General features: G+C 72.7%; 55 protein-coding genes, 4 tRNA genes and 1 pseudogene (1 of these 60 only partly in view). 37 read left to right on the top strand and 23 right to left on the bottom strand.

The window, feature by feature from the left end:
- Positions 1 to 1,467, bottom strand: the 5' portion of a protein-coding gene (locus ITJ64_RS09415) for an energy-coupling factor transporter ATPase (RefSeq protein WP_194680376.1). Its footprint begins 288 nt before the window's first position; only the first 1,467 of its 1,755 coding nucleotides appear in the window; its start codon is at positions 1,465 to 1,467; the stop codon falls past the left edge of the window.
- Between the two features lie 183 nt (positions 1,468 to 1,650).
- Here ITJ64_RS09415 and ITJ64_RS09420 point away from each other — a divergent pair, with 183 nt between their 5' ends.
- Positions 1,651 to 3,342, top strand: a complete 1,692-nt coding sequence (locus ITJ64_RS09420) for a hypothetical protein (RefSeq protein WP_194680377.1) — start codon at positions 1,651 to 1,653, stop codon at positions 3,340 to 3,342.
- Between the two features lie 159 nt (positions 3,343 to 3,501).
- Here the strand turns inward: ITJ64_RS09420 and ITJ64_RS09425 are convergent, their stop codons facing one another.
- Positions 3,502 to 4,047, bottom strand: coding sequence for an ECF transporter S component (locus ITJ64_RS09425; protein WP_194680378.1), 546 nt, complete (start codon positions 4,045 to 4,047; stop codon positions 3,502 to 3,504).
- A 138-nt stretch (positions 4,048 to 4,185) separates the two neighbouring features.
- Here ITJ64_RS09425 and ITJ64_RS09430 point away from each other — a divergent pair, with 138 nt between their 5' ends.
- The 5 genes and pseudogenes from ITJ64_RS09430 to ITJ64_RS09450 form a co-directional block, all read left to right on the top strand.
- Entirely contained in the window at positions 4,186 to 4,740 is a 555-nt protein-coding gene (locus ITJ64_RS09430; protein ID WP_194680379.1) for an RNA polymerase sigma factor, read from the top strand.
- Positions 4,737 to 5,564 carry an Asp23/Gls24 family envelope stress response protein gene (locus tag ITJ64_RS09435; RefSeq protein WP_194680380.1) on the top strand — a complete coding sequence of 276 codons (828 nt, stop codon included), beginning with the start codon at positions 4,737 to 4,739 and terminating at the stop codon, positions 5,562 to 5,564. Before ITJ64_RS09430 ends, ITJ64_RS09435 begins: the two co-directional genes overlap by 4 nt.
- On the top strand, positions 5,561 to 6,127 hold the full coding sequence (locus ITJ64_RS09440) for a hypothetical protein (RefSeq protein WP_194680381.1): 567 nt from the start codon (positions 5,561 to 5,563) through the stop codon (positions 6,125 to 6,127). Before ITJ64_RS09435 ends, ITJ64_RS09440 begins: the two co-directional genes overlap by 4 nt.
- A 168-nt stretch (positions 6,128 to 6,295) precedes the next feature.
- On the top strand, positions 6,296 to 7,336 hold the full coding sequence (locus ITJ64_RS09445) for an agmatine/peptidylarginine deiminase (RefSeq protein ID WP_194680382.1): 1,041 nt from the start codon (positions 6,296 to 6,298) through the stop codon (positions 7,334 to 7,336).
- Between the two features lie 119 nt (positions 7,337 to 7,455).
- Positions 7,456 to 9,171, top strand: a pseudogene (locus ITJ64_RS09450) (amidase); the annotation flags it as partial.
- Between the two features lie 675 nt (positions 9,172 to 9,846).
- Here the strand turns inward: ITJ64_RS09450 and ITJ64_RS09455 are convergent.
- The 5 genes from ITJ64_RS09455 to ITJ64_RS09475 all read right to left on the bottom strand — a co-directional run bounded on the left by ITJ64_RS09455 (position 9,847) and on the right by ITJ64_RS09475 (position 12,962).
- Entirely contained in the window at positions 9,847 to 10,464 is a 618-nt protein-coding gene (locus ITJ64_RS09455) for a TetR/AcrR family transcriptional regulator (RefSeq protein WP_194680383.1), read from the bottom strand.
- 22 nt (positions 10,465 to 10,486) lie between these two features.
- Complete coding sequence (locus tag ITJ64_RS09460; protein ID WP_173182554.1) at positions 10,487 to 10,789, bottom strand: DUF202 domain-containing protein; 303 nt, start codon at positions 10,787 to 10,789, stop codon at positions 10,487 to 10,489.
- Positions 10,789 to 11,211 carry a YidH family protein gene (locus tag ITJ64_RS09465; RefSeq protein WP_370545114.1) on the bottom strand — a complete coding sequence of 141 codons (423 nt, stop codon included), beginning with the start codon at positions 11,209 to 11,211 and terminating at the stop codon, positions 10,789 to 10,791. Before ITJ64_RS09465 ends, ITJ64_RS09460 begins: the two co-directional genes overlap by 1 nt.
- A gap of 62 nt (positions 11,212 to 11,273) precedes the next feature.
- Positions 11,274 to 12,191, bottom strand: coding sequence for a DMT family transporter (locus ITJ64_RS09470; RefSeq protein ID WP_194680384.1), 918 nt, complete (start codon positions 12,189 to 12,191; stop codon positions 11,274 to 11,276).
- 96 nt (positions 12,192 to 12,287) lie between these two features.
- Positions 12,288 to 12,962, bottom strand: a complete 675-nt coding sequence (locus ITJ64_RS09475) for a fasciclin domain-containing protein (protein WP_194680385.1) — start codon at positions 12,960 to 12,962, stop codon at positions 12,288 to 12,290.
- Positions 12,963 to 13,166: 204 nt separating this feature from the next.
- Between ITJ64_RS09475 and ITJ64_RS09480 the strand changes: the two genes are divergently transcribed.
- On the top strand, positions 13,167 to 13,859 hold the full coding sequence (locus tag ITJ64_RS09480) for a hypothetical protein (protein WP_194680386.1): 693 nt from the start codon (positions 13,167 to 13,169) through the stop codon (positions 13,857 to 13,859).
- Here ITJ64_RS09480 and ITJ64_RS09485 read toward each other — a convergent pair.
- Complete coding sequence (locus ITJ64_RS09485) at positions 13,856 to 15,106, bottom strand: isochorismate synthase MenF (RefSeq protein ID WP_370545115.1); 1,251 nt, start codon at positions 15,104 to 15,106, stop codon at positions 13,856 to 13,858. The two genes, ITJ64_RS09480 and ITJ64_RS09485, sit on opposite strands and share 4 nt — an antisense overlap.
- Before the next feature lie 70 nt (positions 15,107 to 15,176).
- Between ITJ64_RS09485 and ITJ64_RS09490 the strand changes: the two genes are divergently transcribed.
- From ITJ64_RS09490 to ITJ64_RS09500, 3 genes are all read left to right on the top strand, one after another.
- Positions 15,177 to 15,890: a class I SAM-dependent methyltransferase gene (locus tag ITJ64_RS09490; protein ID WP_370545116.1), complete on the top strand. Its 714-nt coding sequence runs from the start codon at positions 15,177 to 15,179 to the stop codon at positions 15,888 to 15,890.
- Positions 15,891 to 15,899: 9 nt separating this feature from the next.
- Positions 15,900 to 16,955 carry a polyprenyl synthetase family protein gene (locus tag ITJ64_RS09495; protein ID WP_370545117.1) on the top strand — a complete coding sequence of 352 codons (1,056 nt, stop codon included), beginning with the start codon at positions 15,900 to 15,902 and terminating at the stop codon, positions 16,953 to 16,955.
- 91 nt (positions 16,956 to 17,046) lie between these two features.
- The gene (locus ITJ64_RS09500) at positions 17,047 to 18,405 is read left to right on the top strand and encodes an FAD-dependent oxidoreductase (RefSeq protein WP_194680388.1); all 1,359 of its coding nucleotides are present in this window, start codon (positions 17,047 to 17,049) and stop codon (positions 18,403 to 18,405) included.
- Between the two features lie 31 nt (positions 18,406 to 18,436).
- On the opposite strand, the gene ITJ64_RS09505 is transcribed toward ITJ64_RS09500, so the two are convergent.
- Complete coding sequence (locus tag ITJ64_RS09505; protein WP_194680389.1) at positions 18,437 to 19,525, bottom strand: DMT family transporter; 1,089 nt, start codon at positions 19,523 to 19,525, stop codon at positions 18,437 to 18,439.
- On the opposite strand from ITJ64_RS09505, the gene ITJ64_RS09510 reads away from it, so the two are divergent.
- On the top strand, positions 19,524 to 20,927 hold the full coding sequence (locus ITJ64_RS09510; protein WP_194680390.1) for a PLP-dependent aminotransferase family protein: 1,404 nt from the start codon (positions 19,524 to 19,526) through the stop codon (positions 20,925 to 20,927). The genes ITJ64_RS09505 and ITJ64_RS09510 overlap by 2 nt on opposite strands.
- A gap of 128 nt (positions 20,928 to 21,055) precedes the next feature.
- Here ITJ64_RS09510 and ITJ64_RS09515 read toward each other — a convergent pair whose 3' ends face one another.
- Positions 21,056 to 21,793 (bottom strand): NUDIX domain-containing protein, encoded by a 738-nt coding sequence (locus tag ITJ64_RS09515; RefSeq protein WP_370545118.1) that lies wholly within the window; start codon positions 21,791 to 21,793, stop codon positions 21,056 to 21,058.
- A complete protein-coding gene (locus ITJ64_RS09520) occupies positions 21,790 to 22,278 on the bottom strand; it encodes a YajQ family cyclic di-GMP-binding protein (protein ID WP_370545119.1) in 489 nt (162 codons plus the stop codon). Before ITJ64_RS09520 ends, ITJ64_RS09515 begins: the two co-directional genes overlap by 4 nt.
- 78 nt (positions 22,279 to 22,356) lie before the next feature.
- Between ITJ64_RS09520 and ITJ64_RS09525 the strand changes: the two genes are divergently transcribed.
- From ITJ64_RS09525 to ITJ64_RS09550, 6 genes are all read left to right on the top strand, one after another.
- A complete protein-coding gene (locus ITJ64_RS09525; protein WP_194680392.1) occupies positions 22,357 to 22,617 on the top strand; it encodes a type II toxin-antitoxin system Phd/YefM family antitoxin in 261 nt (86 codons plus the stop codon).
- The gene (locus ITJ64_RS09530) at positions 22,614 to 22,997 is read left to right on the top strand and encodes a type II toxin-antitoxin system VapC family toxin (protein ID WP_194680393.1); all 384 of its coding nucleotides are present in this window, start codon (positions 22,614 to 22,616) and stop codon (positions 22,995 to 22,997) included. The genes ITJ64_RS09525 and ITJ64_RS09530 overlap by 4 nt, the downstream gene beginning before the upstream one ends.
- 35 nt (positions 22,998 to 23,032) lie before the next feature.
- On the top strand, positions 23,033 to 23,866 hold the full coding sequence (locus tag ITJ64_RS09535) for a lytic transglycosylase domain-containing protein (RefSeq protein WP_194680394.1): 834 nt from the start codon (positions 23,033 to 23,035) through the stop codon (positions 23,864 to 23,866).
- Between the two features lie 94 nt (positions 23,867 to 23,960).
- Positions 23,961 to 24,045 (top strand) — tRNA-Tyr (locus ITJ64_RS09540).
- A 17-nt stretch (positions 24,046 to 24,062) separates the two neighbouring features.
- Positions 24,063 to 24,953, top strand: a complete 891-nt coding sequence (locus ITJ64_RS09545; RefSeq protein ID WP_194680395.1) for an inositol monophosphatase family protein — start codon at positions 24,063 to 24,065, stop codon at positions 24,951 to 24,953.
- Between the two features lie 212 nt (positions 24,954 to 25,165).
- The gene (locus ITJ64_RS09550; protein ID WP_194680396.1) at positions 25,166 to 27,286 is read left to right on the top strand and encodes a M23 family metallopeptidase; all 2,121 of its coding nucleotides are present in this window, start codon (positions 25,166 to 25,168) and stop codon (positions 27,284 to 27,286) included.
- 81 nt (positions 27,287 to 27,367) lie between these two features.
- Here the strand turns inward: ITJ64_RS09550 and ITJ64_RS09555 are convergent, their stop codons facing one another.
- Entirely contained in the window at positions 27,368 to 29,140 is a 1,773-nt protein-coding gene (locus ITJ64_RS09555; RefSeq protein WP_194680397.1) for a glycoside hydrolase family 13 protein, read from the bottom strand.
- Positions 29,141 to 29,302: 162 nt separating this feature from the next.
- On the opposite strand from ITJ64_RS09555, the gene ITJ64_RS09560 reads away from it, so the two are divergent.
- Positions 29,303 to 29,374, top strand: a tRNA-Thr gene (locus ITJ64_RS09560).
- Between the two features lie 33 nt (positions 29,375 to 29,407).
- Positions 29,408 to 29,481, top strand: a tRNA-Met gene (locus ITJ64_RS09565).
- Positions 29,482 to 29,530: 49 nt separating this feature from the next.
- Here the strand turns inward: ITJ64_RS09565 and ITJ64_RS09570 are convergent.
- A complete protein-coding gene (locus ITJ64_RS09570) occupies positions 29,531 to 30,016 on the bottom strand; it encodes an SRPBCC family protein (RefSeq protein ID WP_194680398.1) in 486 nt (161 codons plus the stop codon).
- Between the two features lie 143 nt (positions 30,017 to 30,159).
- On the opposite strand from ITJ64_RS09570, the gene ITJ64_RS09575 reads away from it, so the two are divergent.
- Together ITJ64_RS09575 and ITJ64_RS09580 are read left to right on the top strand one after the other, a co-directional pair.
- Positions 30,160 to 30,690: a VanZ family protein gene (locus tag ITJ64_RS09575; RefSeq protein WP_194680399.1), complete on the top strand. Its 531-nt coding sequence runs from the start codon at positions 30,160 to 30,162 to the stop codon at positions 30,688 to 30,690.
- A gap of 11 nt (positions 30,691 to 30,701) precedes the next feature.
- Positions 30,702 to 31,523, top strand: coding sequence for an RNA methyltransferase (locus ITJ64_RS09580; RefSeq protein ID WP_194680400.1), 822 nt, complete (start codon positions 30,702 to 30,704; stop codon positions 31,521 to 31,523).
- A gap of 97 nt (positions 31,524 to 31,620) precedes the next feature.
- Here ITJ64_RS09580 and ITJ64_RS09585 read toward each other — a convergent pair whose 3' ends face one another.
- Complete coding sequence (locus ITJ64_RS09585) at positions 31,621 to 32,547, bottom strand: Ppx/GppA family phosphatase (protein ID WP_194680401.1); 927 nt, start codon at positions 32,545 to 32,547, stop codon at positions 31,621 to 31,623.
- 93 nt (positions 32,548 to 32,640) lie between these two features.
- Between ITJ64_RS09585 and ITJ64_RS09590 the strand changes: the two genes are divergently transcribed.
- From ITJ64_RS09590 to ITJ64_RS09615, 6 genes are all read left to right on the top strand, one after another.
- A complete protein-coding gene (locus tag ITJ64_RS09590) occupies positions 32,641 to 33,087 on the top strand; it encodes a MaoC family dehydratase N-terminal domain-containing protein (RefSeq protein ID WP_194680402.1) in 447 nt (148 codons plus the stop codon).
- On the top strand, positions 33,084 to 33,509 hold the full coding sequence (locus ITJ64_RS09595; protein ID WP_194680403.1) for a MaoC family dehydratase: 426 nt from the start codon (positions 33,084 to 33,086) through the stop codon (positions 33,507 to 33,509). Before ITJ64_RS09590 ends, ITJ64_RS09595 begins: the two co-directional genes overlap by 4 nt.
- Entirely contained in the window at positions 33,506 to 34,648 is a 1,143-nt protein-coding gene (locus ITJ64_RS09600) for a UDP-N-acetylmuramate dehydrogenase (protein ID WP_194680404.1), read from the top strand. The genes ITJ64_RS09595 and ITJ64_RS09600 overlap by 4 nt, the downstream gene beginning before the upstream one ends.
- Before the next feature lie 42 nt (positions 34,649 to 34,690).
- Entirely contained in the window at positions 34,691 to 35,086 is a 396-nt protein-coding gene (locus tag ITJ64_RS09605; RefSeq protein ID WP_194680405.1) for an SRPBCC family protein, read from the top strand.
- A gap of 74 nt (positions 35,087 to 35,160) precedes the next feature.
- Positions 35,161 to 36,126 carry an ATP-binding cassette domain-containing protein gene (locus ITJ64_RS09610; protein ID WP_194680406.1) on the top strand — a complete coding sequence of 322 codons (966 nt, stop codon included), beginning with the start codon at positions 35,161 to 35,163 and terminating at the stop codon, positions 36,124 to 36,126.
- Between the two features lie 34 nt (positions 36,127 to 36,160).
- Positions 36,161 to 36,913, top strand: coding sequence for an ABC transporter permease (locus tag ITJ64_RS09615; protein ID WP_228507773.1), 753 nt, complete (start codon positions 36,161 to 36,163; stop codon positions 36,911 to 36,913).
- Positions 36,914 to 36,934: 21 nt separating this feature from the next.
- Here ITJ64_RS09615 and ITJ64_RS09620 read toward each other — a convergent pair whose 3' ends face one another.
- Together ITJ64_RS09620 and ITJ64_RS09625 are read right to left on the bottom strand one after the other, a co-directional pair.
- The gene (locus tag ITJ64_RS09620) at positions 36,935 to 37,834 is read right to left on the bottom strand and encodes an ABC transporter permease (RefSeq protein ID WP_194680407.1); all 900 of its coding nucleotides are present in this window, start codon (positions 37,832 to 37,834) and stop codon (positions 36,935 to 36,937) included.
- Positions 37,831 to 38,787, bottom strand: coding sequence for an ABC transporter ATP-binding protein (locus ITJ64_RS09625; RefSeq protein ID WP_194680408.1), 957 nt, complete (start codon positions 38,785 to 38,787; stop codon positions 37,831 to 37,833). The genes ITJ64_RS09620 and ITJ64_RS09625 overlap by 4 nt, the downstream gene beginning before the upstream one ends.
- Positions 38,788 to 38,903: 116 nt before the next feature.
- On the opposite strand from ITJ64_RS09625, the gene ITJ64_RS09630 reads away from it, so the two are divergent.
- Positions 38,904 to 39,689, top strand: coding sequence for an alpha/beta fold hydrolase (locus ITJ64_RS09630; protein WP_194680409.1), 786 nt, complete (start codon positions 38,904 to 38,906; stop codon positions 39,687 to 39,689).
- 341 nt (positions 39,690 to 40,030) lie between these two features.
- Here ITJ64_RS09630 and ITJ64_RS09635 read toward each other — a convergent pair whose 3' ends face one another.
- The 4 genes from ITJ64_RS09635 to ITJ64_RS09650 form a co-directional block, all read right to left on the bottom strand.
- The gene (locus tag ITJ64_RS09635) at positions 40,031 to 42,244 is read right to left on the bottom strand and encodes a hypothetical protein (protein ID WP_194680410.1); all 2,214 of its coding nucleotides are present in this window, start codon (positions 42,242 to 42,244) and stop codon (positions 40,031 to 40,033) included.
- A gap of 80 nt (positions 42,245 to 42,324) precedes the next feature.
- The gene (locus ITJ64_RS09640; RefSeq protein WP_194680411.1) at positions 42,325 to 43,515 is read right to left on the bottom strand and encodes a pyridoxal phosphate-dependent aminotransferase; all 1,191 of its coding nucleotides are present in this window, start codon (positions 43,513 to 43,515) and stop codon (positions 42,325 to 42,327) included.
- Between the two features lie 112 nt (positions 43,516 to 43,627).
- Positions 43,628 to 44,245, bottom strand: coding sequence for a MarC family protein (locus ITJ64_RS09645; protein WP_194680412.1), 618 nt, complete (start codon positions 44,243 to 44,245; stop codon positions 43,628 to 43,630).
- On the bottom strand, positions 44,242 to 45,246 hold the full coding sequence (locus ITJ64_RS09650; RefSeq protein WP_194680413.1) for an AI-2E family transporter: 1,005 nt from the start codon (positions 45,244 to 45,246) through the stop codon (positions 44,242 to 44,244). The genes ITJ64_RS09645 and ITJ64_RS09650 overlap by 4 nt, the downstream gene beginning before the upstream one ends.
- 184 nt (positions 45,247 to 45,430) lie before the next feature.
- On the opposite strand from ITJ64_RS09650, the gene ITJ64_RS09655 reads away from it, so the two are divergent.
- From ITJ64_RS09655 to ITJ64_RS09690, 8 genes are all read left to right on the top strand, one after another.
- Positions 45,431 to 45,503: transfer RNA gene (locus tag ITJ64_RS09655), tRNA-Trp, on the top strand.
- Between the two features lie 55 nt (positions 45,504 to 45,558).
- A complete protein-coding gene (gene secE / locus ITJ64_RS09660; protein WP_194680414.1) occupies positions 45,559 to 45,831 on the top strand; it encodes a preprotein translocase subunit SecE in 273 nt (90 codons plus the stop codon).
- Between the two features lie 58 nt (positions 45,832 to 45,889).
- Complete coding sequence (gene nusG / locus ITJ64_RS09665) at positions 45,890 to 46,822, top strand: transcription termination/antitermination protein NusG (protein WP_370545120.1); 933 nt, start codon at positions 45,890 to 45,892, stop codon at positions 46,820 to 46,822.
- A 125-nt stretch (positions 46,823 to 46,947) separates the two neighbouring features.
- Entirely contained in the window at positions 46,948 to 47,379 is a 432-nt protein-coding gene (rplK, locus tag ITJ64_RS09670; protein ID WP_194680415.1) for a 50S ribosomal protein L11, read from the top strand.
- Between the two features lie 13 nt (positions 47,380 to 47,392).
- Positions 47,393 to 48,082: a 50S ribosomal protein L1 gene (gene rplA / locus ITJ64_RS09675; RefSeq protein WP_194680416.1), complete on the top strand. Its 690-nt coding sequence runs from the start codon at positions 47,393 to 47,395 to the stop codon at positions 48,080 to 48,082.
- Between the two features lie 138 nt (positions 48,083 to 48,220).
- Positions 48,221 to 49,522, top strand: a complete 1,302-nt coding sequence (locus ITJ64_RS09680) for a cell wall-binding repeat-containing protein (RefSeq protein ID WP_194680417.1) — start codon at positions 48,221 to 48,223, stop codon at positions 49,520 to 49,522.
- Between the two features lie 127 nt (positions 49,523 to 49,649).
- On the top strand, positions 49,650 to 50,186 hold the full coding sequence (locus ITJ64_RS09685) for a GNAT family N-acetyltransferase (protein ID WP_194680418.1): 537 nt from the start codon (positions 49,650 to 49,652) through the stop codon (positions 50,184 to 50,186).
- Between the two features lie 93 nt (positions 50,187 to 50,279).
- A complete protein-coding gene (locus tag ITJ64_RS09690) occupies positions 50,280 to 51,287 on the top strand; it encodes a cell wall-binding repeat-containing protein (RefSeq protein ID WP_194680419.1) in 1,008 nt (335 codons plus the stop codon).
- 44 nt (positions 51,288 to 51,331) lie between these two features.
- Here the strand turns inward: ITJ64_RS09690 and ITJ64_RS09695 are convergent, their stop codons facing one another.
- A complete protein-coding gene (locus ITJ64_RS09695; RefSeq protein ID WP_228507774.1) occupies positions 51,332 to 52,357 on the bottom strand; it encodes an NADP-dependent oxidoreductase in 1,026 nt (341 codons plus the stop codon).
- 241 nt (positions 52,358 to 52,598) lie between these two features.
- On the opposite strand from ITJ64_RS09695, the gene ITJ64_RS09700 reads away from it, so the two are divergent.
- Complete coding sequence (locus tag ITJ64_RS09700) at positions 52,599 to 53,300, top strand: DUF998 domain-containing protein (protein WP_194680420.1); 702 nt, start codon at positions 52,599 to 52,601, stop codon at positions 53,298 to 53,300.
- On the opposite strand, the gene ITJ64_RS09705 is transcribed toward ITJ64_RS09700, so the two are convergent.
- Positions 53,294 to 54,079: an alpha/beta hydrolase gene (locus ITJ64_RS09705; protein WP_194680421.1), complete on the bottom strand. Its 786-nt coding sequence runs from the start codon at positions 54,077 to 54,079 to the stop codon at positions 53,294 to 53,296. The two genes, ITJ64_RS09700 and ITJ64_RS09705, sit on opposite strands and share 7 nt — an antisense overlap.
- The gene (locus ITJ64_RS09710) at positions 54,076 to 54,723 is read right to left on the bottom strand and encodes a YqaJ viral recombinase family protein (protein WP_194680422.1); all 648 of its coding nucleotides are present in this window, start codon (positions 54,721 to 54,723) and stop codon (positions 54,076 to 54,078) included. Before ITJ64_RS09710 ends, ITJ64_RS09705 begins: the two co-directional genes overlap by 4 nt.
- Positions 54,724 to 54,741: the final 18 nt, after the last annotated feature.

Genomic DNA, 54,741 nt, shown 5'->3' on the forward strand with positions numbered 1-54,741 from the left:
CGTGCCGGCCCGGTTCAGCTCGGCGAGGAGGTCGAGCAGCTCGCGGGCGCGGGCGCGGTCCTGGCCGAAGGTCGGCTCGTCCAGCGCGAGCACGGGGGCGCCGGCGAGCAGGGCGGTGCCCACCGAGAGGCGCCGCTTCTGCCCGCCCGAGAGGAGGAACGGATGCGCGTCGCGCTGCTCGACGAGACCGAAGCGCTCGAGCATCCGTTCGACCTGCTCGTCGATCGCCGGTCGCGCGACCCGCTGCAGCTCGAGGGTGTGGGCGAGCTCGTCGGCGACCGTGCTGCGGATGAACTGGTGCTCGGGGTTCTGGAACACGAAGCCGATGGTGCGCGCGAGGCGGCGCGGGTCGGCGCGGGCGGGGTCGACCCCGAGCACGTCGACCGTGCCGCGCGGCGGGGGGACGACGCAGGCGAGGGCGTGCAGGAGGGTGGTCTTGCCCGCGCCGTTGACGCCGACGACGGCGGTGAAGGAGCCGGCGGGGACGTCCAGATCGAGGTCGTGCAGCACGGGTGTGCGGCCCCGGGAGACCGAGAGGCCGCGCACGGTGACGGCGGGGCGGGCCGGCGGGGCCGGCGTCTGCTCGCGCGGAGCGGGCGGCCGCGCATCCGTCGCCGGCCGGAGAGAGTCGAGGAGCGTCGTCAGGGCGGACGGGGTGAGGGGCGGAACGGGCACCGGGAAGCCCTGCGCACGGAGGCGGAGGCCCGCGAGGAGGGCCGTCGGAAGCCAGACCCCGAGGGCGAGCAGCTCGTCGGCGTGCTCGCGGAGCAGCCCGACCGTGCCGTCGAGGACCAGGCGGCCCGTGCCGTCGAGCACCACGACGCGGTCGATCACCGCGAGGGCCGCGTCGAGGGCGTGCTCGATCAGCACGAGGGTGCGGCCGCCCTCGGCCACGAGCTCGCCGAGCACCGCGAAGACCTCCTCGGCGCCCACCGGATCGAGGTTCGCCGTGGGTTCGTCGAGCACGATCACGGGGGAGCGCAGGGCGAGCGCGCAGGCGATGGCGAGGCGCTGCCGACCGCCGCCGGAGAGGCGGTCGGGGTTCTCGTGGCGCCGCTCCCAGAGCCCGACGCGGCGGAGGGCGTGCTCGGCCCGGTCGAGCACCTCGGCGACCGGCACGAGCAGGTTCTCGGGGCCGAAGCAGACCTCGTCGAGCACGGTGGCGGTGACGATCTGGGCGTCCGGGTCCTGGAAGACCATCGCGACGTGCGCGCTCAGGTGGGCGACCGGTGTGCCGGACGTCGGCAGACCGTCGACGGTCACGGTGCCCTGCAGCTCGGCCGGCACCTCCTGGGGCACGAGGCCGTTCAGTGCGAGCGCCAGCGTGGACTTGCCGCTGCCGGAGGGCCCGAGCACGAGCACCGCCTCGCCCGGATGCACGAGCAGATCGATCCCGTCGGGCGTGAAGCGCTCGGCGCCCTCGTGGCGGATGCGCACACCGCGGAGCTCGAGGGCGGGGTCGGTCACGGCACCAGCCTAGGTTAGGGTCGGCTAAGTCGCGGCCGGGAGAGCGCGCTCTCCGATTCCTGGTGCGCCGGCATTTTTCACCCGTTCTGGGTTTTTTCAGGCGTGGCCGCTATCGTTGAGGAGCCCTGGTCGTGCCGGCCCCGAAGCCGCATCGCCTCCCGCTCCATCCGAAAGACCTCACGTTTGCCGAATCCCGACTCGCGTCCACGCGCTGCTGCGCCGACCACTGCGACCTCCGGAACCGAGCACACCCCTCCTCTCACCCGCCGCCAGCTGCGCGAGCTCGAGCAGCAGGCCGCTGTCGCCGCGCCGGCCGAGGACGTGCCGGTCGCGCCGCTGACCCGGCGGGCCCGTCGGGCCGTCGAGACGGTGGTCGGCACGGGCGCCGGCACCGGCACTGGCACTGGCACTGGCACTGGCACTGGCACTGGCATCGACGCCGCTGACGCTGACGCTGCCGCCGCGCTTCGTGAGGCGGAGCAGCGTGCGGCCGAGCTGCGGGAGACCGAGCTGCGCGACGCCGAGATCGCCGACCTCGAGGTCGCGCCCCTCGGCTCTGGGCTCCTCGAGCCCGATGTCGAGCTGACGCTCGAGCCGGCTCGACCGTCCAACACGTCGTCGCCCTCCTCTTCGTCTTCGTCTTCGTCCTCGTCCGAGTCGACCGGGCCTGAGTCGGCCGAGAGCGGCTCCGGTCCCGAGGTCGAGCCCCAGGCGCCCACCTCGCGCCGCGCCCGCCGGGCCGCCGAGGCGCCCCGCACCGAGATCGTCTCCACCGGCTCCATCGCCGTCGTCGTGCCCGCCGGCACGGCCTCGGGGGGCGCCGCCACCGCCGCCGACCGCGCCGGGCTCGACGAGCTGGAGGCCGCGGCCGCCCTCGTCACCACCGGGCCGATCGCCGTCGTCTCCCGCCGGGCCGCCCGCGAGGCCGCCGTCCCCGCCGCTCCCGCCGTTTCAGCCAAGGGGTCCGGGAGCCGCCGCGCCGCGGCCGCCCGCACCCCCGCCCGCGCCTCGGGCCGCCGCATCGCCGAGCCGCGCCCGCGCGCCGGACGCCAGGGCGGCACCCGTGCCGGGGGCGCTCGCAGTGCATCCGCTCGTCGTCGCGGCTGGGCCAAGGCCGGGCTCTCGGCCATCGCCATGGCCTTCGTCGTCGGCATGACCGCGGTCACCGCCATCCCCACCACCGTCTCGGCCAGCCCCGTCGACTCGAACCTGGTGAACCTCAGCCTGAACGCGAAGTCGACCGCCGAGACGCAGCAGCTCATCACCGCGAACGGATCGACCGCCGAGGTCGTCGACCGCGACGGCTACTCGGTGTCCGACGCCGGCGAGCTGCAGGCGGCCGGCTACTCCAGCGCGCAGATGCTCGTGGGCCGCTCGCTCGCCCAGGAGCTCGTCGACGCCATGGACTCGGGCAAGCTCGTGGGGTCGGTGCCCGACCACATGAAGGAGATCCGCTGGATCGCCCAGGGCGTCACGGTGCCCGACTGCGGTGTCGACTACCGCATCCTCGAGATCATCGCGATCGCGGTGCGCAACTTCGACCAGGTCGGCGTCAGCGACATCAACCGCAAGTGCACCGGCCAGATCGAGGGCGCGGGCACGAGCTCGTCGCACTACATCGACGGCGGCGGCCACGCGGTCGACTTCTACCTCCTCGACAACAAGAGCCTGAACGGGGCGGATGCGGGCACGCTCAAGCTCATCAGCATCCTCGACCCGGTCATGCCGGTCGGTGCCCGCGTCGGCCAGGCCGGCTGCCGCGCCTCGGCGGGCGTCAAGGTGAACCTCACCAACTGGACCGAGTTCGACGACTCGTGCACGCACATGCACGTCGACGTCCCGGTCACCGACGCGCCGCTCCTGCTCGCGCAGTAACGCCGCGCTTTCCCTCCCCCTCACCGCCCCGCCCCGCCCCCACCCACCGCTTTCGCGAGTGGTCACTGTTGGCGCGAAACACGGCGCGTTGGCGCCGAAAGTGACCACTCGCGAAAGCGATGGGGTGGGGTGGGGTGGCGCGGGGGCGCGCGCCCGGGGTCAGGGGCGCGGGGCGAGGCCGCGGGTGACGCCCGTGGCCGCCAGGGGGCGGGCCAGCGCGAGCGCGAGCAGCGTGAAGACGACGGGGGAGAGCAGCGAGCCCGCGACCAGCACGAGGGCTCCGACGGGATCGAGGTCGCGGGCGCCGACCAGCCGGTACATGCCCGCCGCGAGCACCGCGCCCGAGACGAGGGCGCTCACGAGGAACAGCCCGACGCCCCAGCGGCGGTAGCGCGCGACGAGGAATGGCAGCTCCTGCAGGGCGCCGATCCCGACCGAGATCAGGGCGGCCCCGAAGCCCAGCGGGTTGAACGCGGCGGCGACGAGCCCCGAGAGCACCGCGACGAGCAGCGCCACCCCGCCGCGGCGGAAGAGCCGCTGAGCGAGGGCTCCGGGAACGAAGTACACCCCGAGGGTGAGGCCGTAGAGCATCGGGGCGACGGCGTTCACCGTGCCTCCGAGGTAGGAGTTGACGATGAAGACGATCCCGCCCACGACGCCGATCGCGGCGCAGCTCAGCAGCAGTCGTGTGCTCGTGTTCCTCATGGCGCCTCCCCGTCCAGCTTAGGGTGCACTAACCCCGGTGACGGTCCGAGGGCGGCACGGGCATCCGCTCTCACCGCCACGGATGTGGGATAGTCGCTAGAGGGCGCTGAGCCCCCCTGCCACGACCACGGAGGACGGATGATGTCAGAGCCGCTCGCCGAGGCGTCCGACCGCATCCTCGCCGGTCGTGCCGCCGACGGAGACCTGCGGGCGTTCGAGGTGCTGGTGCGACGCCACGGTCCGCTGATGCGCGCTTATGCGACGCGGGTGCTGGGGTCGAACTCCGAGGTCGACGACGTGGTGCAGGAGACCTTCATCACGGCGTGGACGAAGATGCCGACCCTCGACGACCTCTCGGTGGTCAAGTCGTGGCTGATGCGGATCGTGAACCGCAAGGCGATCGACCGCATCCGCGCGCGGCACGACGACCGGCCGCTGCTCGACTGGGACGACGAGACCCCGCCCGAGCAGGGCCCCGAGAAGCAGGCCGAGGCGCAGTCGCAGCGCGAGCAGCTGAAGAGCGCACTCGACCGGCTGCCCGAGGCGCAACGGCAGTGCTGGGTGATGAAAGAGGTAGGAGGCTTCTCCTACGAGGAGATCTCCGAGGAGCTCGGGGTACCGCCGTCGACGGTGCGAGGACTTCTGGCCCGCGCACGCAAGACACTGATCAGAGAGATGGAGGAGTGGCGATGACCGACATCACGGGCGACGACCGCCACGACGACATCCCGCGCGGGGTTCCGGGTGCGCGCGACGCCGCCGAGGCCCCGGAGACGCTCGACGCCGCTGGGGTCCCGGATGCGCGCGACGCCGCCGCGGCCCCGGAGACGCTCGACGCCGCCGCGGCCCCGGAGACGCTCGACGCCGAGCCCGACATCCTCGACGTGTACGCCGACTACCTCGACCGCGGTGAGCAGCCGCCGGCCGAGCTGATCGACGCGAGTCCTGAGAACCAGCTCGCCTGGGCCGCGCTGCTCAGGGTGCGGGACGCGGCCGGGTCGCTCGTCGACCTCGAGGCCGAGGCGGCCGAGAACCCGTTCGCGACGGGGTGGGTCGAGAGCATCCTCGCCAACGTGCAGCGGGAGGTGCGGTCGGGGCGGTCCATCCCGCTGACGCATCCGTCACCGCGGGCGAAGCTGACGGTCACCGAGGCCGCCGTGCTGGGGCTCGTGCGGGCCGCGGGCGACTCGGTCGACGGGGTGCTGATCGGACGCTGCGTGCTCGACGGCGACGTCGAGCAGCCCGGCGCTCCGGTGCGGGTGCGGGTCGAGGCGAGCGTGTTCTGGGGCGAGAGCATCCCCGAGCGGGCCGAGGTGCTGCGCGCCGCGATCGCGCACACGCTGCTCGAGCACACCGAGCTCACGGTCGAGTCGATCGACGTCACGGTGACCGACGTGCATCTGCGGCGCCAGACCCCGTCCGACGGGGACGGGCTCGCCGCGACCGCCGGTGCGCCCGCCGGCCCGGGCGACGACGGGCCGAGCAGTGACCAGGTCGACGACGGGAGCGCACGATGACCGACGGCGATGTGACGGCGGGCCTCAGCGGCGGCGGCGCCGGCCCGACCGGCGGTGGCGCCAGCGGCGCGGCGGCGGGCTCCGGCTCCGGAGCTGGGGCGGCAGCGAGCGGTGCGGCGGCGGGCTCCGAGGGCGGGGCGGTGGCGAGCAAGGCGGCGGCGGGCTCCCAGGGTGGGGCGGCAGCGAGCGGGACGGCGGCCGGGGACGACGCGCTCGCGCGCAGCCTCGCGATCGCGGTGCTCGCCGTGCCCGGCGTGCTGCAGACCTACGACGCCCGACACGTGGTCGCGGCCGTCGTGGCGGATGCCGCCACCGCCCTCCGCGCCGGCCTCGGCGCCGGGCTCCCGGTGATCGCGCCCGCGCCGCTCACCGCGTCGTCCCCGATCGCCGTCTCGCGCGGCTCGGCCGGCCTGAGCGTCACGGTGAAGATCGCGGTCAGCGAGGAGCGCCCCGCCGCCGCGACCTGCCGCGACGTCTACGCCGTCGTCGCCGACGCGGTGGCCGCGCTGCCCGACGGCGGAGACCTCGACACGATCTCGGTGCAGATCTCCCGCATCGGCTGACCGGAACGCCACCGCCCGCCGGCGGGAACGCCGCCACCAGCAGTCGAGAATGCGGCCATCGGCGGGCCAGATCGCGCCATCGGCCGACGAGAACGCCGCCGCCGGCTGACAAGCGCGCCCGGACGCGCTAGCGTTCCCTTATTGATCGCTGAATCAACAAGGAGCGCCATGACCTGGCTGATGCCCGCCGAGACCCACCCGCACGAGCGCACCTGGATGGCGTTCCCGCGCCCGAACGCCTCCCTCGGCGACACGACGTCCGAGCGGGAGGCCGCGTACGCCGCCTGGACGGCGGTCGCGCACGCGGTGGCCGAGTTCGAGCCGGTGACGATGATCGTCGACCCCGAGGAGTCGGCGCGGGCCGCCTCGATGCTCGGGGGCGGGATCGAGCGCATCGCGCATCCGCTCGACGACTACTGGGTGCGTGACACCGGCCCCAGCTTCGTGCTCGGCGACGACGGCCGGCTCGGCGCGGTCGACTGGGTGTTCAACGGCTGGGGCGGGCAGAGCGACTGGGCGCGTTGGGACCACGACGAGTCGCTCGCGCGGTTCGTGGCCGAAGCGGCCGGGGCCGAGCTCGTGTCGTCGGGGCTCGTGAACGAGGGCGGGGCGATCCACGTCGACGGCGCGGGCACCGTGCTCGTGACCGAGACCGTGCAGCTCGACCCGGGCCGCAACCCCGGGCTCGACCGTGCCGCCGTCGAGGCCGAGCTCGCCCGCACGATCGGGGCGACCGCGATCGTCTGGCTGCCGCGCGGCCTCACCCGCGACTACGAGCCGTTCGGCACCCGCGGCCACGTCGACATGATCGCGACGATGCCCGCGCCCGGCACGGTGCTGCTGCACTCCCAGCCCGACCCGGCGCATCCCGACTACGCCGTCACGCGGATGCTCCGCGGCGTGCTCGAGGCCGCCACCGACGCGAGCGGCCACCCGTTCACGGTCGTCGACCTGCCGGGCCCGTCGACCCTCCGCGACGCCGACGGCTTCGTCGACTGGAACTACGTCAACCACCTCGTGGTCAATGGCGGCGTCATCGCTTGCGGGTACGGCGACGGGCGAGCGGATGCGCGTGCCCGCGACATCCTCGCCGAGGCGTACCCCGGCCGCCGTGTGGTCACGGTCGAGGCGCGGGAGATCCTGGCGCGCGGCGGTGGCATCCACTGCATCACGCAGCAGCAGCCCGCGACCCCGCGGACGAGCGCGTGACCGCTCCCGGCACCGCCCCGGCCGGCGCCGCCCCTGACGCCCCTCCCACTGCTCCCGCTCCGACGACCACCGCCGGCGCGGCCGACACCGCTGCTACCGCGGCGACCAGCGCCGCCGCGGTGACCACCGCCGCCGACACAGCCGCCGCCACCCCCGACCTCGCGACCGCGGGCATCGCCGAGCTGCGCGACGCCCTCGAGCGCGGCACCACCACGAGCGTCGAGCTCGTCGCCCGCAGCCTCGAGCGCATCGCCCACTACGACCGCCACGGCATCGCCCTGAACGCCGTGCCCGTGCTGAACCCCGATGCGTTCGCCGACGCCCGTGCCTCCGACGCCCGCCGCGCGCGCGGCGAGACGCTGGGCCCCCTCGACGGCATCCCGTACACCGCGAAGGACAGCTACTGCGTCCAGGGCCTGACCGTCGCCGCCGGGTCACCGGCCTTCGAGCACCTCGTCGCCGCCGCCGACGCCTTCGCGATCGAGCGTCTGCGCGCCGCCGGCGCCGTGCTGATCGGCCTCACCACCATGCCGCCCATGGCCAACGGCGGCATGCAGCGCGGTCTCCACGGCCGCGCCGAGAGCCCCTACGACGCCCGCTACCTCCCGGCCGCCTATGCCTCCGGATCCTCCAACGGCTCCGGCGTCGCCACCGCCGCCGGCTTCGCCGCGTTCGGCCTCGCCGAGGAGACCTGGTCCTCCGGCCGCTCGCCCGCCTCGAACAACGCCCTCGTCGCCTACACCCCCTCGCGCGGCGTCATCTCGGTGCGCGGCAACTGGCCGCTCGTCCCGACCATGGACGTCGTCGTACCCCACACCCGCTCCGTCGCCGACCTGCTCGAGCTGCTCGACGTGCTCGTCGCCGACGACCCCGAGACCCGGGGCGACTTCTGGCGCGTGCAGCCCTGGGTGAGCCTGCCGGCGGCGTCGAGCATCCGCCCCTCGTCGTACCTCGACCTCGCCGAGGGGGTGACGGATGCGCGCACGCAGCCGCTCGCCGGCCGCCGCCTCGGGGTGCCCCGCCGCTACATCGCCCGCGACACCGGGGCCGTGGCGCCGATCGAGACCCGCGCGTCGGTGCTCGCGCTGTGGGAGGCGGCCCGGCGGGACCTCGAGGCGCTCGGCGCGGAGGTGGTCGAGGTCGACTTCCCGGCGGTGGAGAACTACGAGGAAGACCGCCCGGGACGACACTCGATGTCGTCACGCGGGCTCGTGCCCGCCGACTTCGCGGAGCGCGAGCTCTGGGAGCTGTCGATCTGGGCCTGGAACGACTTCCTCGACGCGCAGTCGGCGGCGAACGACGACCCGGCGCTGCGCTCGCTCGCGGGGGTGGACGGCGCCCTGATCTTTCCGCGACCGACCGGACAGCTGCCCGACCGCTGGGGCGACCTCGACTACGACCTGGCCGAGTACGCCGAGCGCGCGCGACGACACGGGGTGCCGTCGCTGACGGAGATCCCGTCGATCGCCGAGGGCGTGCGCGGCCTCGAGGAGACCCGCCGCCTCGATCTCGAGCAGTGGATGGACGAGCTCGGCCTCGACGCCCTCGTCTTCCCGGCGGCCGCCGACGTCGGGCCGGCCGATGCCGACACGAACGAGGCCTCGGCGGCGCTGGCGTGGCGCGACGGCGTCTGGGTCTCGAACGGCAACCTGGTGCCGCGGCACCTCGGCATCCCGACGGTGACGGTGCCGATGGGGCTGATGAGCGACACGCGGATGCCCGTGGGGCTCACCCTCGCCGGGCGCGCGTACTCCGACAGCACGCTGCTCCGCCTCGCGGCGGCATTCGAGGCGCAGCGCCCCCGCCGCGTCCCGCCGCCGCGGACGCCGCCGCTCCCCGCCCCGCCGCTGGCCGCCCCGCCGCTCCCCGCCCCGCCGCTGGCCCCTCCGCCGCTGGCCGCTCCGCCGGTGACGCCGGCGCCGGCGGCAGGGCCGGTGGGTGCGTTGCAGCTCTCCGCCGCGCCGGCCGCGGCCGCGCCGGTGGGTCTGCCGTCACTCGCGACCGCACCGTCCGCGCGCGAGCCGGTTGGTGTGTCGAGGGCCGTCGCCGGAGGGCCGGAGCCGCGGCTCGTGCTGACGGCGGAGTGCCGGGCGGGGGCCGAGGGTGGCGGATCCGACGCGGTGCTCGTGCACGGCGAGTGCGACGTGGGCGCCGCGGTGAGCGTGACGCTGAACGGGGTGGCGCTCGAGGTGGAGCGGGCGGGCATCCGCTTCTCGGCCCGCGGTGAGGTGCCGGCCGCCGAGCACGCGCGGCGCGTCAGCGAGTGGCGGGAGCCGTTCGGCTCGCTCGTCGTCGCTACCGCGCGCACCGCGGCCGGTACGGTCGGCGCCGTTGCGGTGGCCGGCGGCATCGCTTGAGCTGGATCGCCTGAGCGGCTTCGCGTACGTATCGGTGACACCGAGCGCGTGAGGGGGGCGGTAGTCGCCGGGCGTGCGTGAGGACCGAGCGCGTGAGGGGAGCGGTGGTCGCCGGGCGTGCGTGTGGACCGAGCGTAGGGCGGGGCGGCGGGGTCAGGCCAGGGCGTCGGGCGGGAGGCCGAGCTCGCGGGCGACCGCGCGCTGCACCAGGCGGGCCTTCGCCGCGTCGTGGCGGTCGTGCACGGCCGACTGCGCGTTCAGACCGTCGACGATCGCCACCACGAGCCACGCCAGCCCGTCGCGGTCGGCCACGGTGAACTCGCCGGCGGTCGCCCCCTGCTCCAGGATGCCCGCCACCACCGACTCCCAGCGCCCCCCGAGCTCGTGCACGGCGCTCGCGAGCGGCTCGTTGCGGCGGCCGAGGCTCCAGGCGTCGACCCACACCGCGGTGACGGGGTCGCGCGACGGATCCAGCGTCGTGGCCAGCAGCGCCCGCAGCCGCCCGACGGCGGTGCGCTCGCGGTGGGCCACCGCCGTCACCTCGTCGAGCTCGGCCGAGGCGATGGCGCGGAACGTCTCCGCCACCAGCACGTCGGTGCTCGGCTCGTAGTGCGCCACGAGCGCCGGCACCACGCCGACCCGCGTGCCGACCGAGCGCAGGGTGATGCCCACGAGGCCGTCGGCGCGGGCGATGGCGCAGGCCGCGTCGCGGATCTCGGCCGATCGCTCGGCGGCGGACTTGCGCACCGAGCGCTGCGGGGAGGAAACCATGGTCCCTAATGTAACGAGAGCGTCAGAACAGGATGAGCAGCGCCAGCACCCCGCCGAGCACCGCCGTGGCGCCGATCAGCAGAGAGATGCGGGTGAGCGGCGTCCAGGGGGACACGCCCTCGCGGCGGGCGGCCCGCCCGCGGGCGCCGAACAGCACGACGACGGCGCCGACCGCGACGAGGGCGGCGATTCCGGTGCCGATTGGGAAGTTGCCCTTGAGGCACGCGAACGCGAGCAGCAGCGCGACGAGGGCCGTCGACAGCGCGGTGCGCTGCCAGGACAGCGCCGTGCGCTCGGGCTGGAGACCCGGGTCGCGGCGGGCCATCAGAGGTCGCCCGCCAGCTCGAACACGGCGTAGCCGGCGAGCACCAGCGCCAGCACGACGACCCCGATCACGAGCCACGGCAGCGCGACCGGCGCGGGCAGCGGCAGGTCGAGCCGCAGCGCGCGCTCGGCCCGGCGCCAGGAGAACAGGGCCGAGAGCGCGAGCGCGCCTCCGGCGAGGCAGGCGACCAGGGCGATGACGTCGATCACCCAGGGCAGATCGGCGAACGACGCCAGCGTGGTCAGCGCGACCCCGCCGGCGACCAGCGACAGCCCGGTGCGCACCCAGGCGAGCGCCGTGCGCTCGTTGGCTAGGCTGAACCGCACGTCGGGGTCGCTGCCGACGCCGTACACGGCCCGCGGCCGGCGCTCGTCGTCTCCGGGCTCCCCGCTCGACCCGGGTCCCGCGCTCGACTCGCTCACCCTCGAACTCTAACGCCCGTCGCGCGCCCCGGGCCGCCCGCCGCCGCCCGCGGTCGAAGGCGTCACGCCAGCGCGAGCATCCCCGCCGCCACGAACGCGAGCACCAGCCCCACCACCTGCACCGGCGCCACCCGCTCGCGCAGCAGCACCGCGGCCAGGATGACCGTGCCGGCCGGGTACAGCGCCGTCAGCACCGACACCACGGTCAGCTCCCCGGCCCGCAGCGCGAGCAGCAGCAGCACGTTAGCGATCGCGTCGACCACCCCGCAGGCGATCGCCAGCAGCACCGCGCGCTCGGCCCAGGCCGGCAGCACGCCGGGCCCGTGCCCGGCGGCCCCGGCAGCCCCGGCGGCCGCCGTCTCCGTCGATCGCGCGCCCCGGAGCCGCGTGACGACCACCAGCACCACCACCGCCGACACCATGATCACCGCGCTCGTCGCCCGGTTCAGCAGCAGCGGCACCAGCCCCGAGTCGTCGGGCGTGCGGTCGATGATCACGAGGAACAGCCCGATCATCGCCCCGGCCCCCACCGCCATCCCCAGCCCGAGCAGCCGCGGTCGCGCGGCCCCCTTCTCGGGTACGAAACCGACCAGGACCACCGCGACCAGCGCGATCCCGATCGCGATCCAGCCCACGATCGACAGCCGCTCGCCGCCGACGAGCCCCACGGTCAGCGGCACCAGCGCCGACACCACCGCGGTCACCGGCGACAGGATGCTCATCGGCCCGATCGCGAGACAGCCGTACAGGAGCGACAGTGCGATCGCCCCCGTCACCCCCGACAGGATGCCCAGCTGCACCGCCTCGGCCGAGAACGTCCCGCCGATCAGCGGCAGCGCCACCGCGATCAGCGCGAGTCCGGCGACGGCCGACAGCGCGGTCACCCGCACGGCGCCCAGCCGACGCGACGCGAGCCCGCCGAGGAAGTCGGCACCGCCGTAGACGATGGCACCGATCAGGCCGAGCGTGGCGGAGAGCATGGTCCTCCCACCCTATGAGGATCAGAGACGTGCACATTAAACGCCGAATGACCGGCCGCCTAGGCGACCGGTCACTCGGCGTATCCGAGAAGGGGATTACATGGGGGGCATCAGCACCGAGTCGATGAGGTACACGGTCGCGTTGGCGGTCTGGACGCCACCGCAGATGACGTTGGTCGAGCCGTTGACGGTCAGCGCGTCTCCGCTGCCGGCCACGGTGACCTCGCCACCCTGGACGGTCTTGTGGGTTCCGACGATCTCGTCAGGGGTGAGCTGGCCGGGGATCACGTGGTAGGTGAGGATCGAGGTCAGCGTCGCGGCGCCTTCCGGGGTCTTCAGCGTGTCGAGGGTCGCGGCATCGATCTTGGCGAACGCGTCGTCGACGGGGGCGAAGACGGTGAACTCACCGGAGTTCAGGGTGTCGACCAGGTTGACGTCGGGGTTCACTCCACCGGAGACCGCAGCGGTGAGGGTCTTCAGGAGCGGGTTGTTCGACGCGGCGGTGGCCACGGGGTCGAGCGACATGCCCTCGACCGAGCCGGCGCCGTCCGGAACGGCCTCGGCGTAGGCGGCGCAGCCGGAGCCGACGAGGTTCGCAGCGGGGTCCATCGACTCCATGGAGGGCGAGGGGGTCGAGGCGGCCGACGACGGGGCGCTGGACTCCTCGGTGGTGGCGGTGGTGCTCGAGCCGCCCGAACAACCGGCGAGGCCGAAGGTGGCGACGGCGGCGATGGCGAGTGCGGCGAGGGTGGAGCGCTTGGTGATACGCATGACTGTTCTCCTTTGAGGAATGGGAAAAAACGGGCGCTGACCTTGGTTTTCAGCGGTCCGTGCCTTCAGAAGGTCTTCGGAAGCCCCCCAGAGGCGGATTGGAAATGATCCGAAATTCTTTTGCGGCCTGCCCCGGTCGAGGGGCACCACAAGGGGGTGGAGGCCCCGGCATCCCCGGAATCACGCGGCGGGTTACCGTCAGACATGACCTTCGAGCTCAGTCGCCGCACCGTCGTGGGGATGGCCGCCTGGTCCGTTCCCGTCATCGCCTCCGCCGTCGCTGCCCCCGCTCTCGCGGCGTCGGGCGACACCGTCGCGTTCGCCCCGTCGGTGGTGTTCGCTCCGTCGGGTGCGCAGGAGTTCACCGTCGCCGGCACCGCGCCGGGCGCCTCGCGGGTCGCCCTCGTCTACCCGGCCGGATTCGGCGGGCCGTCCGAAGTCGACGTCACGGACGGTGCCTTCGCCCTGCCGCTGCGATGCCCCGTCGGTTCGGCCAGCGGCGTCGTCACCGCCACGGCGGCCGGCCTCGGCGCCGGCTCGCTCGTGGTCACCGTCCAACCGGGCGGCCAGGACACCGGCAGCATCACCTGGACGAACGACAGCGTGACGGGGACGAGCCGTACGCTCCCCGCGCTGACCGGATCGATCAGCACCCGCGGCTCCTTCCTGCCCGACGTGCAGCTGTCCTACCCCGCCGGCTTCACCGGACCGGCGACCGCCGTGGTCTCGTGGACATCGGGCTCCGGGACGGCGGCGTCCATCGGCACCTTCAGCGTGCGCGGGGTCACGGTCGACGCCGGAGCGACGTCCGGCACCATCGTGGTGAGTCCGGCCGACTTCCAGGGCCAGGTCGTCTACACCCCCGCCGCGGCGACGCTCGCCGTGACCCAGGTCTAGCCGAAGGCCTCGACGATCGGCCGGAACTTCATCTTCGTCTCGAGGTACTCCCGCTCCGCATCCGAGTCGGCGACGATGCCGCAGCCCGCGTAGGCGGTGATGTCGCCCGCCTCGTCGACCTGCGCCGAGCGCAGCGCCACGGCCCACTCGCCGTCGCCGTCGGCACCCACCCAGCCCACAGGCCCGGCGTAGCGGCCGCGATCGAAGGGCTCGAGCTCGCGGATGACCTGCAGCGCGGTCGCGGTCGGCGTGCCCGCCACGGCGGCCGTGGGGTGCAGCGCCGCGATCAGGTCGAGCGAGGTCGACCCGTCGGAGAGCACGCCCTCCACGTCGCTCGCCAGGTGCCACAGGTTCGGCAGCTTCAGCGTGAACGGCACCTCGCTCGTGGTGAGGCTGCGGCTGTGCGGCCGGAGGGCCGCGAGCACGCTGGTGACCGCGAAGCCGTGCTCGTCGAGGTCCTTGGGGGAGGTCGCGAGGGCGACCGCCTGGTCGTGATCGGCCTGCGCATCCGCCCCTCTCGCCGTGGTGCCCGCGAGCACGCGCGCGCTGACGGTGCCGTGCGAGACCCGCACGAGCGTCTCGGGGCTGGAGCCGACGAAGCCGTCGACCGCGTAGGTCCAGCAGTCGGGGTAGCCGAGGGCGAGGTCGGTGAGGGGGCGGCGCAGGTCGGCGCCGGCGGGCAGGTGCCCCACGAGGTCGCGGGCGAGCACCACCTTGTCGAGTTCCTGGGCGGCGATGCGCTCGACGGCGGCGTCGACCGAGGCGCGGAAGCCGTCGGCCGAGACCTCGCCCGGCAGCAGCGTGAGCCGGTACTCGGGGCCGAGCGGCCGGGTCATCGCGGTGGGCAGGGGCTCGTCCGAGCCCTCGACGCGCACCTTCGTGACCCAGAAGCGGCCGTCGCGCTTGCCGATCACGACGCGCGGGACGATCAGGGTGCTGGTGGCGGCCGAGTCGTCGGCGAAGGCGAAGGTGCCGAAGGCGATCAGGCCCGAGCCGGGCAGCTTCACGGGGTCGGTGACGCGGGCGGACGCCACGACGTCCTTCCACGCGGCGCAGGCTTCGAGCATCCGGCCCGGCCCGCCGAACTCGAGCCGCAGGGCCTCGCCGATGCCGGCCATGCCCTGGCCCTTGCGCAGCCAGACGAGCGGATGACGCGGGTCGATCAGCGGGATGAGCAGCTTCACGTCGTCGACCGGGTGGGTCTCGACGATCAGGCGCGGAACGGTCGGGATTGCGGAATCGCTCACGTTGCCACCCTACGCCTGGCAATTACCCGCCCGGCCGCCGCTCCGAGCCAACTGAATCTAGACTGGGAGCGTGACTAAGGCAGACCTCACCAAACGACCCGAGCAGGTCTCCGCCATGTTCGACCAGGTGGCGGCCGGCTACGACCGCAGCAACAACGTGCTCTCCGTCGGCAACGCGGCGCTCTGGCGGGTGGCGACCACCCGTGCGGTGAACCCGCGACCGGGGGAGCGCATCCTCGACCTGGCCGCCGGCACCGGCACCTCGAGCGCCTCGCTCGCCGCGAGCGGCGCCCACGTGACCGCCGCCGACTTCTCGCCCGGCATGATCGAGGTCGGAAAGCGCAGGCAGGCCCGCGTCCCGAACATCGACTTCGTCGTGGCCGACGGCATGGACCTGCCGTTCGAGGACGACTCGTTCGACGCCGTCACCATCTCGTTCGGCCTGCGCAACATCGTCGACCCGAAGGTGGCGCTCGCCGAGCTGTACCGGGTCACCGCCCCCGGCGGCCGCATCGTGGTCTGCGAGTTCTCGCGCCCGGTGAAGCCCCTGCGCGGCGCCTACTACTGGTACCTCAAGAACGTCATGCCCGCGGTCGCCAAGGCCGTCTCCTCGAACGATGCCGCCTACGACTACCTCTTCGAGTCGATCGCCAACTGGCCCGACCAGAAGTCGCTCGCGGCCTGGCTGCGCGAGACCGGCTTCGTCGACGTCGGCTACCGCGACTTGAGCGCCGGCATCGTGGCGCTGCACCGCGGCACCAAGCCGCTACCCGGAAATAAGTAGGCTGTGTCCGTGACCTCCAGTCTTCGCCGCGCCACCGGCCGGTCGACCCCGCTCTCGCTCGCCGACCGCCTGTTCTCCACCGGCGAGGATCGGCGCACCGCGCGGGTGATCGAAGAGGGCATCGAGACCCTCGAGGCGCGCCTGGGCGCCGAGACCCACTTCTCCGGTGGCCTGGTCGACGTCGTCGCCCGCTACCTGCTCGAGGCGGGCGGCAAGCGCGTGCGCCCCATCCTCGCCTTCCTCACCGCCCAGCTCGGCGACGGCATCACCGACGAGGTCATCACCGCGGCCGCCTCGATCGAGCTCACCCACCTCGCGTCGCTCTACCACGACGACGTGATGGACGACGCCGACCAGCGCCGCGGGGTGCCGAGCGCCCAGTACGTCTGGGGCAACTCGATCGCGATCCTCACCGGCGACCTGCTCTTCGCGCGGGCCAGTGCGCTGCTCGCACTGCTCGGGGAGCGGGCCATCCGCCTGCAGGCCGACACTTTCGAGCGGCTCTGCCTCGGCCAGCTGAAGGAGACCCTCGGCCCGGCCGAGGGCGAGAACCAGGTCGACCACTACATCGCGGTGCTCGCCGACAAGACGGGGTCGCTGATCGCAGCCTCGGCGCAGCTCGGCATCATCTTCTCCAACGCCCCCGCCGCCTTCGAGGAGCCGGTGCGGGTGTTCGGCGAGAAGGTCGGCATCGCCTTCCAGCTCGTCGACGACGTGCTCGACATCGCGCCGTCGGCCGACGACACGGGCAAGACTCCGGGCACCGACATCCGCGCCGGTGTCGCCACGCTGCCGGTGCTGTACCTGCGTCAGCTCGCCGCGACCGATCCGGACGCGGCCGCGCTGCTCGCGCGCATCCAGCCCGACGAGCTGGCGAGCGCCGCGCCCGACGACTCCGACGAGGCGATCCGGCTGCTGCGCGAGCATCCGGTCACCCGTCGCACTGTCGAGGAGGCGCACCGCTACGCCCGCGAGGCCATCGCCGCGCTCGACCCGCTGCCCTCGGGCACCGTGAAGAAGACCCTCGTGCGGTTCGCCGAGACCGTGGTGGAGCGCACGAGCTGAGGCTCGGGCATCCGCCACCCCCGTTTCAGCCGCACAGTTTCACCTGCACACCCGGCCGGCCCCGCCGCCCGACCACCGATAGGAACTCACCGTGACCAAGCTCCGTTTGGCCATCGTCGGAGCCGGCCCCGCCGGCATCTACGCCGCCGACCTCCTCGTGAAGGCCGAGCGTCACTTCGACGTCTCGATCGACCTGTTCGAGCAGCTGCCCGCCCCCTACGGCCTCGTGCGCTACGGCGTCGCCCCCGACCACCCGCGCATCAAGGGCATCATCAACGCGTTGCGCGAGGTGCTCGACTCGGGCGTCATCCGCTTCTTCGGCAACGTGCGCTACGGCGTCGACATCACCCTCGACGACCTGAAGAAGCACTACAACGCCGTGATCTTCTCGACCGGCGCCATCCGCGACGCCTCGCTCGAGATCCCCGGCATCGACCTGGCCGGATCCTATGGGGCCGCCGACTTCGTGAGCTGGTTCGACGGCCACCCCGACGTGCCCCGCACCTGGCCGCTCGAGGCGCAGTCGGTCGCCGTGATCGGCAACGGCAACGTGGCGCTCGACGTCTCGCGCATCCTGGCCAAGCACGCCGACGACCTGCTCGTCACCGAGATCCCCACCAACGTCTACGAGGGGCTCAAGGCCTCGCCCGTCACCGACGTGCACGTGTTCGGCCGCCGCGGGCCGGCGCAGGTGAAGTTCACGCCGCTGGAGCTGCGCGAGCTCGGCGAGATGAACGACGTCGACATGATCGTGCACGACGAGGACTTCGAGCTCGACGAGGCGTCCAAGGCCGCGATCGAGACCAACAAGCAGGTCTTCGTGATCAACAAGGTACTGAACCAGTGGCGCGAGCGCCCGGTCGGGCAGGCGTCGCGCCGGCTGCACCTGCACTTCTGGGCGAAGCCGCTGTCGGTCGAGTCCGACGGGGCCGGCCGGGTCGCCGCGCTGCGCTACGAGCGCACCCGCCCTGACGGCGCCGGCGGCGTGGTCGGCACGGGTGAGATCCGCGAGGTGCCGATCCAGGCGCTGTACCGTGCGGTCGGCTACTTCGGCTCGCCGCTGGACGAGATCCCGTTCGACGAGCAGCACGGCGTCATCCCGAACCACGAGGGCCAGGTGCTCGACGAGCACAACGAGATCGTGCCCGGCGTCTACGCCACGGGCTGGATCAAGCGCGGCCCGGTCGGCCTGATCGGGCACACCAAGTCCGACGCCATGGAGACGCTCTCGCACCTCGTGCGCGACCAGGCCAACTGGTGGACCCCGGCCGAGCCCGGCGAAGAGGCGATTCCGGCCCTGCTCGAGTCGCGCGGGATCGAGTACACCGACCTCGACGGCTGGCACAAGCTCGACGAGCACGAGCTGGCGCTCGGGGCGGCGGATGCGCACCAGCGCCTGCGCGTCAAGGTCGTGCCGCGCGACGAGATGGTCGCGATCTCGCGGGCGTAGCGGGTGGTGCGGGTGTGGCGGGCGTAGCCGTTCAGGCGGGTGCGCGCCGCACCCGGGAGCGCACCGCCAGCGCCGCGCACGCCACCACGACGGCCGCGCCGCCCAGCGTCACGGCGGTGAGCGGTTCGCCGAGCAGCAGCGCTGCCCAGACGATGGTCAGCACGGGCTGCACCAGCTGCATCTGGCTGACCGACGCGATCGGGCCGATGCCGAGGCCGCGGTACCAGGCGAAGAACCCCAGGAACATGCTGATCGCGCTGACATAGGCGAAGGCGAGCCACGCGTCGGCGCCCACCGCGGCCGGGTCGAGCGGATGCGCGACCAGCGACACCCCCGTCAGCACCACCATCAGCGGTGCCGCGATCACGAGCGCCCAGCAGATCACCTGCCACGACCCGATCTCGCGAGCCAGCAGCCCGCCCTCGGCGTACCCGACGGACGCGGCGACCACCGCCCCGAACAGCAGCAGATCGCTGACATGGAGGCCGCCGAACCCGCCCGACGACACGACGGTGAAGCCGATCACGGCCACCGCGCCCGCGACCGACGCCACCCAGAACAGCCGGCTCGGGCGCTCCCGCCCGCGCAGTACGGCGACGGCGGCGGTCGCGGCCGGCAGCAGCCCGATCACCACCGCGCCGTGTGCGGCGGGCGAGGTCTGCAGCGCGAACGACGTCAGGAACGGGAACCCGACCACGACGCCGGCCGCGACCACCGCGATGCGCGGCCAGAGCCGCCGGGCAGGAGGCCGGGTGCGGGTCGCGAGCAGCACCGCGGCGGCGAGGAGCGCCGCGACGACGGCGCGGCCGGCTCCGACGAACAACGGATCGAGCGCCGCCACCGCCACCCGGGTGAACGGGAGGGTGAAGGAGAAGGCGAGCACGCCGAGGAAGCCCCAGACGAGGCCGGGTGCGAGGGACGGCCGATCAGTGCCACGTGGCGGTGCCGGGTCGGCGGTCGGTGTCGCCGTGGCGGGACGGGCGGCCGGGTCGGCGCCGGGTGTCACCGTGGCGGGGCGGGCTGCGGCGTCAGCGCGGGGCGTCGCCGCGGCGGGACGGGCGGGGCGCGCATCCGGTAGCACCGTCAGCGGCGGGGGAGTAGCGCTATCATCAGCCTTCATGAGTGACAGTAGCAGTTCGGCGCGGATCGCGGCAGCCCTCCGCACCGAGCTCGGCGGCCTGCGCGCGGGCGCCCGCCTGCCCTCGACCCGGGCGCTCACGGCGCGCTTCGCCGCGAGCCCCGTCACCGTGCAGCAGGCGGTGCGGATGCTCGTGCGGGAGGGCCTCGTCGAGTCGCGCCCGGGCGACGGGACCTTCGTGCGGCCCGCCCGCCCGGCCCCGCGCGCGGACCACTCCTGGCAGACCGCCGCGCTCGGCCCGGCGCGCGCCGACGGCGGCTTCGTCGGCTCGACGATGCAGACGCCGGGCGAGGACGTGATCGCGCTGCACAGCGGCTACCCCGTCGACGACCTGCTGCCCGTGCGCGCGGTGCAGACCGCGCTCGGCCGGGCGGCCCGCTCGCGCTCGGCGCTCGACCGTCCGCCCGCGGCGGGGCTGCCCGAGCTGCGCTCGTGGTTCGCCGCCGACCTCGCCGACGCGGCGCCCGCCGGCGGCTCGGCCCCCACCGCCGCCGACGTGCTCGTGATGCCCGGCGGACAGAGCGCACTGTCGTCGGTGTTCCGGGCGCTCGGCCGGCCCGGCGACCCGATCGTGATGGAGTCGCCCGGCTACTGGGGCGCGATCGCCGCCGCCCGCCAGGCCGGGCTCGTCATCGTGCCGGTGCCGCGCGACGGCGACGCGGTCGACGCCGTCGTGCTCGCCGAGGCCTTCGAGCGCACCCGCGCACGGCTGTTCTACGCGATGCCGCACTTCGCCAACCCAACCGGGTCGACGTGGTCGCCGGCGTCGGCCGCGGCCATCCTCGACGTCGTCCGCTCGAACGGCGCGTTCCTCGTCGAGGACGACTGGGCGCACGACCTCGCGCTCGACGCCCCCGTCCGACCGCTCGCGGCGTCCGACCCCGACGGGCACGTGGTCGCGGTGCGCTCGCTGACGAAGAGCGTGTCGCCGAGCATCCGGGTCGCCGCGGTGGTCGCGCGCGGGCCGGCGCGCTCGCGCATCCACACCGACCGCGTGGTCGACGGGCTCTACGTCAGCGGCGTGCTGCAGACGGCGGCGCTCGAGGTCGTCACCGCGCCCGGCTGGCAGCCGCATCTGCACCGGATGCGCGACCAGCTGCGCACCCGCCGCGACGCCCTGGCGGCCCTCGTGACCGAGCTGCTCCCGGCCGGCACGCTCACCGCGCTGCCGCGCGGCGGGCTCAACCTGTGGCTGCAGCTGCCTCCCGGAGTCGAGTCGCCCGCCTTCGTCGCGGCCTCCGCGGCGTCCGGCGTGCTGATCTCGCCGGGGGAGGAGTGGTTCCCGGCCGAGCCGACGGGGGCATTCGTGCGGCTGAACTACTCGGGGCCCGACCCGTCGCGTTTCGAGGAGGCCGTGCGCACGCTGGCGCGGCTGCTGCCCTGACGGGCCAGGCGCACCTCAGCCGCCCGCCGAGTCCGTCACGGCCTCGGCATCGGCCTGGGGTGCGCGAGGGGCGCGCGCCCACACCTGCCGCGCCGGGCCCGGGCCGGGCCGGGGTGGGCTGCGCCGCGTCAGCGCGCGAAGGGGCCGCGGAGCGCCGCCCACTGCAGCAGCATGATCGTCTTCGCGTCGACGATGTCGTCGCCGACGCGCGCGAGCGCCGCGTCGATGCCCAGCTCGACCAGCTCGATGTCCTCGCCCTCGTCGGCGAGGCCGCCCCCCGCATCCGCTCGGTTCGTGGCGTCGTAGGGCGCGGCGAAGAAGAAGAGCTTCTCGGTGATCGAGCCCGGGCTCATGTAGGCGTCGAAGACGCGGGTGACCTCGCCGATGGCGTAGCCCGTCTCCTCGCGGGCCTCGCGGCGGATGGCGGTCTCGGGGTCGTCCTCGTCGAGCAGCCCCGCCGGGGTCTCGAGCAGCATGCCGTCGGGGTGCCCGTTCACGTAGGCCGGATACCGGAACTGCCTGATCAGCAGCACCGTTCGCCGCGCCGCATCGAACAGCAGGATCGTGGCGCCGTTGCCGCGATCGTAGGTCTCCCGTTCCTCGACCGACCAGTGCCCGTCGCGGTGCTGGTACTCGATCTCGGTCGTGCGGGTGATGTACCAGTTCGACGTGAGCAGCCGCACGTCCCGCACCCGCACGCGCGGGTTGCCGGTGAGGTCGCGACCGGTGAGGTGCAGGCCGGTGCGCCCGCGGCGGTCGGGCGTGTCGACTCCCGGCACGCCCGGCGTCGCGGTCGGGGCGACGGATGCTCGCGCATCCGCTCGCCCGTCGGAGCCGACGTCGCCCCCGCCCCCCGCGTCGCTCACCGGAAGTTGATGAACTGCAGCGCCACGTCGAGGTCGGCGCCCTTCAGCAGCGCCATGGTCGCCTGCAGGTCGTCGCGGCTCTTGGACGAGACGCGCAGCTCGTCGCCCTGGATCTGCGACTTGACGCTCTTCGGGGCCTCGTCGCGGATGAGCTTGTTGATCTTCTTCGCGTCGTCCTGGGCGATGCCCTCCTTCATGGAGGCCTCGAGGCGGTACTCCTTGCCGGAGGCGAAGGGCTCGCCGGCGTCGAGCGAGCGCAGCGAGATGCCGCGCTTGATGAGCTTCGACTCGAACACCTCGAGGATCGCCTTCACGCGCTCCTCGGAGTTGGCCTTCATCAGCACCTTCTCGCCGCTCCACTCGATGGAGGCGCCGATGTTCTTGAAGTCGTAGCGCTGGGCGACCTCTTTCTGAGCCTGGTTGAGGGCGTTGTCCGCCTCCATCTTGTCGACCTTGCTGACCACGTCAAACGATGAATCTGCCATGCCGCTCATTTTACGCCGCCCGGGCATTGTGACGATGCCTCGACATGGCTAGGCTCGCTAGCCAGGTGGGAGATGACCATGGAGCGATACGACGTGCTGTACACGCGCAACAACCTGTCCCGGCTGATCAGCCGCGTCGAGGCCGGTGAGGAGATCGAGATCTCGCGGCGGGGCAAGCCGGTGGCGCGGCTCGTGCCCATCGAGCCGGAGGCCAAGAAGTTCTGGAGCGGCAAGGAGATCGTCGCCTGGCTGCGCGAGAACCCGCTGCCCGCCTCCTCGCGGAGGACGCCCGAGGAGATCGACGCGTGGGTGCAGGAACTCCGCGGCGACGACGAATGATCTACGCCGACTCGAACATCCTCATCTACCTGATCGAAGACCCGGGCGAGCGCGGCGATCGTGTGCGCCGCCGCTTCGACGAGATCGACGACGAGCTCGTCGTGAGCCCGCTGGTGATCATGGAGTGCCGGGTGAAACCCCTGCAGCTCGGCGACCTGGTCACCGTGCGTCGCTTCGACCGCCTGTTCGATCATCTGCCCCATCTCGACATGCCCGAAGAGGTCTACCTGCTCGCGGCGGACACCCGCGCCCGGCACGGTCTGAAGACGATGGATGCGCTGCACCTCGCCACCGCGCAGTTCCACACCTGCGACGGCTTCTGGACTCAGGACGATCGCTTGAAGGCTGCCGCGGGCGGATTGGCCATCGAGACCTTCTGAGGGCGGGTGTCAGGGGGGTCTGGTTGAGTGGGGGCATGCGTCTTCGAGTCCCGTCCGTCGTCCGCGCGGTGGTGGCGGGGGCCGCGGTGGTGGTGCTGGGCGGGGCGATGGGCGGATGCTCGGCCGGCAGTGAGGGCGCCACCGTCGATCCCGGGCCGACGTATGCGGCCCAGGCGGAGGTGCGGGCATCCGGAGCCGGCAGCTACCGCGACGGAACGCCGACCGCCGAACTGCCCGACCCCGCGTGGCTCGACACGGTCGCGTCGGCGACCGGGATTCCGCGGCGGGCGCTGCAGGGCTACGCCGGCGCCGCGATCGCGAGCAACGAGGTGCGGCCCGAGTGCCACGTGGGCTGGAACACGCTGGCCGGCATCGGCTGGGTGGAGTCGCACCACGGCACGATCTTCGGCGGGAGCATCCTGGACTCGGGGGTGACGAGCGCGCCGATCGTCGGGGTGCCGTTGGACGGGAACGGGTTCCAGGAGATCCCCGACACCGACAAGGGCGCGGTCGACGGCGACACCGAGTGGGACCGGGCCGTGGGGCCGATGCAGTTCGTGCCCGCGACGTGGGCGGCGTGGGCGAGCGAGGCGAACGGGGACGGGGTGCCCGACATCAACAACATCGACGACTCGTCGTTGTCTGCGGCCGAGTACCTGTGCTTCTCGGCGGGGCGGGTGGGGTCGGGCACTGACGGCGGCTCGGGCGGTGACGGCGGCGACGCGGCCCCCGGCGACCTCGGCACCGAGGCCGGCTGGCGCGCCGCGATCGCGGGCTACAACGAGTCCCCGGCGTACCTCGACGAGGTGCTCGACTACGCGAACCGGTACGCGGCAGAGGCCGCGCAGGCGCTCGACGCCGAGGGCTGAGGCCGCGCATCCGCCCCGATTTCGCCGAACGGGGCTTGCTGGGTATCCTTGATCAGCGCCTTCGGTTGTGTGATGAACGTGGTCGGGTGCGCCTGGCGAGTTACCCAAGCGGCCAAAGGGATCTGACTGTAAATCAGACTGCTCAGCATTCGGGGGTTCGAATCCCTCACTCGCCACCAGAACACGGAGCACCGCGATGACCGCCACTTCTCCCGCCTCCTTCGCCGCCGATCCGGCCGAACTGCTCGCGATCGCCCGCGACATCGCCCTCGAGGCCGGTGAGCTCGTGCGCCGCCGCCGCGCCGAGGGCGTCGAGGTCGCCGCCACCAAGTCGTCGATCGCCGACGTCGTGACGTTCGCCGACCGCGAGTCCGAAGACCTCATCCGCGCCCGGCTCGCCGCGGCCCGCCCCGACGACGGCTTCCTCGGCGAGGAGTCGGCCGGCGAGCCCACCCCCGGCACGTCGGGCGTCGTCTGGGTCGTCGACCCCATCGACGGCACCGTCAACTACCTCTACGACATCCCCGCCTACGCCGTCAGCATCGCCGCCGTGCAGGTCACCGACGGCGTCGCCGACCCCGCCCGCTGGACCGCGCTCGCCGGCGTCGTCGTCAACCCCGTCCTCGGCGAGGTCTTCACGGCGACCAACGGCGGTGGCGCGTTCCTCACCTGGCTCCAGGCTCCGGATGCTCAGCCCCGACGCCTCGCCGTGAACACCGACGTCGACCTGGCCCGCGCCCTGGTCGGCACCGGTTTCTCCTACAGCGCCGAGACCCGCGTGAAGCAGGGCCGGTTCATCACGGGCCTGGTCGAGAAGGTGCGCGACATCCGCCGCGCCGGATCCGCGGCGCTCGACCTCTGCTCGGTCGCCGCCGGCCGTCTCGACGCCTACGCCGAGCGGGGGCTGAACCCCTGGGACCACGCCGCCGCCGCCCTCATCGCCCGTGAGGCCGGTGCCCGCGTCGGCGGCTTCGGCGACGCCGCCGAGTCCGACGTGATGACGCTCGCGGGGCCGCCGGCGCTGCTCGACGAGCTCGAGCCGCTGCTGTTCGCCCTGCACCGCGACGCGGGCCTGCCGCTGGAGTAGCGGGGCTCGTCGCGCTGTGCGACGCGGGCTGCCCGTTCGGTTCGCGTTGACGCGGGCTGCCCGTTCGGTTCGCGCGCCATTCGCGGGGCGGCTGCCGGGGTCGGGCCGTGGCGGGGGCTGCTCAATGGAGTTTCACATGACTCCTCGTTAGCCTTGTCGGATCTTCTCGCCCCGACGAGACCTCCCCCGCCCCACCCGGAGACACCCGAACTTTGGCACGCACGACCCCCCGCCCGGATGACGACGCCTCCGTCGGAGACGCCCGCACCCGGCCCGAACCCGCCGCCGCCGATGCCTCCTCCGGGCGGACGTTCCCCTCCCGCCGATCGCTCCGCGTTCGCGTGCCGGTGTCCGACCCGACCGCGTCGTCCTCGTCGCCGTCGCCGTCGTCGTCCGACGGGCTCGCTGACTCGGCGTCCCCGGATGCCTCCACTCCGCCGCGGACCCGCCGGGAAGCGCGCCGCGCCACCTCCGAGGTGGTCACCGCGGCAGCCGATCGACCCGTGGTCGTCGACATCACCGTGGAGACAACCTCTCTCCCGATCGTGCCGCGCCCGGTCGCGACTCCGGCGGACGACGTCGTCCACCACGTGACCGAAGCCGCCGCCCCGGCGCCGACCCCGAGCCCGGTGTCGGAGACCTCCTCGAACCCGGCTGAGGCAGCTGCCCGTCGCGGGCGGCGGGCCTCGGCCGCTCCCGCCGACGAGGCGACGCGGTCGCCGCGAGCTCCGGGGGCAGGTCCGCGCCGGGCGCGCCGCGCGTCGGGGCCGGCCACCGGCGACGGTGCTCCCGCGACCGAGGCCACCGCGGTCGTCGGCGCCTCGACCACCGCTCCGGCCGCCGACGAGAATCGATCCTCCGCCGATGTCGATCTCGATGCCGTGGCCGAGGCGGATCCGGCCGCCCAGACGACCGGCAACGCCTCGCCTCCGCGCGCGGCGGGCCCCGGCCGCCGCGCCGGGTCGAGCTTCTCCGACAGCATCGAGCGCCCCGCGTCGGGCCGCCGCGCGCGGGTGACTGTGCCGACGACGGTGGAGCTCCCGGCCCCCGAGGCCAAGGCCGATGGCGGCGTCGGGGTCGACGTCGAGACGCACGAGGGCGGATCCGGCCCCGAGACCGCCGTCGTCCCGATCAGCGCTCCCGTGGTGCGGGCCGTGTCTCGCCGCACCCTCCGTGCCGCGACGACCGGCGGCCCCGAGGCGATCACCGGCGGCGCCCACGGTGCCACCCGCTCGACCGGTTCGACCGGCGGATCGCGCCGCGCCCTCACGGCGGAGCGGATCCCGGGCGAGGGTGGGTCAAGCATCCGCCCGCCGCGTGAGACGGGGAGCACCCCGAGCGGCACCGCCCCGACGGGCACCACCCCGAGCGGCACCACCCCGCGCGGCACGGCCCCGACCCGCCGGGACCAGGCCGGAGCCGTTCGGCGCCGGAACGAGCCCGGGAACACCGACCGGCTGCCGGACCAGGCCGCCCAGCGCCCCGCGCGCGGAGCCCACACCGCCGGTACCGCCGCTGACCGCGACGCCGCGAAGAACGGCGAAGCCGAGCCCGACCAGCGCAGCGCCGCCGGCGCGTCAGCCGACCGTCGCCGGCGCCGCCGACGTGGAGGCGGCGGCGACATCGCCAAGGGCACCTTCAGCGTGATCGCGATGCTGTTCGCCGCCGGGATCGCCGTCGCGACCACGCTGCCCGCCGAAGCCCTGCACGCCGCGAGCGGCGGTCCGGCCCAGCAGCTCTACGCCGACGTCGCCCCGCTCACCCCCGAGCTCGCCGCCCAGCAGCTGACCACGAGCGCCGACGCGGCCGGGGTGGGCGTCACCCGCGACGGATACGGCGTCCGCGACGTCGCCGCCCTCCGCGCCGCGGGCATGCGCATCGCCGACACCTTCACCAACAACCCGGGCCGCCCCGTGCAGTGGCCGTTCCCGGTCGGTGTGCCGATCAGCGACGGCTTCGGCCCCCGCGAGTCGCCCGGCGGCATCGGCAGCACCGACCACAAGGGCGTGGACTTCACGCCCGGCCAGGGCACGAGCATCCAGTCGGTGGCCGACGGCGTGGTGCGCACGGTCGTGCCGAGCGACGGCGGCGGCCTCGGCGTCTACGTCGTCATCGACCACGTGGTCGACGGGCAGCCGGTCTCGAGCACTTACGGCCACATGCTCCCCGGCTCGACGGCGGTGACCGAGGGCCAGCTCGTCAAGGTCGGCCAGCCGGTCGGCCGCGTCGGCAACACGGGCACCTCGACGGGCGCGCACCTCCACCTCGAGATCCGCCTCGACGGCGTCACCCCGGTCGACCCCTTCGCCTGGCTCACCCTCCACAACGCCTGACCTCGACGACCGCGGCGGCGACGGATGCCCGCCGGCACACCCCCCGAGCAGACCCACCCGCGCGAACCTCCCCGCCGGCAGCTACCCCAGCAACCACACCGCCGCATCCGGCGCCAACGCCGCCTCCCCGAGATCTTCGCTGGCGACGAGCACCTGCCCCGGCAGCTCCGCCGGCAGCTCGACCGGAGTCGTCCCCGTGTTCGCGATCACCACGACCCCGTTGTTCCGGAACGCGATCACGTCCGGCCCGTACCCCGGCAGCCACTCGAGCGTGCCGGTGCCGAGGGCGTACTGCGACCGCAGAGCGAGCAGCGCGGTGTAGAGCGACAGCGTCGACCCGGGCACGCCCTCCTGCGAGTCGCGGGCGTAGGCGTCCCAGTCGCCGGGCTGCGGCAGCCAGCTGGCGGTCGAGCCCGCGGGGCCGAAGCCGTAGGTGGTCGCGCCGGCCTGCCACGGGATCGGCACCCGGCAGCCGTCGCGCCCGAAGCGGGCGCCGTGGGTGCGGAACCAGGTCGGGTCCTGCCGGGCGTCGTCGGGCAGGTCGATGACCTCGGGCAGCCCGAGCTCCTCGCCCTGGTAGACGTAAGCGCTGCCGGGCAGGGCGAGCATCACCGCGGTCGCGGCGCGCGCACGGCGCAGGCCTGCGGCCCGGTCGGGCAGCCCGGGGGAGTTCGGGCCGAGCCCGTCGCCCTGCGGGTTCTCGGCGGTGAGGGCGAGTCGCGTGGCGTGCCGCACGACGTCGTGGTTCGACAGCACCCAGGTCGACGGCGCCCCGACGGTGGCGAAGGCCGAGATCGAGGTGTCGATGACGCCGCGCAGCTGCGAGGCCGACCAGCCCGCCTCGAGGTAGGTGAAGTTGAACGCCTGCTGCATCTCGTCGGGACGCACCCAGCGCGCCAGCTTCGTCAGCGGCTCCACCCAGGCCTCGGCGCAGAGCACGCGGTCGCCCTCGTACTCCTCGAGCACGGCGTGCCAGCTGCGGTAGATCTCGTGCACGCCGTCCTGCGCCCAGTACGGCGGGGTGGGCGGGTCGAGGGTCGCGTCGGCGAGGATCTCGGGCTCGAGCCCCACGACCCCGCCGCCCATGCTGCCGCCGCCCTCGGGCGGGGTGTAGTCGGGCAGCCCTGCCTCCTTGATCAGGCCGTGCGCCACGTCGACACGGAACCCGTCGACGCCCCGGTCGAGCCAGAACCGCAGGATGTCGAGGAACTGCTGCCGCACCCACGGGTTCTCCCAGTCGAGGTCGGGCTGGCTGCGGTCGAACAGGTGCAGGTACCACTGGCCGGGCGTGCCGTCGGGGTTCGTGACGCGCTCCCAGGCGGGCCCGCCGAACACCGACTCCCAGTTGTTGGGCGCCTCGTCGCCGTTCGGCCCCTTGCCGTCGCGGAACATGTACCGCGCGCGCTCGGGGCTCCCCTCCGGCGCGGCGAGGGCCTCCTTGAACCAGACGTGGTCCCACGAGGTGTGGTTGGGCACCAGGTCGACGATGACGCGGATGCCGAGGGCATGCGCTCGCTCGAGCATCCGGTCGAAGTCGTCGAGGGTGCCGAAGAGCGGGTCGACGTCGCAGTAGTCGGCCACGTCGTAGCCCGCGTCGTGCTGCGGGGAGGTCATGAACGGGGAGAGCCAGACGGCGTCGACCCCGAGCGTCGCGAGCGAGTCGAGGCGCGCGGTGATGCCCGGCAGGTCACCGACCCCGTCGCCGTCGGAGTCGGCGAACGAGCGCGGATAGATCTGGTAGATCACGGCGGAGCGCCACCATTCGCCCCCCGTTCGAACGAGGGCGGTCGTGGTCTCGGTCTCCGGCTCGTCGGCAGCGGTGGCGCCGGGCTCGGGCGAGGTCTCGATAGTCATGGGGAGAACTCTAACGGCGTCTGGAATCGTTTGCACACGACGGGCTCCGGATGCTCGTCGCGGCCCAGAAGGCCTCCACGACGCCCCGCGACGAAACCTGCCCCGCGGGGATGCTATTCTCTACTGGTGCCAAAAGCGCCCGGGTTCCGGGCTGCATTGCGCGCCCCCTTAGCTCATTGGTAGAGCACTTCCTTGGTAAGGAAGAGGTAGTGGGTCCGATTCCCACAGGGGGCTCCGCTTCCCGGAGGCTGGTCCTCCGGAAGCCGCGGCGGGGTAGCTCAGTTGGTTAGAGCACACGGCTCATAATCGTGGGGTCGCGGGTTCAAGTCCCGCTCCCGCTACGAAAACCCCCAAGATCTCGCCATCTTGGGGGTTTTTCCGTTCCCGCCCTCAGGGCCGGGCGCGCACGTCGGCCAGCACGGCCGGGTCGGTGCAGCCGCGCGCGAAGCCGCGGAGGCGGCGATCGATGTCGTGCTGCAGCAGCAGCGCGCCGATGCGCTCGGCGAGGGGCGCGAGCCAGCGCGGGCGGCAGGTGAAGCTGTAGCGCCAGATGGCCAGGGTGCTGTCGGGGTCGCCGTCCACGGGCGAGAAGCGCCAGCCGCCGGCGAGGCGCTCGAAGAACCACGAGCCCTTCGTCATGCGCATTCCCACGTTCGAGGGCGGGTTGTACGAGACGTACTCGCTGATCATCCGGAGCCCGAAGCGCTGCACGGTGAAGGTGCGCACGCCCTTGGCCGGCACGGTCGCGCCGTCGAGGAGCTGTTGGCGGCGGATGAAGGTGTCCCAGCGCATCCGCGTCTCACCCGTCGTCTGCGACACGGCGAACGCGACCTCGGGGCTGACGGGCACGACGCAGCGCGATTCGATGACGGGCATGAGCCCACCCTGGCACGCCCGGCCCGGCCCGGCGGGCGGCGCGGCGCGGCGCGGGGCAGGGGTGCGGGCGACGGGTGTGCGCGCCCGGCGTTCGGTCAGGGCGTGTTCAGGATGCTCGGCGCCGCCTCTGCGAAGGTGGAGCCATGTTCGGCCTCGCCCTCAACCTGCTCTTCGCCGCAATGCTCGCGACGCTGACGCTGGTGGCGCTGGTGCGGGCCCTCGTGCCGGCGCCGGTGCGGCCGCTGCCCGTGGTGCTGCTGACCCTGATCTGGGCGGCGGCGGTCGGATTCATGACCCTCCGGCCCGGAACGGGCCTCGGTGTGCGGCTGAACCTCCTGCCCCTGCAGTTCGACGGGCCGGGCAGCACGGTGGATGCGGTGCTGAACACCTTCGTCTTCCTGCCACTGGGGCTCCTGATGGTGCTCGCGGGGGCGCGGCTGCGCACGGTGCTCGTCGTGGCGCTGGCGAGCACGCTGACCATCGAGGTGACGCAGTACGTCACCGATCTCGGTCGAACGGCCGACGTCAACGACGTGATCACGAACACCGTGGGCGCACTCCTCGGCGCAGCCGTCCTGCTCGGACTCCGACGTCTGGGGCGGGCGCTGAACGCGCCGCCCCGGCCGGCCGCGACGGGGCTGACGCCCGCCGCGACCGGCCCCCTCCGCCCCTAGACTCTCCTTCCATGCCCGTCGTCCCCGTAGCCGACCTCACCGACCCCCGCCTCACCGACTACGCCCACACGACCGACGTCGCCCTGAAGAACTCCCGCCGCGACGAGCGCGGTCGCGAGCACGGCCTCTACCTCGCCGAGTCGCTGCTGGTGCTCGAGCGGGCGCTGGCCGCCGGGCACGTGCCGCGCTCGGTGCTCGCGCTCGGCACCAGCGCCGACGAGGCGGTCGCCGCGCTGGCCGCCGCCGGGCATCCGGAGACCCCCGTCTTCGTCGGCCCGGGCGAGCTGCTCGCCGAGCTCACGGGCTACCTGCTGCACCGCGGCCTGGTCGCCTCGATGGCGAGGCCCGCGCTGCCCGACCCGGCGACCCTGCTGACGGATGCGCGCCGCGTCGTCGTGATCGAGAACGTCGTCGACCCGACGAACGTCGGCGCCATCTTCCGCTCGGCGGGGTCGATCGGGGCCGATGCGGTGCTGGTGTCGCCGCGCTGCTCGGATCCGTTCTACCGGCGCGCGATCCGCGTGAGCATGGGCACCGTGCTGCAGGTGCCGTGGACGCGCGCGGGCGAGTGGGACGAGCTGGCGCCGCAGCTGCACGGGCTCGGGTTCCACGTCGCGGCGCTCGCGCTGACGCCCGACGCGGTGAGCCTCCGCGACTTCGAGCGGGCGGTGCCCGAGCGCGTCGCGCTGGTGCTCGGCGCGGAGGGCGAGGGTCTGACGCCCGAGGCGATCGCGGCGGCGGACACGGTGGTGCGCATCCCGATGCTGCACGGCATCGACTCGCTCAACGTCGCGGCGGCCAGCGCGGTCGCGCTCTGGGCGGTCGCCCGCTGACCCCGCCCCGCACCCGCCCCGCTCCCCGATCGAGTTGCCACTTTCCGCCCCAAAACGGCGCTTTTAGGGCGGATTTCGGCAACTCGATCGCGGAGGCTCAGCCCAGGCCGTCGAGGTAGCGCAGCAGGATGCCCTCGCGGAGCGCCCAGGGCGAGACCTCGAGCTCCTCGACGTCGTAGAGCTTCATCACCGAGTGCAGCACGATGGCGCCGGCGACGATCTGGAAGGTGCGGTCGGGCGTGATCCCGGGCAGCGCCTGCCGCGCCTCCGCGGGCAGCTGGCCGAGGCGCGGGATCCAGTCCTTCAGCTCCGAGCGCCGCAGCGTGACGATGTCGCCGGTGGCGCCCGGGCGCGTGGAGCCCGCGAGGCGTGCGAGAGAGCGGATCGTCTTCGACGAGCCGACGACGTGGTCGAACGGGGGCTGTCCGGCGAACAGGGGCAGGGCATCCGCTCGCATGACCTGACGCGAGTGCGCCCGCAGCTCGAGCATCTGGGCAGGCGTCGGCGGGTCGCTCGGGAAGAACTGCACGGTCGTGCGCCCGGCCCCGAGCGGCAGCGACACCGCGACCTCGGGGTACTCGTCGCTGCCGGCCGCGATCTCGAGCGAGCCGCCGCCGATGTCGAAGAGCAGGATGTTGCCGGACGACCAGCCGTACCAGCGCCGGATCGCGAGGAACGTCAGCCGCCCCTCGTCCTCCCCGCTGAGCACGCGCAGCGCGACCCCGGTGGACGCCTCGATGCGCGCCAGCACCTCCTCGCCGTTCCGCGCCTCGCGGAGGGCCGAGGTGGCCATCGGCAGCAGCTCCTCGATGCCCTCGCGGCGGGCGACCGCCATGGCCGAGGCGATGGCGGCGACGATCGCCTCGACGCCCTCGGCGCTGATCGCCCCGTCGGGCTCGAGGTAGCGCATGAGTCGCAGCACCGACTTGTGCGAGGCCTGCGGCACGGGGCGGGCACCCGGATGCGCGTCCACGACGATCAGGTGGACGGTGTTCGATCCCACATCCAGCACTCCGAGTCGCACACCCCGACCCTAGCGGAGCAGCGGGGGCCGCCCGGCCGGCGCCCGGCACGAGCATCCGGATGCCCGCCCCCGCCCCGCCCGTAGACTGGACGCGTGCCAGTCAACCCAGCCCTGACCGACCGCGCGTTCCCCGCGACCGGGTCGTACCTGGTGGGCCGCGAGAAGGTGCGCGAGTTCGCCCGCGCCGTCTTCTCGACGAACCCCCTCAACTTCAGCGTCGAGGCCGCGCAGGCCGCCGGCTACGCCGACGTCGTCGCGCCGCCGACCTTCGCGATCGTGGTGCAGGAGCTCACGCTCTCCCAGCTGCTCGCCGAGGAGGACGCCGGCATCGAGCTCACCCACGTGGTGCACGGCGAGCAGCGCTTCGACCACAGCCGGCCGATCGTCGCCGGCGACGAGCTGACCGCGCAGCTGCGCGTCACGAGCATCAAGACCCTGGGCGGCAACGCGATGGTGGTGGCCGAGACGAGCATCACGGATGCGGCGGGGGAGCACGTGGCCACCGCGGTCTCCACGCTCGTGGTGAGGGGAGACGCATGAGCGCCGAGATCGTGCACCGCTACGAGAAGGGCGACGAGGTCGCTCGCGCCACCTACCCGATCACGCGCGAGTCGCTCGTGCGCTACGCGGGGGCGTCGGGGGACTTCAACGCCATCCACTACCGCGACGACGTCGCCGCGAGCGTCGGCCTGCCCGGCGTGCTCGCGCACGGCATGCTCACCATGGGCCTCGCGGTGCAGCCCGTCGTCGACTGGGTCGGCGACCCGGCCCGCATCGGCGCCTACCAGGTGCGGTTCACCCGCCCCGTGGTGGTCGACCCGGCCTCGGGCGCGACGATCGAGGTCGTCGCGAAGATCGGCGCCCTCGACGAGGAGGCCGGCACCGCCCGCATCGACCTGACCGTCACGGTCGACGGGCAGACGGTGCTCGGCAAGGCGCAGGTGAGCGTCACCCTGCCATGAGCCTGGCCCGCTTCACCACCCTGCAGGTCGGCGGCCCCGCCGCCTCGCTCGAGACCGCGACCACCGAGCCCGAGCTGCTGGCGCTCGCCGAGGGGCTCGACCCCGACGAGGAGTGGCTGGTGCTCGGGGGCGGCTCCAACGTCCTGGTCTCGGACGAGGGGTTCGACGGCACGGTCGTGCGGGTGGCCACCCGCGGGATCGTGCAGCTTCCGGCGCCTGCGGGGTCGGTGCGGCTCAGGGTGCAGGCCGGGCATCCGTGGGACGAGCTCGTCGCGCACACCGTCGCCGAGGGATTCAGCGGCATCGAGGCGCTCTCGGGCATCCCCGGGTCGACCGGGGCGGCACCCATCCAGAACATCGGCGCCTACGGCCAGGAGGTCGGCGCGTCGATCGAGTCGCTCGACTTCTACGACGTCGAGGCGGGGCGGGTGAGGCGGATGCCCGTGGCCGAGCTGGGGCTCGGCTACCGCACCTCGGTGTTCAAGCGGGGGCTGCGGGGGGTGGTGCTGTCGGTGACGTTCGTGCTGGCTGCTTCGTCTTCGTCTGCTTCTTCCTCGGGGCTCAGTGCGCCCGTGGCGTACGGGCAGCTGGCGACGGCGCTCGGGGTGGCGGTGGGCGAGCGGATGCCGCTGCAGCAGGTGCGCGACACGGTGCTGCGGCTGCGGGCCTCGAAGGGCATGGTCCTCGACCCGGCCGACCCCGATTCGGTCAGTGCCGGCTCGTTCTTCACCAACCCGATCGTCACCGAGCGGGCCGCCCGGGCGCTGCCGTCGTCGGCACCGCGCTGGCAGGTCGAGCCGGATGCGCCCGACCTCGTGATTCCGCTCGACCCCGCTGCGCTCGCGCAGGAGGGCGCCGACGCCGGCACCGGCGTGTACTCGCGGGGTCCGGCCCCGGCGGAGTACCACGTGAAGCTCAGCGCGGCGTGGCTGATCGAGCAGGCGGGCGTGCGGCGCGGGTTCTCGCTGCCCGGGTCGACCGCCGCGATCTCGTCGAAGCACACGCTCGCGATCGTGAACCGGGCGGGGACGTCGGGGCGGGCATCCGATGTGGCCGAGCTGGCGCGGTTCGTGCAGGGGCGGGTGCTCGCGGAGTTCGGCGTGCAGCTGCACCCGGAGCCGGTGTACGTGGGGTTCTGAGGCTGTCATCCCGATGTCGGGGGTGCCCTCTAGGGTCTGAGCATGACCTGGCCAGCCACGCACCTCTCCGTCTCGATCGACCGCACGCCCGCCGACGTGGCGGCCTTCGCCGGCGACCCCGCCAACCTGCCGCTCTGGGCGGCGGGGCTCGGCTCGGGGCTGCGCTCCGAGGGGGAGCGCTGGTTCGCCGATCTCGACGGCGGCACCATCGAGATCCGGTTCACCGGGCCGGTCGAGGCGGGGGTGCTCGACCACGACGTCGTGCCCGAGACGGGTGAGACGGTGCACAACCCGCTGCGGGTGCTGGCGAACGACCGGGGGAGCGAGGTCGTCTTCACGCTCTTCCGCCGGCCGGGGCTGAGCGACGCCGATCTCGCGGCCGATTCCGACGCGATCGCGGCCGATCTCGTCACCCTCAAACGCCTCCTCGAGGGGTGATCGCCCGTGGGTCTTGTGCTCGCCGCTGAACTCGGGCAATGTGTACGCCGTTCACATAGATGCAGGGAGAGCCGATGATCCACGCGCGAGGTCTCGCGCGCACCTTCGCGGGGCGCGGAAGAGGGGCCGAGAAGGTCGAGGTGAAAGCCGTCGCGGGCGTCGACATCGACGTCGACGAGGGCGAGATCGTCGGCTTCCTGGGGCCGAACGGCGCCGGCAAGACCACGACGCTCCGGATGCTGACCACGCTGCTGACGCCCACGGCGGGTACCGCGACCGTCGCTGGGTACGACGTCGTGACCGAGTCGCAGAAGGTCAGGCGCAGCATCGGCTACGTCTCGCAGAGCGGCTCCACCTCGCCCGAGGCGCGCGCCGGCGAGGAGATCGTCGACCACGGCATGCTCTACGGCATCAGCAAGGCGCAGGCCACCGCGCGCGGCAAGGAGCTGTTCGAGCAGCTCGACCTCGAGGGGCTGTGGACGCGGGAGCCCAAGGCCATGTCGGGCGGCCAGCGCCGGCGCCTCGACATCGCGATGGGGCTGGTGCACGACCCGACGCTGGTGTTCCTCGACGAGCCGACCACCGGCCTCGATCCGCAGGCGCGCGCCAACCTCTGGACGCACATCAGCGACCTCCGCACCCGCCGCGGCGCCACGATCTTCCTCACCACGCACTACCTCGACGAGGCCGACGCGCTGTGCGACCGCATCCTCGTCATCGACCACGGAACGATCGTGGCGAGCGACACCCCAGATGCGCTGAAGCGCCAGGTCTCGGGTGACCTGGTCGAGCTGGTGCTGTCCGACGCGTCGCGCGCCTCTGAGGCGGCCTCGGTGCTGTCGCGCGTCGCCGACGACGATCTCGCGGTCTCCGGCGCCACGGTGAGCGCGCGGGTGCGGGGCGCCGGCCACGAGGTGGCCGGGCTCATCCGCTCGCTCGACGCGGCGGGCATCGCGCTGGAGTCGCTCGAGGTGCGGCGGCCGACGCTCGACGACGTGTTCCTCACGCTGACCGGTCGGTCGCTGCGGGAGGACGCGTGATGTCCTTTATTCCCACCCTCCGAGAGGCGTTCTGATGTTCTGGCGCGAGACCTTCATCGTGTTTCGGCGACAGCTGCGGCTGGCGCTGCGCAACCCGGCCTGGGTGATCATCGGGCTGATCCAGCCCATCCTGTATCTGGTGCTCTTCGGCCCGCTGCTCGAGCCGATCGCCGGTCAGCTCGGGGCGCAGAACGCGTACACGCTGTTCGTGCCCGGCCTGCTGGTGCAGCTCGGCTTGTTCGGCGCGCTGTTCGCCGGGTTCGGCCTGATCGCCGAGTGGCGGGCCGGGGTGATCGAGGCCGAGCGCGTGACGCCGGCGAGCCGCACCGCGCTGCTGCTCGGGCGCATCCTGCGCGACGTGCTGCAGCTCGTGGTGCAGGGGGCCGTGCTGATCGGGCTGGCCTTCTTCTTCGGGCTGACCGGGTCGATCCCGGGCATGTTCCTCGGCCTGCTGCTCACGGTGCTGCTCGGTGCCGCGTGCGCCGCCGCCTCGAACGCCCTGGCTCTTACCACGAAGAGCGAGGACGTGATGGCGCCGCTGATCAACAGCGTGGCGCTGCCGGTGCTGCTGCTGTCGGGCATCCTGCTGCCGATGACCATCGGGCCGCAGTGGCTGCAGGTCGTCAGCGACTTCATCCCGACGAAGTACATCGTGAACGCCATCCGCGAGCTGTTCACGGGGGAGTTCCTGACGATCACGGTGTTCTGGGGCGTGCTGTGGACCCTCGTGCTGTTCGCGGCCGGACTGTGGGTGGGCACGCGGACGTTCCGGAAGGAGAACGCGTAGCCCCTGCTCGGCGCGGCGTGCTCAGCTGTCCTTGCGGATCCAGCGGAACGTGAGACGGCAGACCACGAGCCCCACGACGAGCCAGATGCCGAGCACGATCGCCACGCCGGCGAGGTCCCAGCTGCCGCCGGTCTCGGCCGAGGCGAACGACTCGGGCAGCAACGCGGCGCGCATCCCCTGCGCGATCCACTTCAGCGGGAAGACGCTGGCGATGTTCTGCAGCCACTCGGGCAGCAGGCTGAACGACAGGTACACGCCCGAGATGAACTGCAGGATCAGCAGCGGCGGGATGATCACCGCCGCCGCGCTCTTCCCGCTGCGCGGCAGCCGCGAGATCGCGATGCCGAGCACGGCCGCGGTGACGATCCCGAGCAGGTAGACCCAGAGGAACGTCAGCCACTTCTCGGGCTCGCTCGGCAGCTCGACCCCGAAGGCGAGCTTCGCCAGCAGCATCAGGATGATCACCTGCGCCGCCGAAGTCACCAGCACCTGGCCCATCTTGCCGATGAAGTAGGACATGACGGGCAGCGGCGTCCCGGCGAGGCGCTTGAGCGTGCCGTCGCCGCGCTCCATGGCGATGTCGACGCCGAGGTTCTGCATGCCGCTGAGCAGGATGCCCGCCGCGATCATCCCGGGCAGGTAGTACGACGCCTGACTGATGCCGCCGCTCCCGTCGGGGTTCGTGCCGACGTTCCCCATGCCCTGGAACGCCACGGAGAAGATCCCGAGCAGCACCACCGGGAACAGGAACGTGAAGAACACGGTGTCGCCGGCGCGGAAGTACACCCGCGTCTCGTACACGACCCGCGCGGCCCCGAGCCGCAGCGTGCGGCCGAGCCCGAACCGGGCCGGGCGGCTGGCGGTGCCCGTGGCGGTGCTGGTGTCGGCGCCGCTGGCGGTTCCGGTGGGGGTGGCGGTCATGACCGGGCTCCGTTCGTGGTGGCGGACGACTCGGCGGGAACGCGGGTGCCGGTGACCGACTCGGCTGGGGGCCGGGTGCCGGCGGTCGGGTCGGTCGAGGCGGCGGTTGCGCCGGCGGCCTCGACCAGGCCGAGGTAGATGTCCTCGAGGGAGGGACGGATGACCTCGAGCTCCGCGACCTCGCCGTCGCGCGCCACGAGGTCGGCGACGAAGCGGCCGGGCTCGGTGGTGCGCTGCCGGCGCAGCACGCCGGAGTCGCGCCACTGCACGATGGGCACGCGCGCATCCGCTGTGCCGAGCTCGCCGACGGGGCCGATGTCGATCAGCCGGCCGCCCGCGATGACCGCGGCGCGGTCGCTCAGCTGCGCGGCCTCGTCGAGGTAGTGGGTGGTGAGCACGATCGTGGTGCCCTCGCGCGACAGCGAGCGGATCAGCTCCCAGAACTGCCGCCGCGCCTCGGGGTCGAAGCCCGTCGTCGGTTCGTCGAGGAAGAGCAGCTCGGGCCGCCCGATCACCCCGAGCGCCACATCGACGCGGCGCCGCTGCCCGCCCGAGAGCGACTTGATGCGGGTCTTCGCCTTGTCCTCGAGGCCGACGGCGGCGAGCACCTCGTCGACTGGCCGCGGGTTCGGGTAGAGCGCGGCGAAGTGCGTCAGCTGCTCGCGCACGGTGACGTTGCCGCTCTCGCCGGTCTGCTGCAGCACGATGCCGATGCGGGCCTTCCACTCGAGGCTCGCGTGCCGCGGGTCGGCGCCGAGCACCTCGACCTCCCCGCCGCTGCGCTCCCGATAGCCCTCGAGGATCTCCACCGTCGTGCTCTTGCCCGCCCCGTTCGGCCCGAGCAGGGCGAAGGTCTCGCCGCGCTCGATCTCGAAGCTGACGCCGTCGACGGCGGTGAAGTGTCCGTAGCTCTTGCGCAGCTCGGCGACGCGCACGGCGGAGGAGGAGGTCATGGCTCCATCGTGGGGGCCGTGGGCGTCGGGCGCCAGCGGCCGCGCCCGTCGCACAGCAACTCTTCCACTCCGAAGGTCGCTGATGTATTCTCAACTATGGAGATCGGGGGGCCGCGATGAGCATGCTCGAGCGGGTGCGGCGCACGCAGGAGCCGCCGCTGCTGAACGTGGCGGTCGACGTCGGCGAGGGCCCGGTCGTGGTGCTGCTGCACGGCATCGCGTCGTCGTCGGCGAGCTGGCGCCAGCTCGTGCCGCTGCTGTCGCCGCTCTACCGCGTGATCGCGATCGACGTGCTCGGCTTCGGCGGCTCGCAGGCGCCGGCGGGCAGCACCTTCACGCTCGACGAGCACGTCGAGGCGCTGCACCGCACCCTCCGCTCGCTGCGGCTCCGCCGCCGCTACACGCTCATCGGCCACAGCCTCGGCGCGCTGATCAGCAGCCGCTACGCCGCCGTGCACCGCCGCGAAGTGTCGCACCTCGTGCTGGTGGCGCCGCCCATCTACGGCCACCGCCGCTACATCGACGCCCTCGGCCACCGGATGCGCGTCGGCGGCTACCTCTGGTTCTACCGCTTCGTCCGAGACAACCGCCTCACGATCGTGGGCAACGCCGGCCGCCTCTCGCGCTGGATGCCGGGCGTCGCCACCGCCGTCGACGACCGCGCGTGGGAGGCCTTCTCGAAGACCATGCAGAACTGCATCGAGGCGCAGACCACCACGACCGACATCGCGCAGGTGCCGGTGCCGATCGACGTCGTCTGGGGCACCCGCGACCAGGTCATCGTGCCGGCGGCCCTCGAGGCGCTCGGCACCATGCACCACGTCACCCTGCACGAGGTCCCCCGCAGCGACCACTTCCTCCGCCCACCCCTGGCCCGCGAGGTAGCCCGCCTCCTCCGCTGACCCCGCCGCCGTCCGCGCCGACGGCTTCCGCGGAACAGGAGTCGGCGCGGGGCCATCGTGCGCCCGCCGGGCAGTGGGCGGTCACCGGACAGTGGGCGCTCGCCGGGCGGTGGGCGCTGGGTCGGCAGTGGGCGCGCGCCGGGCAGTGGGCGTTTGCCGGGCCAGTGGGCGCCCGCCGGGCAGTTGCGCTGTGTGGCACGCCATGATGCAGCCACCTTCCTGTGCCGCGGTGGCGGTGTGATCAGTCGGCGGATGGTCTGGCGAGGGTGGTCGTCGGTGTGGGGGTCGGCGCGAGAGGGTCTGTGGTGGGCGCGAGGCTGTCGGGGGTGGGCGCCACAGGGTCACCGGCGGGCGATAGGCGGTCGGGGAGTGGGCGAGACAGGGTCACCGGCGGGCGATAGGCGGCCGGGGGCGGGCGCGACGGGGTCGCCGGCGGGCGAAAGGTGGTCGGGGCTGGAGGCGAAGCGGCGGGGCGCGGGGACGAGGCGGAAGTAGAGCCAGACGGCGGCCGTGAGGGCCGAGACTGCCGCGAGGCAGGCCAGCCACCAGGCGAGGTCGGTCGCCACCGGCGACCAGGCGTCGGCGAGGGGCACGAGTACGAGGCCGAAGGTGGCGAGGGCCACCGCGTAGAGGGCGGCCCACGCGGGGCGCGAGACCTGGAACAGGGTGTGGCCCTCGAGGAAGCGCAGGGGGAGGAGGGCCACGACGGGCCCGCTCAGGGTGCAGACCGTGATCGCGGTGAGGGTGTCGAGCAGCAGGGTGTCGCCCGCGCCGCTGCCCGGGGAGGTGCGGAGGGCGCTCGCCGCCGTCCAGCTGCCGAGGCCGAGGAGCAGGGCGGCGAGGGTGCCCACCACGACGGTGCGGGCTCCGGATGCGCGTTCCAGCGCGATCCCGAACACCAGACCGATCGAGGCGCCGAACACGAAACCCGGCTCGAGCCCCGCGACCCTCGACAGCAGCACGGTCGCGGCGGTCAGCAGCAACGTGGACGGCCGCACCAGCAGCCGCGCCCGCCGACGCAGTCGCGCCCACGCATACCCGCTGGTCGCCCCCAGCGGCACCGCGTTCGTCACCACGAGCGCCACGGCGAACGGGACGACCAGCGCGACAAGCTCGGGCCAGGCCGACGCCGAGGAGGTCGGCGCGACGAACACCGACGCCAGGGTGCCAACAGCGATCGTCGCGGCCGCCCAGACCCACGACGAGGCCGGGCTCGGCCGACGCCGGTCGCGCACCGCCGAGAACCAGGTGAAGGGCCAGGCACGGGTGATCCGCGTCCAGTTGGCGCTGACGGTCGACTCCAGGATGCCGCCCGGCACCATCACGAGCAGCAGCATCCCCACGACGAGGAGTCCGAGCCGCACGACGCCGGGTGCGCCGAGCGCCAAGGCCTCGCCGACTGTGCGGAGGCTCCCGCTGAACTCCGACACGGACCCCTCGCCCGGCCCGTCAGCCGACGCGGCGGCGCCGAGGACCGCATCGCCGACGTTTTCGGCGGCCTCGGACGGCGCGTCGGCAGGGGCGACGGGCTGAGCGCGCGGCGGCTCGGGCCCGAGTGGAAGAGGTGCGAGCGGGAGAGGTTCGACGAGCGATCCGTCGGTCGGCGGCGGCTCCTCGGCGAGCACCGGCGCGAAGGCATCGCCTGGCACGTCGTTGACGGTGATCGGAGCTGCCGGCTCCCACGGTGAAGCAGGTGCAGGTGCAGGTGCAGGCGCCGGATCTGCGGGCGCTGGAGTGACCGACGGGTCCTCCGCACCGGGTGATCCGCCGCCCCCGCCACCACCCGACCCCGGCCCACCCGAGCCGGGATCACCCGACCCCGGGTCGCCCGAACCCGGGACCCCCGACCCGTCCCCCGATCCGGTCCCCGGCCCCACGACCCCCGGAGCCTCGTACGCGTACTCCGCCCCGTCCCCCGCCACGACGACCCCCGGCGCCCACGGGTACGCCTGCGACACCGCCACCGAGTACGGCCCCGCGCCCGGAGGCGGTGCGGGCACGGTGCACGACCAGGTGCCCGTCGGGGTGACGAGGGCCGAGCATCCGTCACCCGCCCCGTCGATGTCGAGAAGCGACACCGTCACCGACGCGCCGGGCGCCCCCGTGCCCGCGACCGGCTGCGTCAGGTCGTCGACCGTGACCGTCGACGCGAGCGTGCCCGGCGGATCGGTGGCGAGCACGGGCGGGCCGAGCACCGAGAAGTCGAGGAGCACGACCTCGCCCCCGCTCGAGACGCTGACGGGCCCGACCAGGTCGGGAGCCGAGGCGACGGGGCACGACCAGCTGCCGTCGGCGAGAGCGACCGTCGCGCACAGGACCGCCGCGGACGCGCCGGCCGAGACGGTCACGGCCGCGTCATGGGTCGCGGTGCCCGACAGCGCCGCCGGCCCACCGACCAGAGCGCGCGAGGTGTCGGCCACGAGCACACTGCCGGCCGGGGGCGCCGAGACGACCGTGAGATCGAGCGGAGCCGCCAGCGCGAGCGTGGCGTTCGAGGTGCCGAGGAGCGCGAGCACGCCGAACAAGACAACGCTGAGGATCGCTCGGGACTTCATGAGCGAAACTCTACATCCGACCCCCGACGCCGGGCTAGACCACCGGTACGAAAGGCACGAAAGGCAGGATCAGTGCAGGATCACCCGAACAGCCGCTGCAGCCGCCTCACACCCTCCACCAGCGCCTCGTCGCCGAGCGCGTACGACAGCCGCAGGAACCCGCTCGGCCCGAACGCCTCGCCGGGAACGGTGGCGACCTCGACCTGCTCGAGGATGAGGTCGGCCAGCTCGAGCGAGCTCGTCGGTGTGACGCCGCCCCACTCGCGGCCGAGCAGCCCCGAGACGTCGGGGTAGACGTAGAACGCGCCCTGCGGCATGGGGGTGACGACGCCGGGGATCTCGTTCAGCGCGTCGACGATGGTGCGGCGGCGGCGCTCGTAGGTGGTGCGCATGGTCTCGACGGCGTCCTGCGGGCCGGTGAGGGCCGCGATCGCGGCGCGCTGCGAGATGTTCGCGACGTTCGACGAGAGGTGCGACTGCAGGTTGCCGGCGGCCTTGATGGCATCGGCGGGGCCGACCATCCACCCGACCCGCCAGCCGGTCATCGCGTAGGTCTTCGCGACGCCGTTGACGAGCAGCGTGCGGTCGGCGAGGGCGGGCACCTCGTTCACGATCGACGAGGCGGTGACACCGTCGTAGACCAGGTTCTGGTAGATCTCGTCGCTGATCACCCAGAGGCCGTTGGCCTCGGCCCACTCGCCGATCTCCCTCGTCTGGGCGGGGGAGTAGACGGCCCCGGTGGGGTTCGACGGGGAGACGAACAGGAGCACCTTGCTGCGCGGGGTGCGCGCGGCCTCGAGCTGCTCGACGGTGACGAGGTAGTCCTGCGCGCTGCCGGCGAAGACCTGCACGGGAACGCCGCCGGCGAGGGCGATGGCCTCGGGGTAGGTGGTCCAGAACGGGGTCGGCACGAGCACCTCGTCGCCCGGGTCGAGCAGCGTGGCGAAGGCCTCGTAGACCGCCTGCTTGCCGCCGTTGGTGACGATGACCTGCGACGGCGAGACCTCGAGGCCGCTGTCGCGGAGCGTCTTCTCGGCGATGGCCTCGCGCAGCTCGGGCAGGCCGGCCGCCGGGGTGTAGCGGTGGTTCTTCGGATCGCGCACGGCCACCGCGGCCGCCTCGACGATGTGCTCGGGCGTCGGGAAGTCGGGCTCGCCGGCGGCGTAGCTGATGACGGGCCGGCCCGAGGCCTGGAGGCCCTTCGCCTTCGCGTCGACCTTCAGGGTCGCCGACTCGGCGATGGATGCGATGCGGTTCGAGATGCGTGTCACGGGTTCAGCCTATCCGCCGACACATCCTCAGAACAGGATGCGCGGCCTGCGACGAAGGCCTGGTCGAACATCCGGGCGGATGCACGCCCCGCGCCGATCGCGCGTGCCGGACCTACTTCACCAGCACCGGGAACGCGTCCCCCAGCGCCCCGAGGATCGACTGCACCGCGATCGCCAGCAGCAGCAGCCCGAAGATGCGCGTCACGATGCTCATCCCGGTCGGCTTCACCAGGCGCGCGACCTGCGGGGCGAAGAACAGCGCGACCCCGATCACGATCGACACCGCGAGGATCATCACCCCGCCCGCGAGGTAGTCGACGAGGCTCGAATAGGTCTCCTGGAACGTGATGATCAGGCTGATGGCCCCCGGCCCGGCGATCACGGGGATGGCCAGCGGCACCACGACGGGGGACTGCGCATCCGTCACCGTCACGATGTTCGCCTTGGCCGTCAGCATCGCCCAGCCGATGCTCGCCACCAACAGGTTGCCCGCGATGCGGAACGAGGTCAGGTCGATGCCGAACGCCTGCAGCACCCAGCTGCCGGCCACGAGCGACACGGTCAGCACGGCGAACACCGCGAGCCCCACCAGCAGCCCCAGCCGCTTCTGGCGTGCGACCTCGAGGTCCTTGGTGAGGTTGAGGAAGATGGGCAGGCTGCCGATCGGGTTCGTGATCGTGAGCAGGCCGATCGCGCTCGTGACGAGCGTCGGCGTCGTGATGTCGGTCACTTCAGGGCCTGCCGGGGCACCACGACCTGCTTGACGACGATCAGCACGGAGGCGACGACCGGCACGGCGATCAGCGCCCCGAGCACCCCGAGCAGCGTTCCCCCGACCAGGGCTCCGATGACCACGAGGATGCCCGGGACATCCACCGCCTTGTTCATCACCCTCGGGCTCAGCACGTACGCCTCGACCTGCATGTAGATCAAGAAGTAGATGCCGATGATCAGCGCGGTGACCGGCGACACCGTGAGCGCGACGAAGGTCACCAGCACCGCGCTGATCACGGTGCCGACCAGGGGGATCAGCGCGAGCAGGAACGCCACGACCGCCAGCGCGCCGGCGTAGGGCACGCCCGCGAGCACCATCGCGATGAAGCCGAAGACGCCGTTGGTGCCGGCGAGCAGCACCTGACCGCTGACGTACTTGCCGATCGACACGACGATCTGGTCGGTGATGTCGACGACCGAGGCGCGCGTCGACAGGGGTACGAGCACGTAGAAGCTGTTCTTCACCGCGTCGAGCGAGCCGAGGAAGAACAGGGTGAGCACGACGACCAGGATGCCCCCCGAGACGCCGTTCGCGACGGCGGTGCCGACCTTCAGCACGCCGCCACCGAGCGAGATGAGGTTGACCGGGTCGGAGAGGAAGGTCGCGAGGTCCTTCTCGAGCTGCTGGCTGCCGGCGGCGTCGCCGAACACGCGGGTGAACCAGGGCTCCTTCGTGACCGCGGCGATGGCGCCGGGCAGGTTCTGCACCAGCTCGGCCACCTGGTCGACCACCGCGGGGATAACGAGGAGGAACACGGCGGCCGCGAACGCGATCACCAGCACGAACACGATCAGGATGGAGAAGCCGCGCGGGATGCCCCGCCGCGTCAGCCAGCGCACCAGCGGGTCGAGCCCGAGGGCGAGGAACAGGGCCCCGATGATGCAGATGACGACCGTCGAGAGCTGCGTGAACGCGAAGCCCACCGCGATCGCCACCAGCCCGCCGAGGGTCGCCACGAACCCGATCCTGAATGCGTTGCCGTGCACGCGTGCCCCCGTCTGCTCGCCTTTGCATGGCCGCTCGATCTGACCTACACTTACTGTCGGTAGTCGAAATCTGCCAAGCTTTTCTATGCCTTTTTTCGTGGCCGTCTCTGCGGTCCCGGGGCCAGCGTAGCGAAGCGGCGGCACTTCGACGCTTAGGGCGGTGGCTCAATTGGTAGAGCAGCGGTCTCCAAAACCGCAGGTTGCAGGTTCGAGTCCTGTCCGCCCTGCACCGGCTTGCTGAAGGCGCGCTTTCAGCGAGAAATAGGAAACAAAGGTGAAACGGTGGCACGAAAAGTAATCGACGAACCCTCCGAGGACGTCGTCGAGAACGCCAAGAAGGAGCGGGCTGCTCGACGCAACCCCTTCGCCCGCATCATCCTGTTCATCAAGCAGGTGTTCACCGAGCTGAAGAAGGTCGTCACGCCGACCCGGCGCGAGCTGCTGAACTACACGCTCGTCGTGCTGGTCTTCGTGGTCATCATGATGGCGATCGTGGTCGGCCTCGACCAGCTGTTCGGCTGGCTGGCGATCATCGTCTTCGGAGACCCGGCCTAAGAATTCCGGATGCCCGTGCCGGCTGTGCGCTCGTCGCCGTCGGCCTCATCGACAAGAAGTGGAACCGTCACCAGTGACAGACTCAAAGCCCGAAGAAGCCGGAGTCCCGGCCGACCTCGATGCCCTCCTCGAGGCGATCGACGCGCCGGCCGACCCTGAAGCCGATGCGGTGGTCGACGACGCGCTGAACATCGACACCTTCGACGAGGCCGCCGCGGTGCTCGACGTGCTCGAAGACTCGGAGGCCGACGAGGCCGGGGAGCCCGTCGAGGGTGAGGACGTGGAGGGCGAGGTGGCTCTGGCTGCTGTCGCTTCTGCGCCTGCTTCTTCCTCCGACGAGGGGTCGGGCGACGTCGAGGACGAGACCGAGGTCGACCCCTACGAGGCCTTCCGTGCCGAGCTGCGCTCGCTGCCGGGCAAGTGGTACGTCATCCACTCCTACGCCGGCTTCGAGAAGCGCGTGAAGTCGAACATCGAGAGCCGCAAGACCTCGATGGGCATGGAGGACTTCGTCTTCCAGGTCGAGGTCCCGATGGAGGACGTCGTCGAGATCAAGAACGGTCAGCGCAAGCTGGTCACCCGCGTGCGCATCCCCGGCTACGTGCTGGTGCGCATGTTCCTCAACGAGGACAGCTGGTCCGTCGTGCGTCACACGCCCGGCGTCACCGGCTTCGTCGGCAACTCGCACAACCCGACCCCCCTCCGCTTCGAGGAGGCCTTCAACATGCTGAAGAGCCTCGTCGAGATCAAGGAGGTGCCGACCGCGAAGAACGCCGGCGGCAAGGGCGGCAAGGCCGTCAGCCGTTCGATCCCGGCCGAGGTCGACTTCGAGATCGGCGAGACCATCACCATCAAGGAGGGCTCGTTCGCGGGTCTTCCCGGTTCGATCAGCGAGATCAAGCCCGAGAGCGGCAAGCTCACCGTGCTCGTGTCCCTGTTCGAGCGCGAGACCCCGGTCGAGCTCAGCTTCGACCAGGTCACGAAGCTGTAGAGCCTCTCAGGCTCATCGGCTAAGATTTTCCGGTTGCCCTCCCGGGCATCCGGAACCACCACTGCAGGCAGAAGGCCTGTGGTGGGAGCGCCGCCTGCCAGGCGGCTCGACAGAGAAGAGAAGAAATGGCACCGAAGAAGAAGGTCACAGGTCTGATCAAGCTTCAGATCAACGCCGGCGCCGCCAACCCCGCACCGCCCATCGGGCCGGCGCTGGGTCAGCACGGCGTGAACATCATGGAGTTCTGCAAGGCGTACAACGCGGCGACCGAGTCGCAGCGCGGCAACGTCATCCCCGTCGAGATCACGGTCTACGAAGACCGCTCGTTCACCTTCATCCTGAAGACCCCGCCGGCGGCGGAGCTCATCAAGAAGGCGGCCGGAGTCGCCAAGGGCTCCTCCACCCCGCACACCGTCAAGGTCGCCAAGCTCACCCGTGAGCAGGTGCGTCAGATCGCCGAGCAGAAGCAGGCCGACCTGAACGCGAACGACGTCGCAGCGGCAGAGAAGATCATCGCCGGCACTGCCCGTTCCATGGGCATCACGGTCGAAGCGTAAGGGCGGCAGGAACATGGCACAGAAGTCAAAGGCCTACCGGGCCGCGGCCGAGAAGATCGAGGCCGGCAAGTACTACACCCCCAGCGAGGCCGTGAACCTGGCCCGCGAGACGGGTTCGTCGAAGTTCGACAGCACCGTCGAGGTCGCGCTCAAGCTCGGCGTCGACCCCCGCAAGGCGGACCAGATGGTGCGCGGCACCGTCATCCTCCCGCACGGCACCGGCAAGACCGCCCGCGTCATCGTGTTCGCGACGGGTCCGGCCGCTGAGGCCGCGATCGCCGCGGGCGCCGACGAGGTCGGTGGCGACGAGCTGATCGAGAAGGTGGCCGGCGGCTACACCTCGTTCGACTCCGCCGTCGCGACCCCGGAGCTCATGGGCAAGGTCGGCCGTCTCGGAAAGGTGCTCGGCCCCCGCGGCCTCATGCCCAACCCGAAGACCGGCACCGTGACGCCCGACGTCGCGAAGGCCGTCAACGAGATCAAGGGCGGAAAGATCGAGTTCCGCGTCGACAAGCACGCCAACGTGCACTTCGTCGTCGGCAAGGCCGCGTTCACCCCCGAGCAGCTCGACGAGAACATCGCCGCGGCGCTCGAAGAGGTCGTTCGTCTGAAGCCGAGCTCCTCGAAGGGCCGCTACATCCAGAAGGGCGCCGTCTCGACGACCTTCGGCCCGGGCATCCCGCTCGACGTCAACGCGATCTAGGTCGCGTCTGCAGCACCCTGGAAGGGCCCGCCTCACGGCGGGCCCTTTCTGCGTCTTGGGTAGCAATTACTCATAACCCCTCCTTGTCGTCTGGCTTCAAGATCGCAATGACCCGTTTCTGCGATCTCGAAGGACCTCATGTCTGCTCTTCCCGTGCCTGCGCGCCCCGCCGTTCTCGGCGCCCTGTCCGCTGCCGTCGTCCTCGGTCTGCTCGTGTCCGGGGTGCCGGGTAGTGCGTCGGCCGTCGAACCGGTCGAGCCGCCGGAGGTGAACTGTCCCGCATCGGTGGGTGCGGTCGACTATCCGCTCGCCAGTCCGCGCATCGCCGAGTCGTCCGTCGCGGTCGAAATCATCGCCGGGGCGCTCCCGAAGGGGCTCCGGCTCGATCCGGGACCCGAGGGTTGGTTCGTCACCGGCAAGCCCGAGGTAGCCGGCGTCAGCACGGTCGCCCTCCAGGGCGTCGTCATGAAGCCCGACGGAACGAAGACAACGGGCGAAGCGATCTGCACGATCGAGGTGCGGTCGGCACCGAAGGTCACGCGCATAGCCGGTGCGGACCGGTTCGCCCAGTCCGTGGCGGTCGCCGAAGGGTTCTTCGAGAGCGCCGAGACGGTCTTCGTCGCGAGCGGCGAGAAGTTCCCCGACGCGCTGAGCGCCACCGCGATCGCCGCGGCGAACAAGGCGCCCCTGCTGCTCACGACCGCCGCGTCGATGCCGGCCGAGGTGCTCGCCGAGATCGTGAAGCTGGCGCCCAAGAACGTCGTAGTGGTCGGTGGATCCCTCGCGATCAGCGACGCGGTGGTGGCGCAGATCGACGCCGCTTCGACCGCCACGATCACCCGCGTGGGCGGTGCCGACCGCTTCGAGGTCTCGCGCAACCTCATCACCCACCCGGTCTTCGGGCTCAAGTCGTCCAAGCGCATCCACCTGGCGACCGGCACGAACTTCCCCGACGCACTCACCGCCTCTCCGCCGGCGGCCGTGGCGGGTGCGCCGGTGCTCCTCGTCAACGGATCGGCGACGTCGCTCTCCGCCGCCGAGTCGGCCGTCGTCACTGGACTGGGTGCGAAGGAGGCCGTCATCTCCGGCGGCCCGCTCTCGATCAGCACCGCGCTCGAGAAGAGCGTCGCGACGACGCTGACCGTGACCCGCTTCGCCGGCTCCGACCGCTACGACACCGGCATCCAGACCAACGCGGGTTCCTTCCATGAGGCCCGCACGATGTTCCTGGCCAGCGGCTCGGCCTTCCCCGACGCTCTCAGCGGCGGCGTCGTGGCCGGCATCGGCGGCAGCCCCCTCTACGTGACCCAGAGCTGCGTCTCCACGCCGCTCTACTTCGAGATCGGCCGACTCGCCCCCGAGAACGTCGTCATCCTCGGCGGCGTGAACGCCCTCGGCGCCGACCTCGACACCCTCAAGCCCTGCTCCCTCGACGGCTGACCCTCGACGTTCCGGCCCCCTCCGGCGCCACCGTTCTGACCTGGAACGGATGGGCCGGTCGGGACTGGTTTGCGGGCGGGGTCGTGTTGCGAGGGGCGGGATGGGGCGGCGCGGGTACGTTGGGGGGATGGCGACCAGGGTTCGGCGGGCGCGTCCGGAGGACGTGGGGATCGTCGCTGCCGTGGCCGCCGAGACGTTCGAGCTGGCGTGTCCGCCGTCGACGTCGGCGGAGGCCATCAGTGCGTTCGTCGGAGAGAACCTTTCCGAGGCTCGGTTCGCCGGGTATCTCGCGAGCGGGAGCCACACGATCCTGCTCGGCGACATCGACAATCAGATCGCCGGGTACACGATGCTCGTGGCGGGGGAGCCAGCCGATCCGGACGTCGCCGCCGCGGTGGTGCGGCGACCGACCGTCGAGATCAGCAAATGCTACGTGCGGGCCAAGTTCCACGGGCAAGGTGTCTCGCGGGCGCTGATGGAGGCGTCGATCGAGGAGGCCCGCGCGGCGGGGGCGGCCGGGGTGTGGCTGGGGGTCAATCAGCAGAACTCGCGGGCGATCCGCTTCTACGAGAAGAGCGGGTTCGCGAAGGTGGGCGTGAAGCGCTTCCTGGTAGGCGACGAGCTGCACGACGACTTCGTGCTCGAGCACCCACTCGACGCCTGACCCGGGGGCCTGCCGGTGAGTAGCAACTGCTCATAACGCGTCCGGGCGGGTCGGGGTAAGGCTAGGGGGATCCTGATCTGAGACGAGCCCCCCATGCGCCGATACATCACCGCTGTTCTCGCGCTGCTCGCCGTGCTCGGGGCAGTGGTGATGCCGGTTCGCGCCGAGGCGGGCGAGGGGGCGGGCGCGCTGCCGCGGCCGGAGCGGGTGAGTGGGGTGGATCGGTACGCGGGGGCTGTGGCCGCGTCGGTCGCGATGGGGTGGCGGCACGTCGAGACGGTGTATGTCGCCAGCGGCGAGAACTTTCCGGATGCGCTGAGTGCGGCGTCGGTGGCCGGCATCGCCGGGGCGCCGCTGCTGCTGACCGCGCGGGAGGCGCTGCCCGAGGTCGTGCGGCGGGAGATCGTGCGGCTGACTCCCGCGACGGTGGTCGTGGTGGGTGGGGAGCTGGCCGTGTCCGAGGCGGTGGCGCTCGAGCTGTCGCGGGCCGCGACCGGAGCGACGGTGACGCGCATCGCGGGGGCGGATCGGTACGAGGTGTCGCGGAGGCTGGTGTCCGACGCCAGCGTCGGGGCGGTGGGGTCGCCGTGGCTGATCGCGGCGACCGGGCGGCAGTTCCCCGACGCGCTGAGCTCGGCCCCGGTGGCCGCGCAGCTTTCGTCGCCGGTGGTGCTGGTCGACGGGCTCGAGGCCGAACCGACGGCCGCCGAGACGGCGCTGCTCACCGAGATGGCGACGACGAGCGTGCTGCTCGCGGGCGGCACGGCGTCGATCTCCGCTCCGCTCGAGACGGCGCTGAAGCGCACGGTGCTGACCCAGCGGTTCGACGGGGTCGATCGCTTCGCCACGTCGGTGGCGCTGAACGCGACGTTCACCGAGGCGAAGATCGCCTACCTGGCGAGCGGCCGGTCGTTCCCCGACGCGCTGAGCGGCGGGCCCCTCGCCGCCCGCTTCGACGCTCCGCTCTACCTCGTGCGGCAGGACTGCGTCCCGCAGGTGGTGCTCGACGACCTCACCCGGCTGGCCCCCGAGAAGATCGTCCTACTCGGCGGCTCGCTCGTGCTGACCGGTGGCGTCGAGGCGCTCACGCCGTGCCCCTAGCCCGAAGCCCGAGCCACAGCCCGCCCGCGAAGCGACGGCGCCGATCAGAAGGGCAGCGACGCGACCTGCAGCACGAGCTTGCCCCGGGTGTGGCCGCCCTCGAGCGCGCGGTGGGCCGCGCCGGCCTCCGAGAGCGGGAAGACGCGGTCCACGTGCACGTGGACGTCGCCCGAGTCGATCAGCCGGGCGATGACGGCGAGCGTCGCCGCGTCGGGCGCGACCTTGAAGGTGGTGGCGCGCATCCCGGCCGCCGCGGCCTCGGCCTCGAAGGTCGGCCAGCTGCCCGTGGGCACGTTCACGATCAGGCCGCCCGGGCGCAGGGTCGACAACGACCGGGTGCCGGTCGAGTCGTGCAGGTTGCCGACCAGGTCGATCACCACGTCCTGGTTCGAGACGCGGTCCTCGAAGGGTCCGGCGGCGTAGTCGAGCACCGTCGCCGCTCCGAGCTCACGGAGGAAGCCCTGGTTGGCCGCCGATCCGGTGGCCGTCACCCGGGCGCCGAAGTACGAGGCGAACTGCACCGCGAAGTGACCGACACCGCCCGCGCCGGCGTGGATGAGCATCCGCTGCCCCTCGTGCGCCTTCGCCAGCTCGACCACGAGACCCCAGGCGGTGAGCGCGGCGAGCGGCACCGCGGCCGCCTCGACCAGCGAGAGCGACTTGGGCTTGCGCGCCACCTGCAGCGTCGGCGCGGCGACGTACTCGGCGTACGATCCGGCCCCGCGCGGCACCGACATCATGCCGTAGACCTCGTCGCCGACGTTCAGCGGGTGCCCGGCGAACGGCGTCTCGACGACGACGCCCGCGAAGTCGTAGCCGAGGATGCACGGCAGGGACGGGATGGCGTAGGCCACCCCGTTCCCCGCCCGCGTCTTCGCGTCGAGCGGGTTGATACCGGCGGCGGCGACCTTGACGAGCACCTCGGAGTTCACGCGGACAGGCGAGTCCACGGTGCCGACGTGCAGCTGGGTCGCGTCGCCGAACGAGTCCAGCAGCACCGCCCGCATGGTCTTCGGGTGGGTGAGGGTGGGACTCGAGACGCCCGGCGATCCACTCCACTGCTCGATCATCCACTGCCCTTCCGTCGTGTTCCGTGGTGCATGGGGAGAGCTCGGGCCACCCGCCTCGCTGCGTCGCCGATTCGGCTGCTCCCACGCTAGGGTCCGAATGATTCGCCGGTGTTTCCGGAACGTCACCGAGGTGCAAACTCGGCGGCTCCGGGTTAACATTCGGTGAAGCCGGCCGGCGCTGCACGCGGGGTCGACCGGCCGCCGCAGACGACGATGCCGCCGCAGAGAAGAGACCCACCCGATGACCCGAGCCCGAGCGGCGGCCCTCACCCTCGCCGCCGCGCTCGCCGCCGTGGGCCTCATCCTGATCTGGGCCGCCCGGCTCTCGGCCGACCGCTTCCTCTACGTCAGCGAGCTCGGAGCCGACGGCGAGCCGACGGCCGTGGTGTTCCGCTGGGCGATGACCGCGGTGGCCGTCGGGGCGGCGATCACCGCGCTGGCGATGCCCGCGGGCGCGCTCACGCCCCGCGGCCGCGTGCTGCGCGCCGTCCCGCCCGCCCTGGTGCTGCTCGTCGCGGCGGCGGCGTTCGGCCTCGCCTCCCAGGTCACCTGCACACGCTACTGCCCGCTCCCGGTGGGCCCGGGCTTCACCTGGCAGGACCTCGTGCACACCTCGGCCGCGGTCGTCGGCTTCGCCGGGGCCTCCTGGGTCATGCTGCAGGTGGCGTCGGATGCTCGGCTGAAGCGCCTCGCCCGGTTCTCCCTCGTGGCGGCCCTCGCCGTCGCGCTCATCGCCGCGACCGGGGGCATCCTGTCGCTGCTGCAGTTCGGCACCGAGGTCGGAGGCCTGCTCGAGCTCGTGGCGACCACCGTCGCCCTCGCCTGGCTGGTCGGGCTGTCGCTCTTCCTCGCGATCGAGACGGTGTCACCGCCGCCGAGAGCGACCGAGCGCGACGCGGAGCGCCGGTACGAGCGCGTCGAGGTTCCTCCCGCGGTCTACTGACCGCCCCACCCCAACCACGCCGCGACGCCCGCCCGGGTCGCCCGCACGTACGCCCCGTACCCGTCGTCCCGCGCCGGCAGCGGGATGCTCACGGCGCCGTCGAGCTCGTCCATCCACAGCTCGGCCACCGACACCGGGTGCGCCGGGTCGCGCGGCGCCCACGCGATCGCCGTCGGCACCCCGATCGACGCCAGACTCTCCGAGGCGGAGAACGCCACCGACCGCGGGATCTCGATCAGCCGCCGAGCCCGCGTCGCGGCACCGGGCGACCGGAACTGCTCCAGCAGCCCCTCGGCCCCGAGCGGTGACTCCTCGAGGGCCTGCCGGTAGAGGTCGGTGCCCCGGAACGCGCGCTCGCCCTCGACCGCCCCGAGCCGGGTCAGCAGCGACCCGATCACGGGGAACGGCAGCAGGTTCCGCGGCAGCGGCACGTCGGTGAAGGCCGGCCGCACGAACACGAGCCGGGTGATGGCCAGCGCACCGGGCGCCGGTGCCGAGGCCGCCGCGGCCAGCGCGAGCCGCAGCGCGATCCCCGCGCCCATCGAGATGCCGATCACCGTCAGCGGGGCGTCGCCCACCGATGCCCGCACCCGCGACGCGAGATCCGACGCGAGTGCGTCGAGCGAGAACGACGACGCCGGCCCCGACACCCGCTGGTCGTCTCCGTGCCCCCGCACGTCGGGCGCCAGCACGGTCTCGGTGGGCGGGATGATCGGCGAGAACAGCGACAGCGGCTGCGCGGGCGACCCGCCGAGGCCGTGCAGGAGCAGCGTCGTCACACGCGGCCCCGCTCCCCGCGCATCCACGCCAGCAGCTCGTCGGCGCGGCGCACGAGCAGCTCGATCTGCGACTCGTCGCGGTCGACCCACTGGCACCGCGGGTCGGACGCCAGCGGCACGAAGTCGACGTGCTGCTCCCACACCACCAGCGTGCGCTCGGCGCCGAGCACGTACTGCTGCCACCACACCTGCCGCAGGTACGAGCGGGGGATGCGCGTCCACGGCTTCGACGTCGTCTTGATCTCGGCCAGCTCGAGCGACCCCTCGGGCGTCACCCGGATGCCGTCGGGCGTGGCGAGGTGCCGGCGCTCCCGGGCGGCGTGGAAGAGGGCGACGCTCGGCTCGATCAGGTGCTCCTGCAGCACCCAGGCGGCGATCTCGGGCTCGCGGGCGCGGCCGTGGTCGGTGAAGGCGTTGCCGCCGAAGCCCGAGCCGTTGAACTTCTCCCAGGCGACCGCGCGCACGGCGGCGTCGCTGGCGAGCCGTGCGGCATCCGTCGCCGTGACCCCGCGGCTGCGGGCGCGCAGCCAGGCCACCCGGTCGGTCGAGGCCGCCACCACCCGCGCGAGGTGCGGCGGCGGGGCCGGCGCGGGCACCGCGACCTCGTGCTCCTCCCAGGGGAAGGAGAGCAGGGTGTCGGTCACCCCTCCATTCTCACCCGA

The sequence above is a fragment of the Herbiconiux sp. VKM Ac-1786 genome (assembly GCF_015350805.1).
In the GTDB taxonomy this organism is placed as follows: Bacteria; Actinomycetota; Actinomycetes; order Actinomycetales; family Microbacteriaceae; genus Herbiconiux.

Excerpts from the sequence above, each read along its gene's own strand:
- ITJ64_RS09695 (WP_228507774.1), bottom strand. The coding sequence starts at position 52,357 with ATGATCGAGCAGTGGAGTGGATCGCCGGGCGTCTCGAGTCCCACCCTC.
- ITJ64_RS09545 (WP_194680395.1), top strand. The coding sequence starts at position 24,063 with ATGACCGCCACTTCTCCCGCCTCCTTCGCCGCCGATCCGGCCGAACTG.
- ITJ64_RS09685 (WP_194680418.1), top strand. The coding sequence starts at position 49,650 with ATGGCGACCAGGGTTCGGCGGGCGCGTCCGGAGGACGTGGGGATCGTC.
- ITJ64_RS09620 (WP_194680407.1), bottom strand. The coding sequence starts at position 37,834 with ATGACCGCCACCCCCACCGGAACCGCCAGCGGCGCCGACACCAGCACC.
- ITJ64_RS09690 (WP_194680419.1), top strand. The coding sequence starts at position 50,280 with ATGCGCCGATACATCACCGCTGTTCTCGCGCTGCTCGCCGTGCTCGGG.
- ITJ64_RS09455 (WP_194680383.1), bottom strand. The coding sequence starts at position 10,464 with ATGGTTTCCTCCCCGCAGCGCTCGGTGCGCAAGTCCGCCGCCGAGCGA.
- ITJ64_RS09525 (WP_194680392.1), top strand. The coding sequence starts at position 22,357 with ATGGAGCGATACGACGTGCTGTACACGCGCAACAACCTGTCCCGGCTG.
- ITJ64_RS09580 (WP_194680400.1), top strand. The coding sequence starts at position 30,702 with ATGCCCGTCGTCCCCGTAGCCGACCTCACCGACCCCCGCCTCACCGAC.
- ITJ64_RS09460 (WP_173182554.1), bottom strand. The coding sequence starts at position 10,789 with ATGGCCCGCCGCGACCCGGGTCTCCAGCCCGAGCGCACGGCGCTGTCC.
- ITJ64_RS09470 (WP_194680384.1), bottom strand. The coding sequence starts at position 12,191 with ATGCTCTCCGCCACGCTCGGCCTGATCGGTGCCATCGTCTACGGCGGT.
- ITJ64_RS09530 (WP_194680393.1), top strand. The coding sequence starts at position 22,614 with ATGATCTACGCCGACTCGAACATCCTCATCTACCTGATCGAAGACCCG.
- ITJ64_RS09630 (WP_194680409.1), top strand. The coding sequence starts at position 38,904 with ATGAGCATGCTCGAGCGGGTGCGGCGCACGCAGGAGCCGCCGCTGCTG.
- rplK (WP_194680415.1), top strand. The coding sequence starts at position 46,948 with ATGGCACCGAAGAAGAAGGTCACAGGTCTGATCAAGCTTCAGATCAAC.
- ITJ64_RS09555 (WP_194680397.1), bottom strand. The coding sequence starts at position 29,140 with ATGACTATCGAGACCTCGCCCGAGCCCGGCGCCACCGCTGCCGACGAG.
- ITJ64_RS09625 (WP_194680408.1), bottom strand. The coding sequence starts at position 38,787 with ATGACCTCCTCCTCCGCCGTGCGCGTCGCCGAGCTGCGCAAGAGCTAC.
- ITJ64_RS09535 (WP_194680394.1), top strand. The coding sequence starts at position 23,033 with ATGCGTCTTCGAGTCCCGTCCGTCGTCCGCGCGGTGGTGGCGGGGGCC.
- rplA (WP_194680416.1), top strand. The coding sequence starts at position 47,393 with ATGGCACAGAAGTCAAAGGCCTACCGGGCCGCGGCCGAGAAGATCGAG.
- ITJ64_RS09480 (WP_194680386.1), top strand. The coding sequence starts at position 13,167 with ATGACCTTCGAGCTCAGTCGCCGCACCGTCGTGGGGATGGCCGCCTGG.
- ITJ64_RS09435 (WP_194680380.1), top strand. The coding sequence starts at position 4,737 with ATGACCGACATCACGGGCGACGACCGCCACGACGACATCCCGCGCGGG.
- ITJ64_RS09505 (WP_194680389.1), bottom strand. The coding sequence starts at position 19,525 with ATGAAGGCTGATGATAGCGCTACTCCCCCGCCGCTGACGGTGCTACCG.
- ITJ64_RS09610 (WP_194680406.1), top strand. The coding sequence starts at position 35,161 with ATGATCCACGCGCGAGGTCTCGCGCGCACCTTCGCGGGGCGCGGAAGA.
- ITJ64_RS09680 (WP_194680417.1), top strand. The coding sequence starts at position 48,221 with ATGTCTGCTCTTCCCGTGCCTGCGCGCCCCGCCGTTCTCGGCGCCCTG.
- ITJ64_RS09425 (WP_194680378.1), bottom strand. The coding sequence starts at position 4,047 with ATGAGGAACACGAGCACACGACTGCTGCTGAGCTGCGCCGCGATCGGC.
- ITJ64_RS09440 (WP_194680381.1), top strand. The coding sequence starts at position 5,561 with ATGACCGACGGCGATGTGACGGCGGGCCTCAGCGGCGGCGGCGCCGGC.
- ITJ64_RS09595 (WP_194680403.1), top strand. The coding sequence starts at position 33,084 with ATGAGCGCCGAGATCGTGCACCGCTACGAGAAGGGCGACGAGGTCGCT.
- ITJ64_RS09510 (WP_194680390.1), top strand. The coding sequence starts at position 19,524 with ATGAGTGACAGTAGCAGTTCGGCGCGGATCGCGGCAGCCCTCCGCACC.
- ITJ64_RS09700 (WP_194680420.1), top strand. The coding sequence starts at position 52,599 with ATGACCCGAGCCCGAGCGGCGGCCCTCACCCTCGCCGCCGCGCTCGCC.
- ITJ64_RS09475 (WP_194680385.1), bottom strand. The coding sequence starts at position 12,962 with ATGCGTATCACCAAGCGCTCCACCCTCGCCGCACTCGCCATCGCCGCC.
- ITJ64_RS09570 (WP_194680398.1), bottom strand. The coding sequence starts at position 30,016 with ATGCCCGTCATCGAATCGCGCTGCGTCGTGCCCGTCAGCCCCGAGGTC.
- ITJ64_RS09600 (WP_194680404.1), top strand. The coding sequence starts at position 33,506 with ATGAGCCTGGCCCGCTTCACCACCCTGCAGGTCGGCGGCCCCGCCGCC.
- ITJ64_RS09520 (WP_370545119.1), bottom strand. The coding sequence starts at position 22,278 with ATGGCAGATTCATCGTTTGACGTGGTCAGCAAGGTCGACAAGATGGAG.
- ITJ64_RS09615 (WP_228507773.1), top strand. The coding sequence starts at position 36,161 with ATGTTCTGGCGCGAGACCTTCATCGTGTTTCGGCGACAGCTGCGGCTG.
- ITJ64_RS09445 (WP_194680382.1), top strand. The coding sequence starts at position 6,296 with ATGACCTGGCTGATGCCCGCCGAGACCCACCCGCACGAGCGCACCTGG.
- ITJ64_RS09430 (WP_194680379.1), top strand. The coding sequence starts at position 4,186 with ATGATGTCAGAGCCGCTCGCCGAGGCGTCCGACCGCATCCTCGCCGGT.
- ITJ64_RS09635 (WP_194680410.1), bottom strand. The coding sequence starts at position 42,244 with ATGAAGTCCCGAGCGATCCTCAGCGTTGTCTTGTTCGGCGTGCTCGCG.
- ITJ64_RS09605 (WP_194680405.1), top strand. The coding sequence starts at position 34,691 with ATGACCTGGCCAGCCACGCACCTCTCCGTCTCGATCGACCGCACGCCC.
- ITJ64_RS09575 (WP_194680399.1), top strand. The coding sequence starts at position 30,160 with ATGTTCGGCCTCGCCCTCAACCTGCTCTTCGCCGCAATGCTCGCGACG.